Below are 57,548 nucleotides of genomic sequence, written 5' to 3'. Positions count from 1 at the left end.
AGCAATGGACAGGGCCTTTTTTATGCCCTTGTGTTGCTGGCTTATACGCAAGGAGATTCACCTCATGCACGCTCTATTGATACTCGATATGCAAGTGGGTCTGGTTCATGGCCCGGAAAAACCCTGGCGTGGCGAGGCGTTGCTGCAAACCCTGAACAGTCTGATGGACAAGGCCCGCAGCGCAGGAGCGCCGATTTTTCTGGCGCGTCATATCGGGCCGGTGGGTTCGCCCATCGAACCCGGCAGCCCGCTGACGATGATCGTGCAAGAACTGAAGCTTCAGGGTGGCGAGGTGGTATTCGAAAAGCGCCGCCCCAATGCCTTCGCGATGACCGATCTGGCAGACAACTTACGGGCGCACGGGGCGACGGGTGTGGTGATCACCGGCATGAAAACTCAATACTGCGTCGACAGCACGTGCCGCGCGGCGCGTGATCTTGGCTTTGATGCGGTGCTTATTGCCGATGGTCATAGCTGTTCTGATACGCCGGTGATGAAGGCGCAGGACATTGTGGCGCATCACAACGCAACGCTTGACGGGCCGTTCTGCCGGTTGGTTCGGGCTGAGGAATGGCGTTTTTAGGTGAAAACCGCGCAATATTTGTAGTCGCTGACGAGGTACGAAGGCTGCGAAAGATCAAAAGATCGCGAGACAAGCTCGCTCCTACAGGTTTTTGGGCGTACACGCCCCCCTGTAGTCGCTGCCGAGGTACGAAGGCTGCGATGCGGGCCGCAGGACGGCCGTTGAGGGATCGCTCACGCCCGCTCAAACATATAAAAACCCAGAAGCCAGCTTACAAACATATGAATTTTTACAAATGTTTGACTGCTTTATGCTGCGCCCGCTTCTCGTAGGGGGAGGCGGTTCGTCGGGATGTCTGGGCAAGCCGGCCCTCGTCGTACACCAACGCCTGCGCCCACAGCGCAGCCGACTACAGCCAGATTTTTGTGAATGCCGTGCACGGCATTCTGCCGGGAGCCAACCAATGAAAGCAGCACAGTACATCAACGCACAGTGGCTAGCAGGCGAAGGCGCCGAGCCGATCCGCGTGTTCGATCCATCCCTGGGCCAGTCGTTCGCGGAGCTGACAAGCGCCAGCGCAGCACAAGTGGATCAGGCCGTTGCGGCGGCGCGTGAGGCGCTGCCCGCCTGGCGCAATGTCGATGCATCGGTGCGTGCCGGTTACTTGAGGGGCTTTGCTGAGCAGCTCGAACAGCGCCGTGAGGCCTTGATCGCCCTGCAAATGCAGAACAACGGCAAGCCCCGGCACGAGGCCGTGGTTGATGTCGACGATGCTATCGCTACGTTCAACTATTACGCGACCCTGGCCGACGCGCTGGCGAGCAACCCGAACCCTGAAGTGCCGCTGTCGGTGCCCGGCTTTACCTCCCACACGCGGCTGGAGCCGGTGGGCGTTGTCGGTTTGATCGTGCCGTGGAATTTCCCGCTGGTGACCAGCGCCTGGAAGCTCGCCCCGGCCCTCGCGGCGGGTTGCACGGTGGTGCTCAAGCCGTCGGAGATCACCCCGCTGATCGAGCAAACCTACGGCGAGATTGCCGATGCCCTGGGCTTGCCGCCCGGCGTGTTGAACATCGTTTGCGGCAAGGCCGAGACCGGCATTGCGCTGAGCAATCACGCGGGCCTGGACAAGTTGTCGTTCACCGGCAGCAACGCGGTGGGCACGCAGGTGATGCACAGCGCTGCCGCCCATTGCCGCCCGATTACCCTGGAACTGGGAGGCAAGTCGGCGATTGTGGTGTTTGAAGATTGCGACCTTGATCAGGCCGTGGAATGGATCGTGGCCGGCATTGCCTGGAACAGCGGGCAAATGTGCTCGGCCACCTCGCGCCTGCTGGTGCACGAGCGCATTGCCGATGCGCTGATCCAGCGTTTGCAGAGCGCTTTCGAGACCCTGCGCGTAGGCAACCCGCTGACCGGCGAAGTCGACATGGGGCCGCTGACCAGTCAGGCGCAATGGGCCAAGGTGAGCGAGTACTTTGCCATCGCCCGCGCCGAAGGCTTGCAGTGCGTGGCCGGTGGCAAGGCCTGGTGCGACCCCGGCTGGTTCGTCAGCCCGACCCTGTACACCGACGTGCCGTTGAACAGCCGCCTGTGGACCGAAGAAATTTTTGGCCCGGTGCTGTGCAGCCATCGCTTCAGTTCAGAAGACCAAGCCGTGGCGCTGGCCAACGACAGCCGCTTCGGCCTGGTGGCCACGGTGATCAGCGCGGATCTTGAGCGCGCCGAGCGGGTCGCGCAGGCGCTGGAGGTGGGCCACGTGTGGATCAACTCGATCCAGGCGGTGTTCGTCGAAACCTCCTGGGGCGGCACCAAGGGCAGCGGCATCGGCCGCGAATTGGGGCCGTGGGGGTTGTCTGCCTATCAATCGGTCAAGCACGTGACCCGTTGCCTGGGCTAAAGCCCGTGCTCAAGCAGCAGATCGGCGATAAAGGCGCGCACCGCCTCGCTTTGCGGGTGCCCGGCATGGGTGATCATGCTGTGCTGCACGTCGTAGCGTAACGTCGCTGGCTGAAGGGCACGCATTTGCCCGCTCTGCAGCCAGATCTGGGCGTAGTGAGTGGGCAGATACCCCAGGTGCGTGCCGGCCAGCACGCCATGGACCACCGCCTCCATGTGATGCGCGGTGGCCGAAGCGCGATCCGGGATGATGGGCAGCACCTGATCGACCGGCAGGAAACCATGGCGAATCCAGTCACAGGCCTGAAGCTGCGCATGGCTGGGCGAGCGGATTGCGAACAGCGGGTGCGCCTGACCGCAGAAAATCCCGATCTCTTCCGAGTACAGCGGCTGATACGTTAAGGTCGGCAGCGGGCGGCTGAAATACGAAATGGCGATGTCCAGTTGGCCGTCAATTACCGCCCGCTCAAGCTCCGTGGGCGAGTTCACGAAAATGTGCAAATGCATGTCGTGTTCACGCTGATAAAAGCGCGCAATGGCGGCATCGACCCGAGCCGTCGGCAGCGTCGCGATATTGTCCGCCAGCCCCAGATACAGATCCCCCACCAGCCGCCCGGCAAGGTCCTGGGCCTCATTGCGAAACGCATCCACGGCACCGAACAGCACCGCCGAGGCCTTAAGAATGCGCTGGCCTTTTTCGGTCACGCGAAAGCCGCCTTTGCCGCGCTCACAAATGCGGTAGCCCAGACGTTTTTCCAGCCCGGAAATGTGCGTGCTGATGTTCGACTGGCTCATGTTCAACTCAGCCTGAGCCGCCGTAAACCCACCGCACTTGACCACCGTGGCGAAGATGCGCAGCAGGCGCAAATCCATGTCCGTAACGTTTCTGAGCACAGGGGGTCTCGATGGGAGTGGGTTTGTGCAATGTGTGGGAGCGGGCTTGCTCGCGAAGGTCGTTAACGATGACGCGTATTTACCGAGTAAATGAGGCGTTCTGAAGACCATCGCGAGCAAGCCCGCTCCCACTCTTGAGCAGTGTTGCTCTTAAGTGAACAGCAGGGCCTTAGTATCGGGGACTGACCAAGGCCGGGGCAATGGCCGGGGTGGTGGGCAGATTCTGCATTGACAAACAAACTGTGATCACATATCACTGTATTCGCATTTTTCAGCAGAACGCCCACACAACAATAAGACAGGTAAAACGCTATGAGCATTGTGAAACGACTCACGCCTTATTCCGGGTTGAAGGTGCTGATTTCCGGGGGCGCGGCCGGTATTGGTGAGGTGATTGCTGCGGCCTATCTGGAGACCGGGGCCAAGGTGCATGTGTGTGATGTCAGCGAGCAGGCGGTGTTGGCCTTCCGCGAGCGCTACCCGCAAGCGCTCGCCACCCTAGCCGACGTGTCAAACCCGGCCGAGGTCAAGCGGGTGTTTGAACTTCAGCGCGAGTGGGTCAACGGCCTCGATGTGCTGATCAACAACGCCGGCATCGCCGGGCCCACCACCGGCATTGAAAAAATCACCGAGGACGAGTGGGAGCAGTCGATCAATATCAACCTCAATGCCCAGTACCGTTTCGCGCATCATGCGGTGCCGCTGCTGGCGGAATCCGAGCATGCACACATCATTCATATTTCGTCGGTAGCTGGGCGCCTGGGGTATGCCTGGCGCACACCGTATGCGGCGACCAAGTGGGCCATTATCGGGTTGATGAAATCATTGGCGGCAGAGTTGGGCGACCGGGATATCCGGGTCAATGCGCTGCTGCCCGGCATCATTGAAGGCCCGCGCCAGGATCGCGTGATCCGCGACCGCGCCAAGCAATTGGGTATCTCCGAACCCGAGATGCTGAAGCAAACATTGAACAAAATCTCCCTAGGGCGCATGACGCCCCCGGACGATGTGGCCGCCATGGCGCTGTTCCTCTGCTCGCCCGCTGCGCAGAACATCACCGGGCAAGCCATCAGCATCGACGGCAACGTCGAGTACCTCTGAGCCCCCTTTGCAGCAACGGCTTGCCAGCAACCCGCTGGTGAGCCGTGTTTAAGGGCCTTTGAAACCTGTTTTATGCCCCTGCGGCCAATTGTCTGACAATCGCCAAAATAGTCTTGTGATCTGTGATCACAGCGAATACCATCCGTTTCAAACCACACCGGCATCGACGAGATACTCGGTGTGGATGCGCCAGCTAAAAGCGCAACTCCTGACCATAAATACAAAAATGTGGAGAACAGCATGCAACGACCATCCCCCCCTGAGCGTGGCGCCGTCGCCATTGTCGGCGCCGGATTGATTGGCAGAGCCTGGGCCATCGTGTTTGCGCGGGCGGGCCACCCCGTGCGCCTGCACGACATGGACCTGCACACCCTGCAAAGCAGCCATGCGTACATCGAAGCACGGCTCGGTGAACTCGCCGAATTTGAACTGATTGATGAAGCCCCCGGCACCGTGCTGGCGCGCATTACCTGCGTTGCCGATTTGGCAGAAGCGCTGCGTGACGTGGTGCTCGTGCAGGAAAACGTGCGGGAAACCGTCGAGGCCAAAATCGAGATTTTCAGCCAACTGGACGCGCTGGCCCCCAAAGACGCGCTTCTGGCCAGTTCGACCTCATGGCTACCGGCGTCGGAGTTCACTAAAGACCTGCCGGGGCGGGCCCGCTGCCTGGTGGCGCACCCGACCAACCCGCCCTACCTCATCCCGCTGGTTGAACTGTGCCCGGCGCCCTGGACTTCGGCGGATGTGATGCTCCGCGCCCACGCGCTGTACAGCGCAGCCGGGCAAAGCCCCGTGACGTTGTCCCGTGAGATCTACGGCTTTTTGCTCAATCGGGTTCAGGCCGCAGTGCTCAACGAGTGCTTCAACTTGCATGAAGACGGCCTGGCCAGCGCGGCAGACATTGACCGCGTGCTTAAAGAAGGACTGGCCCTGCGCTGGTCGTTTATGGGCCCCTTCGAAACCATCGACCTCAACGCCCCGGCGGGTGTGCAGGATTACGCCCGGCGCTACGGCCAGCAATACCGGCACACCGCTGCGTCGCAACAAACGTTCAGTTGGTCGGACGAAGCGGTTGCCCGCGTGGACGAAGAGCGCCGCCGCACCCTTGAGCTTGAAGACATCAACCAGCGCTCAGCCTGGCGCGACAGACGCCTGATGGCCCTGGCCGCGCACAAGCGTCACGCCCCGGACGCTTGATCGCGGCTTGATCCTGAACAACAAAACCAAGACACCCAGGAGATCCCCATGGCTCGTAAAGTCATCATTACCTGCGCTGTGACCGGCGCCATCCACACCCCGTCTATGTCCCCTTACCTGCCGGTGACACCGGGGCAGATTGCCGAAGCCGCCATTGGTGCGGCCGAGGCTGGCGCGGCAATCGTCCACCTGCACGCCCGCAACCCGGTAGACGGCAGCCCTTCGCAAGACCCGGAACTGTTCAAACAATTTTTGCCGGCCATTAAAGAAGCCAGCGATGTGGTGATCAACCTGACCACCGGCGGCGCACCGACCATGTCGCTTGAGGACCGGCTGCGCCCGGCGCATCAGTTCAAGCCCGAAGTGGCGTCGCTGAACATGGGCACGATGAATATGGGCCTGTACCCCATGCTTAATCGCTTCAAGGAATTCAAACACGCCTGGGAGGAACCCTACCTGGCGGGCAGCCATGACCGTATTTTCAAAAACACCTTCACCGACATTGCCCACATCCTGGAGTCGTGCAGCGAAAACGGTACGCGCTTTGAGATCGAGTGCTATGACATCGGGCATCTGTACACGGCGGCGCATTTCATTGATCGCGGGCTGATCAAGCCACCGTTTTTGATCCAGTCAGTGTTTGGCATTCTGGGTGGCATCGGCGCTCACCCCGAAGACGTGCTGCACATGCGCCGCACCGCCGACCGCCTGTTTGGCGACGACTACCAATGGTCGGTGCTGCCGGCCGGCAAGCAGCAAATGAGCATTGGCGCGCAGTCGGCCACCCTGGGCGGGCACGTGCGCGTGGGCCTGGAAGATTCGCTGTGGGACGGGCCAGGCCAGTTGGCCAAAAGCAACGCGGAGCAAGTGTCGCGCATGCGCACCATTCTGGAAGGTCTCTCACTGGAAGTGGCGACCCCTGACGACGCCAGAGAAATCCTCAAGCTCAAAGGTGGCGACAACGTCAACTTCTAAGCACCGGCACTCACCTGACTAAAAACAATAGAGAGGATATTGCTGGCACTGACGGGCGCTGAACACCCACAGCGCCCTGGAACCCTATCCTCATGAGGAGACCTGAGCCATGTTCGCAACGACCCATACAAAAACAGAAAAGGGACAGTCGCTGAACGCTTTAATGTTTCGCAAGTTAATGCCGATGTTGATTTTTGCTTACGTCATCAGCTTTTTGGACAGGACCAATATTTCGCTGGCCAAAACCCACATGGCCGTCGATTTGGGGATCTCCGCGGCGGCCTATGGTTTTGGCGCCGGGCTGTTCTTCCTCACCTATGCCCTGATGGAAGTGCCCAGCAACTTGATCATGCACCGCGTGGGCGCGCGGCTGTGGATCACCCGGATCATGATTACCTGGGGCATCTTGTCGGCGGGCATGGCCTTTATCACCGACGAGACGACTTTTTATATTGCCCGCGCCCTGCTGGGTGCTGCGGAAGCGGGGCTGTTTCCGGGCGTGATGCTGTACCTCACCTATTGGTTCGGCAAAGAGCAAAGAGCGCGGGCCAGCGGTTACTTTTTGATCGGCGTGTGCCTGGCCAACATCATCAGCGGCCCTATTGGCGGGCTCTTGCTGGAAATGGACGGCATCATGGGCTGGCATGGCTGGCAGTGGCTGTTCTTTCTGGAAGGCATCCCGGCGGTGCTGTTCTCGGTGGTGATCTGGAAAAAACTCCCGGACAAACCCTCCAAGGCCAGTTGGCTGACCAAGGAGCAAGCCGATGAAGTCGAGCAAGCCCTCAAAAAAGAAAACGATGAAGAAATCGCCTCGGGCAATGTGGGCCATTCCTTTAAGGGCGTGTTCAAAATCCCCCAGTTGTGGCTGGCCATTGCGGTGTACTTTCTGCACCAGATCAGTGTGTATTCGGTCATCTTCTTTTTGCCGGGCATCATCGGCACTTACGGCGGGCTGACCTCGGTTGAAATCGGCCTGCTGAACTCAATCCCTTGGGTAGCAGCCGCGCTGGGCGCCGCCTTTTTGCCTAAATACGCCACCACACCCAAGCTGTCGCGCAAGATCATGTTTGGCGGTTTGATCCTGATGTCGGCTGGCCTGACCCTGGCCGCCTATACCCCGCCGATGATTGCTCTGATCGGCTTTACCCTCACCGCCTCGATGTTCTTTGTCGTGCAGCCGGTGGTGTTCCTCTTCGCCAGTTCGAGGCTCGCCGGAGCCGGCATGGCGGCCGGGCTGGCGCTGGTCAATACCTGCGGCATTACCGGCGGCTTCTTTGGGCCCTCCCTGCTGGGGTTTGTCGAGCAAACTACCGGGAGCACCAAAAACGGGCTGATCATTGTTGCCGCGCTGCTAACCCTCGCCGCCTTCCTGAGCACCCGCCTGCGCCAAGCCCAGGAATCTGCCTCTACACCACGGGACAACATCGTATTGCCCCACGTCGCACCGTGCCTGACTGAAAACTCGAGGATCAAATGAACACTCTGTCCCTGGCCCTTCAACTCCACCCCAGCGATAACGTAGCCATCGCCCGTGCGCCGCTGGCGCAAGGCACGGTGGTCACTGAGTTCAACGATATTGTGGTGCGCACCGAGGTGCCCGCCGCGCACAAAGTCGCGCTGGCGCACATCAACACCGGTGAACCGGTGCTGCGCTACGGCCAGATCATTGGCTTTGCCACGCAACCTGTTGCGCCGGGTGATTACGTGCACACCCACAACCTGGAAATGGCCACGTTCGAGCGCGACTATGCGTTTGGCGAGGATGCCAGAGTGGCCACGCCCCCTGCCGACCCGGTCATGTTCAAAGGCTTTGTGCGGGCCGATGGCCGAGTTGCCACGCGCAACTACATTGGCGTGGTGAGCACGGTGAACTGCTCTGCCACGGTGAGCAAAATGGTGGTGGAGCACTTCTCGAAAAACGGTGCGCTGGATGCCTACCCGAACGTGGATGGCGTGGTGCCGATCACCCACAGTTTTGGTTGCTGCATCGAGCACAACGGCGAAGGCGTGAATCAGCTGCGGCGAACCTTGGGCGGGTTTATCAAGCACGCCAACTTCGCGGGGGTGGTGGTCATCGGCCTGGGCTGTGAAGCCAACCAGATGGGCGCGCTGTTTATGGCGCAAGGCATCGAGACCGGCAAGCTGATTGCCCCGGTGGTCATTCAGGACGTGGGCGGCACCCGCAAGGCAACGGATGCGGCCATTGCCGCCGTAGACGCCATGCTGCCGATTGCCAACGCGTGCCAGCGTGAGCCGGTGTCGGCCAAACACCTCACGGTCGCGCTGCAATGTGGCGGCTCGGACGGTTACTCCGGCATCACCGCCAACCCCGCCCTCGGGGTGGCCGTCGACCTGCTGGTGGCCCAAGGCGGCACCGCCATCTTGAGCGAAACCCCTGAAATTTACGGCGCCGAACACCTGCTGACGCGCCGTGCGGCCACCCGTGAAGTGGGCCAGGGCATCGTCGACCTGATCAAGTGGTGGGAGAACTACGCCGACCGCGAAAAAGGCAGCATCGACAACAACCCGACACCGGGCAACAAGGCCGGTGGCCTGACCACCATTCTTGAGAAGTCGTTGGGCGCGGTGGCCAAAAGTGGCTCTTCGGCACTGATGGGCGTGTACCGCTACGCCGAGCCGATTACCGCGCGCGGCCTGGTGTTTATGGATGCGCCGGGGTACGACCCCATGGGCGCCACCGGGCAAATCGCCAGCGGCGCCAACCTGGTGGCCTTCACCACCGGCCGTGGCTCGTGCTTTGGCGCCAAACCCGCGCCCTCCATCAAACTGGCGACCAACACCAAAATGTACACGCGCATGCAAGACGACATGGACATCAACTGCGGGGACGTCATGGACGGCGACGCCACCCTGGAGTCCAAGGGCCGGGAAATCTTCGATATGCTTATTCGCGTTGCGTCGGGGGAAAAATCGAAAAGCGAAGCGCTGGGCGTCGGTAACGAAGAAACCGTGCCCTGGATGATCGGCGCGCAGATGTAAGCAGCCCATAAAAAACGAGGCGGACTGTTCAGTCCGCCTCGTTTTTTTGCATCTGCCGCCGGGTTAATCCGCGTCGACAGGCTTGATCGCATCCGCCACTACCAGCGCACCGGTGTTCACAATAAATTCGGCGGCACTCTTGATGTCGCCTTGCAACGCCTCACACGCCGCCACCGGATCGCGCGCCTTCAGGGCCTCCACCAACGCCGCATGGTGACTGGCCTGCACGCGCTGAATCACCCGCTCGGTGCCCGAACGCAAATCGTAATTGAGGATTGGCCCGATCCGGAGCCACAGCGACTCAACGATCTGCAGCAAAATCGGCATGTCCGCCTGGCCATAAATGGCGAAGTGCAGCGCCTTGTTCAGGGCAATAAGCCGCGACTCATCGGGCGGGTTCTGCGCAAACTCTTGGCAAAACGCATCGTGAATCCCTTGAATCTCCTGCAATGCCTCAGCACTCACCAACTGCGCCGCACGAGCCGCCGCCTGCCCTTCCAGATTCAGGCGAATACTGGTGATCTCGCGAAACTGGCTGACCGTCAGCACCGGTACCCGGATATACCGATTGGCCGCCATCTCCAGCGCCTGCTCAGCGACCAGCCGATGCACCGCCTCACGCACCGGCATCACACTCACGCCCAACGCATCGGCAATGGACCTTAGCGACAGCTTCTCTCCGGGCATGACACGGCCACTGATCAGCAGATCACGAAGCTGGGAATAAACGTCCGCACTGAGAGTCTGGCGGATCATGGGCGACACGAGTTTGGATAGATTCATGGGCGAGGATTATAGGCGGATTGGGGCGTTGGGTGTAGGTGGCTGGAGGGGGTGTGATCACAGTTTTTTTTGGGGATGGCAGGCTGGATGGCTGAGCGTGCTGAACAGGCCGTCGGAGGGTATCTGGGTACGAAAACAGGCCTGATGCCGAATAAACATCTGTAGACGCGGTCACAGCAACACTTATGGAGAGGAAGGGACCCATGTCGACACGCTCAACACTCTGCTTACTGCTGTTGCCGATGTTCGCAGGTTGCCAGTATCTACCCCACACGGATTACTTCGTCGCTCCGGCCAATGAGCCGAATCCGGCATGGATCCGGGTCGTCAACTTCACCCAGCATGCGGCCATTTATCAATCGGCAAACGGTGTGAAGACGGGGGGCGTGGTCCGTACCGGGCCTCTCCCATTTATCCATACCCAAGACATTGGCATGCCCAAAGCGGGGCAAAACCTGACCTGGGACTACTATGAGTCAACGCTTCGACCGGGCCTCGAAACGAGTGTCTACATGTCGTGGGAGGGTACGCGTACCCGGACTTGTTTTGTCACAACGACCTTCACTCCAGAAGCCGGGCGCTACTATCAGTTCCTCCTCACGTCAGGCGACGGTGGGACCTGCACGCTTTACCCCACCCTGATCGAGCGAGATAAAGACAGCACAGGCTGGCATTTAGTCCCCAACAAGGACGTGACCTACAAGTACGACGGCCCCACTGCCAAGAGCTTCTATACCAACAGCCAGTTCGAAGATCCCAACTACCAGCCACCGCCCGAGCGCTATCCCGGCATAGACGTCAGGTAGGACGAGCCATTCGCCGACTGGCGCCGGGTGGCTGGCCGGTGATGCGCTTAAAGGCACGACTGAAGGCCGCTTGAGAGGTGTAGCCCAGACGCTGCGCCACGGCCTCAATGGGCAGGCGCTCAAGACTTAGCCATTGACTGGCGAGACGCATCCGCAGCTCCGTTGCATAGCGCAGCGGGGGGATGCCGATAGTCGCCTGGAAGCGTTCCGCGAAGACTGAGCGAGAGGTATTACAGTGCGCTGCCAGTTGCGCGACGGTCCAGTCGCGCGCGGGCTCCCGGTGCAAGGCCAGTAGCGCACTGGCCAGCCTGGGGTCGCGCAATGCCGCCACCAACCCTGAGGCGTTGCCGCAGGCGCACTCAACCCAGCCACGAACGATCATCGCCGCCACTACGTCAGCGAGGCGAGCGAGTATGCCTGCGAAGCCGATGCGCGCAGAGCGGACTTCGCGCTCCATGGAAGCAAGAATCGGCATCAGCCCAGGGTAACGTTGCCCCCTGGCATCTATCAGCATCAGATCTGGCATCAGTCCGCCAAGGCCTTGCAAGCTTGTGAGTTCGAACTCCATGCAGGCACTGAAGATAATGCTACTGGGGCCGACATCGGCACCGGGGGACGCATCCACGGCACAGATCGCGTCGCCAAGAGGGACCGCGTCGAAGCTGCTGATGTCTTGGGCGGGTACATCCTGGTTTGAGAACAGTTGATGGGCTTCACCCTGGGCGATGAACACCGCGTTGCCGGCCGACAACTCGTACACAGTGCCGTCCTCCGTACGCAGGGCGGCGGTACCCACGGCGAGGAAGTGGAAGTAGGCGTGCCCTGGTTTGGCAGCAAAACCCAGCCCGAATGAGGGACCGGCCTGGATGCGATGGTACTTGACGCCCCGCAGGCGCATGCCGCGCAACAGCTCGTTGATAAGGTCGGACGATAAGACGAACTGATCCTGGGATGTCATGTCGGGGTTTCGGTCAAAAACTAAAGATTTTGCATCATAGAACATCCTTACCTGCATCCATAGACTTCTGGTTGAGATAACTTCCAGAGGTATTGCGTGATGAGTAATGGGGTGTGTGACGTTGTAACTGATGCGCGCGTTGGCAACGAAGCTGATTTAGAGCCCGCGACACCGGCATGGATGGCGGTATTTTCGCTGGCGATGGGCGTGTTTGGATTGTTGACCGCGGAGTACCTTCCGGCCAGCTTGCTGACGCCGATGGCCGCTGAACTGGGGGTGTCGGAAGCCTTGGCCGGGCAGGCGGTGACCGTGACGGCAGTCGCGGCGCTGTTCTCAGGGTTACTGCTGCCCGGCTTGACGCGAGGGATCGACCGGCGAGTGGTATTGCTGGGCTTTTCCGTGCTGATGATTGCCTCCAACTTGCTGGTGGCTTTCTCTTCCAGCTTGATGGTGCTGCTGATCATGCGGATTTTGCTGGGTATCGCACTGGGCGGTTTCTGGAGCATGGCGGCGGCCGTGGCGATGCGCCTGGTGCCGACGACGCTGCTGCCGCGGGCCCTGTCGATTATTTTCAGCGGTATTGCAGTGGGTACGGTGGTCGCGGTGCCGCTCGGCAGTTATTTGGGCGGGCTGTATGGCTGGCGCAGCGCGTTTGTGGCGGCCGCCGCCGTAGGGGTAGTCACGCTGGTTTTCCAGCTTTTCACCCTGCCACCTCTGGCTCCGCGCAGACCTGCGCGCTTAAGAACGGTGCTTGAAGTGCTGCTGCGTCCGGGCATTGCCGTGGGTATGTTGGCTTGCGTGCTGGTGCATACAGGGCACTTCGCGTTGTTCACCTACATCCGGCCGTTTCTGGAAAGCACATCCGGCGTGGGGGCTGAAGGATTGGCGCTGATGCTGCTGGGGTTCGGCGCGGCTAACTTCGTCGGCACGCTGTTGGCAGGCTGGCTGCTTGAAAAAAGCCCGCGCGGGACGATGGTGCTGATGCCTGCGCTGGTCGGCGTTACAGCTTTAGCCTTGGTATGGCTGCCTGCTTCTGTGCCGGGTCAGGTGGTGTTATTGGCACTCTGGGGCATGGCTTTTGGCGGTGTACCCGTAGCATGGTCAAACTGGGTAGCCCGGGCGGTGCCAGATCAGGCTGAAAGCGCGGGAGGCATGGTGGTGGCATCGGTTCAGTCGGCGATCGCTGCGGGTGCCGCTGCCGGGGGCGCCATGTTCAGTTTCAGTGGCATCGACGGTGTTTTTGTCGCCGCCGGTATTCTGATGCTGTTGGCAGCCCTGTTGATCGGGATGCGGGTCAAGGTCCAAGCGCCAGGGCACGGCGCAGGAGAAAGTCCGGGCCTGCATCTTTAACCCGATCGGGCGGCCATGAAGGCACACTCGCCCCCTCCCTTTTCTGAAATTAATGAGAAATGCTCATAAACCCTTGCCGATTTAACCGTCTAGTCCCCACTCGCTAGGTCACCTACTGTTCTCCCAACGCCAAATGGGAGATCCACATGCACAAGCGCTCACTCGGAACAAGTTCACTCGAAGTGTCAGCCCTGGGCTTGGGTTGCATGGGCTTGAGCCATGGCTACGGCCCGGCGACTGACACACAACAAGCCGTTGCGCTGATTCGTTCGGCGGTTGAGCGAGGCGTCACGTTCTTCGATACCGCCGAGGTTTACGGCCCTTACCTGAACGAGCAAGTGGTAGGCGAAGCCTTGGCACCGGTGCGCGATCAAGTGGTCATCGCCACCAAGTTCGGCTTCACCTTCGGCGACGACAATAAGCAGCAGATTCTCAACAGCCGCCCCGAGCACATTCGGGTCGCGGTTGAGGGGTCGCTGCGTCGACTGAAGACCGATTACATCGATCTGCTTTACCAGCACCGCGTCGACCCGGACGTGCCGATCGAGGACGTCGCCGGGGCGGTAAAGGACTTGATTGCTGAAGGCAAGGTCAAGCACTTCGGCCTGTCGGAAGCCGGGGCGCAGACCATTCGCCGGGCGCACGCGGTACAGCCGGTCACCGCACTGCAAAGCGAATACTCGTTGTGGTGGCGCGAGCCTGAAAAAGAGATTCTGCCGACGCTGTGGGAGTTGGGCATCGGCTTCGTACCGTTCAGCCCATTGGGCAGAGGTTTTCTGACCGGCACGGTGTCGGCACAGACCACGTACGGCAGCGACGATTTTCGCAGCATCGTCCCGCGTTTCAGCCCGTCGGCACTGCAAGCCAATCAGGGCCTGGTGGTGCTGATCCGTCAGATTGCTGCGCAAAAACAAGCGACCCCGGCACAAATCGCGCTGGCCTGGCTGCTTGCGCAGGCGCCGTGGATTGTGCCGATTCCGGGCACGACCAAACTGTCGCGTCTGGAAGAAAACCTCGGCGGCGCGGATATCACGCTTGATGCCAGCGAACTCAAGGCCATTGATAGCGCATTGGCGCAGATCCGCATTGAAGGCGAGCGTTATCCAGAGGCCCTTAAGGCGCGTGTCGGTCGATGAGCACCGAACATGATCCGCTGCGGCGTACGGTAATCGCCGCACTGGCCAGCGCCCCGCTGCTGTCGCTTGCCGACACCCAAGATGCCAGTGCAACACCGCGTTCAGGCTCACGGATTCTGGTCGCGTATTTCTCGCGCTCGGGTAATACCCGCGTGGTCGCCGGGCTAATCCAGCGTGGACTGGGCGCCGATCTCTTCGAGATTCGCCCCGCCCACGCCTACCCCGAGGACTATCTGCAAACCGTGGAGCAGGCACGTCAGGAGCGTGACAGCGGCTTCGAACCCGAGCTGCACAACAAGGTTCACGCCCTTAGCGACTACGACACGGTCTATCTCGGCTTTCCGATCTGGGGTGAAACCGCCCCGCCGGTCGTGCGTGCCTTCCTCAGCGCCCACGACCTGACCGGCAAGACCCTTATCCCCTTCAACACCCACGGCGGTTATGGCTTGGGCAACAGCCGCAGCGTGCTCGTAAAACACGCGCCGAAGGCTAAGGTAGTGGAAGGTTTTGTGATGGAGGGCGAGCAGGAACGCAAGACCATGGAGCGCGTGAACGGCTGGCTGAACGATCACCCTCTCGCGCGTTAACTGAGTTCTGTACGGAGTGACACCATGAAAATCCGCACGTTGGGCAATGGCCTGGAAGTGTCCGCACTGGGCCTGGGTTGCATGAGCATGACCTCGGCCTATGGCCCGGCTGCCGACAAAGCCAGCATGATCAAGTTGATTCGTTCGGCTCACGAACAAGGCATCACTTTGTTCGATACCGCCGAAGCGTATGGCCCGTTCGCCAATGAAGAACTGCTGGGCGAGGCCTTGCAGCCGATCCGCGAGCAGGTGGTCATCGCCACCAAGTTCGGCTTCGATATCGACCTGACCACTGGCGTGCGTGGCAGCGGTACCAACAGCCGCCCGGAACATATCCGCGCCGTGGCCGAGGCGTCGTTGAAGCGTTTACGCACCGATCACATCGACCTGTTCTATCAGCATCGCGTTGACCCGCAGGTGCCCATCGAAGACGTCGCCGGCACCATCAAAGATCTGATCGCCGAGGGCAAGGTCAAGCATTTCGGCCTGTCTGAAGCGGGCGTGCACACCATTCGCCGGGCGCACGCTGTGCAACCGGTTACGGCAGTGCAGAGCGAATATTCACTGTTCTGGCGCGGCCCGGAAGTGGAACTGCTGGCAGTGCTCGAAGAGCTGGGTATCGGGTTCGTGCCGTTCAGCCCGCTGGGCGCGGGTTTTCTCACCGGTCAGATTGATGAGCACACGCAGTTCGACGCCAGCGATTTCCGCAATTTTGTGCCGCGCTTTTCACCGCAAGCGCGCAAGGCCAACCTGGCGTTGGTCGGTGTGGTGAAAGCCGTCGCGCAGCGCAAACACGCCACACCGGCGCAAGTGGCGCTGGCCTGGTTGCTCGCTCAAAAACCATGGATTGTGCCGATCCCCGGCACGACCAAACCCCATCGGCTGGAAGAGAACCTGGGCGCAGTCGACCTGCAATTGACCGGTGACGATTTGCGCGAGATCAACGAGCAAATGGCGCAGATTCACGTGCACGGTGATCGCCTGCCGGAATCGGCACTGAAGATGACCGGACTCTGAGCCTGCCCGACGCGGCGCTGCATTGGGCGCCGCTTTCACTGTGTGACCGGAGTTGATCCGATGAATCGATTGATCGCCCCCCTCGTTGCTTTGTCACTGATGACGGCAGAAACCCAAGCCGCCAGCGAAATCCGCATTACGCCGAACGGCTCGCAGCCTTCGGTTAAGGGCGCGGCGCAAAACTTTACGGGCACCGTACGCGTTGATGGCCTGTTCAAAGGCGATGCGCCAGCGCGCATTGGCGGCGCCACGGTGACCTTCGAGCCCGGCGCACGCACGGCGTGGCACACCCATCCGCTGGGGCAAACGCTGATCGTCATCGCAGGCGTCGGCTACGTGCAGCAAGAGGGTGGCCCGCGACAGGAAATCCGACCGGGCGACACTGTCTGGATTCCACCGCACACCCGCCACTGGCATGGCGCTACACCCAGCAACGGCATGACCCACATCGCCATTGCAGAAGCCGAGGACGGCAAGACCGTCACCTGGGCAGAGCAGGTCGCGGAGGCGCAATACGCCGGCCATTGAGCTAACGATTCCACTGATCGCCGCATTTATGGCGACCGGCGACATGCCTGGCCTCAACACGGCACTCAACCAGGGACTCAATGCCGGTTTGAGCATCAGCGAAACCCGCGAAATTCTGGTGCAGCTCTACGCCTATGTCGGCTTAGCGCGGCACAGTTGCGCCAAGTCACCGAGTTGCTGAAAAAGCAGGGCGATACACAGACGGCCGAGCGAACCCACGCAGCGCTGACCCAAACACTTTCGCAACTGCCGCCCTTTTAATTGCTCAGGAGCTTCACATGAAAAACATGCTTAAAGCCACGCTCATGTCGGCACTGGTCGGCCTCTCGGCGGGTGAAGCCTTGGCCGCCGACTACCAAAAGAACCCGTTCACCCTCGCCTATGATGGCGCGATCAGCACCAACGAAGCGGGCAAGGTCAACATCCATCCGGTCAGCTACAAGCTCAATGGTCTGGACATCGCCGCCAACGTCTACACCCCGGCTGGCTATGACGCCAAGAAGACTTACCCGGCCGTGGTCGTTGCACACCCCAATGGCGGCGTGAAAGAACAAGTCGCCGGTCTGTATGCCCAACGCCTGGCCGAACAGGGCTACATCACCATCACTGCCGATGCGGCGTATCAGGGCGCCAGCGGTGGTCAGCCGCGCAGCATCGATAAACCGGCGTACCGTATCGAAGACATTCACGGCATGGCCGACTTTATCAGCCAGTTTGCCGGCGTTGATGACAAGCGTCTGGGGCTGCTCGGGATCTGTGGCGGCGGTGGTTATTCGCTGGCGGCGGCGCAAACCGACAAACGCTTCAAATCGCTGGCAACGGTGAGCATGTTCAACTCGGGCCGGGTGCGCCGCAACGGCTACAACGACTCGCAAATGGACAGCATCCAGCAACGCCTGCAACAAGCGTCAGTTGCCCGTGCGCAAGAAGCGGCCGGCGGCGAAGTGCTGTATTCGGGCGATGCCAACCTCACCGAAGAGCAAATTGCCAAACTGCCCTTCGAGCTGTATCGCCAAGGTTATGAGTACTACTGGAAGACCCACGCGCACCCGAACTCGACCTTCAAATACACCACCAGCAGCTTGATCGATTTGATGCGTTTCGACGCCACTGACCATATAGAGCTGATCAACCAACCGTTGCTGATGATCGCCGGGAGCAAAGCCGACAGCCTGTACATGACGCAGGACGCCTTCTCCAAAGCCACCGGCACCACCGACAAGGAACTGTTTATGCTCGACGGCGCCACGCACATCGAAACCTATTGGGTGCCGCGTTATGTCGATGCCGCGATTGGCAAGCTGAGCGCGTTTTACGCCCGCACCTTGTAATCAACCCTCATGGGGGTCGCGCATCGGTGTGCGACCTGCTTTTATGGATGAATCCCGCGCCCCTCATGAGAGGTTCTCATCAATGTCCCGCGCCAACCTTAACGACCTGCAAGCCTTCGTGGTCATCACCCGCGAAGGCAGTTTCACCCGCGCAGCCGCCCAGCTTGGCGTCTCGCAGTCGGCGCTGAGCCACACCATGCGCACACTGGAAAGCCGACTGGGCGTGCGCTTGCTGACGCGCACCACGCGCAGTGTTTCACCGACCGAAGCGGGTCAGCGGCTGTATCAGTCGATGGCACCTCGGTTCGATGAGATCGAACTCGAACTGGCCGCGGTCAGCGAGTTTCGTGACACCCCGGCGGGCACTGTGCGGATTCAAGCGTCCGAACATGCCGCCAACAATATTCTGTGGCCCAAGCTTTCAAAGGTGCTGCCCAACTATCCGGACATCCATGTCGAAATTACCGTCGACTACGCCCTCTCCGACATCGTCGCGCAACGCTATGACGCCGGTGTTCGCCTGGGAGATCAGGTGGCTAAAGACATGATCGCCGTGCCGGTCGGGCCATCCTTGCGCATCGCCGTCGTGGGCTCACCCGAGTACTTCAAACAGCGGCCAATACCGAAGGTGCCCGGTGATCTGGCGGGACAAAATTGCATCAATCTGCGCCTGCCCACCCATGGCAGCCTGATGCAATGGGATTTTGAAAAGGATGGTCACGAACTGAAGGCCCGTGTCGAAGGGCAATGGACGTTCAACAGCAGCGTGCCGATCCTGCGGGCGGCCGTGGCGGGGTGTGGTTTGGGCTTTCTGCCGGAGGACATGGTGGCGCAGGAGCTGGCTGACGGTAGGCTTGTGCGAGTGCTGGAAGACTGGTGCCAACCCTTCGCCGGTTACCACCTCTACTACCCCAATCGCCGTGAACATTCATCGGCGTTCGGGGTTGTCGTTGAAGCGTTACTTTACAAGCCTTGATGTATTGATAAATCGGCAGCGCTTCAACATGCCGCCCGGCATCGACGGCACACTGTTTGAGGACACGTCAGCGGGCTTGGCCCCTGGCCAGGCAATGTGAATTGACGAACGTTGCAGTGTGCTGCAAAGACTGACGTATCTCTGGCTTGGCTATTCCATGCCTGTTGGCAAATTGCTCGACCGCTGTTGTATCGAAACGCGTGGTCTGAATAAAGTCCAAGGCTTCGGGCTGGGTATTCAACCTCCGCGCGACGGGAGGAATACGCAGCAGTAATTTCAGTAATCGCAGTGAAATAAAGTAGTTAGGCGACTTTATGCCCAAAGGGTGTGCCAACTGCTTTAAGAGTTCCCGCAAATCAGGCGTTTGATCATCAAGCGCCAGTAGTTCCTGACCCGCCATGGCAGGATCAAAAGCACACGTCGCCACCAGCTCAACCAGGTAATCCACGGTGACCAGTGGCAGCCAGTGCCTGGCGGTACCCGGCACTGCCGTCAGTTTTCCCTGCACAAGGTTGCGTATCAGCTCCACTAGCGGCTGACCGTCAACGATATGCCCCGTGCGGCTGTGGCCACAGACCGTCGCGGGGTGGACAACCGTCATCTCCCCTCCCTTGGCGGCCATGACGTCTAAGGTCGCAAAATGCGCTTCCAGCTTGCTCGCCTCGTAACCACCGACTTGCCGGTAGACGGCAGGCCAATTCGTGCGCTGCGGATAACGAGGATCAATACCGATGCGTTGCAGATGTTCATGGTTTTTCAGCATGTAGCCGCCAATCATCACTAACCGGCTTTTTTGCTCAGCCGCCAACAGCGCAACGCGCTTTGCCCCTTCTACATTCACCGCACGAGATTGCTCGATTGAAAGCCCCCACGCGAAGTGGGCGCCCAGATGGAACACGACGCTGGCGTGCCTTAGCACTTCGCGATCAGCAAGACTCAGCCCGAGAGTGTCCCGTTGCAGATCACCCGTTACGGCAAATACCCGGCTTGCACACCCGCCCAACGTATCGATTTGCTCGCGCAGTTGAGCCAGTCGCTCCGGGCGACGCATCAACACCCGAATGGTATGACCTTGTGCACTCAGATACGCCACTAAATGCTGACCGATAAAACCGGTTCCCCCCGTGACAAAGCACTCCACGCCCATTTCCCTGTTCCTTGTTTGAGGTAAGGAGCCGAGCGTAAACTGTCGACCCGACTCTAGGGTCAAGCGGTGTTTTCATGAAAATCGGCGAACTCGAAGCCCGCAGCGGTGCCAGCCGCCATACGCTACGTTACTACGAGCAAATCGGCCTGATCTCACCGCAGCGGCGGACGAACAACTATCGCGATTACACAGCCCAAACGCTGCACGACCTGGACTTTATCAAGCGCGCGCAAAGCATGGGATTTTCCCTGGGGGAAATAGGCGAGATTCTGGATGCGCAGCGCAATAAGCTGATCGATTGTGCTGACGGCGCCAAGCTGATTGAAAAAAAGATGGCAGAAGTCCAACTGAAAATCGCCAACCTCCAAAGTATTTATCGGTATCTGGATGAAGAGCGTGCAAACCTCGAAGTTAGTGCTGCGAAACAGCTTGAGATGGAGCAGTTGAATAACTCAGCCGGTCAACAGGGGATGGGGGGGGTGAGGTGGCGTCCATCTAAGCGGCACCCACTCGATAATCTGTAGCCGTTTGGCGGTGGCCGATAGCAGCCTGTCGAGAAGGGCCGCTTTCGGCCAATAGGAGCCGCTGGACAGCTTGGGCAGGTGTTGTCGTTCTGCGTTTGCCTTCAACGTTCGCGGGTTCGCACTGGGTTGGGGTAAAGAAGGCATGGCGGCGGCCTTTTCTCTCTCCCGAAGTGTCGCGCGTACAGTCTGCCCTGTTATGCTGATTCAGCCGTCCAGCGTGTAGATAAGATGCTATACGGCGTTAAGTGACAGGTATGTTGGCTAATTGATAGTTAGGGAAAACTGAGTATGCGTCGCTTAAAAGCCAACGGGTTTGTGTTTGTCAGCATTGCGATACTCTGTTGCGGCTGCACATCTTATTCGTCCCAGCCGACAATCAACGAACCCGTTGAACCCGAAACACAAGAAATCATCTCCAGCTTCAGTTACGCAATAAACTCCCCATGGAAAGACAGTCGCTTCGGCAAGGACGCATACTCAGCGACACTCAACGTTATTCCCGATGCACAGGATAAGAACTCCAGCCTTGCCGCCCCGAGCCTGCCAGCATTAGAAATAAAGATCTCGGAGTTCTCATCTGGCGGCGCTTGCGGACAAGATTACTTGACGGGTCTGAGTCTGGGTTTGATCCCCAGTTGGTGTACGCGGACAAACCTTTTCAAGTTTGATTTTATATTGAATAAGGACCAGCGCTTTTGCAGGCAGAAAACCTACTCGATAAACTCCACGTCGTTTTCACATCTCACGATGATTCCGTTTGCACTCTTCAATACGGGCAATCAGCCATTGACGCTCTATCAGGCGGCGCTTAAAGATTTTCTTCGCAGAGGTCAATGTGCGACACGTTGAGAGGCTGCTTTTGGCCGAAAGCCGACTTTCGTGACGTTCAAGCGAACTCTCACGACAGCCATTTAAGACGTGCAAACGCCCCATCCATCTACTAATAGGGCACGCAGAAATGTGTTGCTCACTTCAACATCACAAGCCCCCGAAAATATCAGCTCACGCCCGCGCTCACATCCGGTGATGTTCTAGCAAGAAATCCACGAACAATCGCACTCGCGCAGGCATTGCCGCCCCGCCGACGAACACCGCATGAATCGGTTCGCGGTCCCCGGGGTTCCAGGCTTCCAGCAGGGGAATAAGGTCGCCGCGCTGCAGGTCCTCGCTCACGCTGAACTCACCGATACGTGCAATGCCGGCACCTACGCGCGCGAGTTGTGCCAGCGCTTCACCACTGCTGCATTCGATGTTACCGCTGACCTTTAGGGAGAACTCTTCTCCATCACGGATGAACGGCCAGTTGGGTTCGGCACGCCGGAAGTTGAAGCGTAGGCAGTTGTGCTGCAACAGGTCTTCCGGTGCCTGGGGGATGCCGTGGCGCTGTAAATACTCGGGCGATGCCACCACGACCTGGCCGGTGTCGCCGATTCTGCGCGCGGTCAGCGGGCTGTCAGGCAGATGGCCAAAGCGGACCGCGACGTCGGCCTGCCCGCCGAGAATGTCGACCACTTCGTCGCCGAGGGTAAGGTCGACGACGATGTTCGGGTAACGGGCGCTGAATGCTGCAACCAAGGGAACGATGGCCAGCCGCCCATGGCCAAGGGCCGCACTGACCCGCAATCGCCCCTTGGGTACGCCCTGATCGGCGATGGCTTCTTCGACCTCGTCCATGTCGGCCAGGATACGCCGGGCGCCGCGCAGGAACGCTTCGCCCTCGGCAGTAAAGGTGATCGCTCGGGTGGTGCGCAACAGCAGGCGGGTGCCAAGGCGTTGCTCGGTACGCGCGATGATCCGACTGACTGCTGAGGGTGTCAGGCCCAGTGCTCGCGCAGCGGCCGAGAGGCTGCCTTCCTGAGCCACGGTGGTGAACACGCTCATTTCACCTGACCTGCCGTTGAAGTCCACTTGTGCCTCCCGCGCAAAGGTGATTGCCAAAAATGCTATCTACCGCTTGAAAAGACGGGATCGTAGCATTAGCGGCATAGATAAGGAGCCTTTCATGCGTATCAATCCACCCCTTGTAGCGCTCGCCATCGGAGCCTTTGGCATCGGCGTAACAGAATTCGCCCCCATGGGCATGTTGCCGGGTATCGCTGCGGATCTGGGCGTTTCCATTCCCGCCGCCGGTTTGCTGGTCAGCGCATATGCGTTGGGCGTATTGCTCGGCGCACCGCTGATGACCCTGACCACCGGCAAAATTCCCCGGCGCTATCTGCTGATCGGGCTCATGGCGATTTTCACCCTGGGCAATCTGATGTCAGCCTTGGCCACTGATTACTACAGCCTCATGATCGCCAGGGTGGTGACCTCACTCAACCATGGTGCATTTTTTGGCGTTGGCTCCATCGTCGCCGCCAGCGTGGTCGCCCCGGAAAAACGTGCCGGGGCGGTTGCGGCGATGTTCATGGGCCTGACCCTGGCGACCATCGGTGGTGTGCCGCTGGCCACCTGGTTTGGTGAACTGTTCGGTTGGCGCACCGCGTTCTGGGGCATCACGGGTCTCGGCTTGTTGACCATGGCCGCGTTGTGGTTCGCCCTGCCTAACCTGAAGGCGCCGCCAAGCGCCGGTGTCATGGCCGAAATTCGAGTGCTGGGGCGCGGTCCGGTGCTGAGCGCGTTGGCCCTGACCGTGGTCGGATCGAGCGCAATGTTCACCGTCTTCACTTACATCGCGCCCATCCTGAGCAGCGAGACCCAGGGTTCCACCGCCTACTTCACCGCCATGCTGGTACTGTTTGGTGTGGGCTTGACGCTGGGCAATATGTGGGGCGGCAAGGCCGCTGACCGCTCGATAGATCGCACCTTGATCGTCTCGCTAAGCGTGCTGATTCTCGTCTTGCTGGCGTTCACCCTGCTGATGCGCTGGGAGGTGCCTGCCGCACTGGCCATCCTGATATGGGGCATCGCCAGCTTCGCCCTGGTGCCGCCGCTACAGATGCGCGTCATGGAAGCAGCCAAAGACGCGCCCAACCTTGCCTCTGCGGTGAACATTGGCGCCTTCAACTTTGGCAACGCGATTGGCGCAGCACTGGGCGGAGCGGTGATCAACGCGGGTTGGGGTTATCCGGCGATTTCCCTGGCCGGAGCGGCGATGGCGGGTTTGGGGTTGTTGATGGTGCTGGCTTCGGTCTGGCGTTCTAGAGCGGTTGAAGTCGCGGTGGTGTGAGGGGCGGCAAGTGACAGGATTGCTGCCCTTGGTGAGGGGCGGCAATCGATCAGAAGCGGCCGCTCCTTCTCTGCCGTTTATTTCAGATATCGGCCAGACGGTACAGTGCTTGGGCATGGGATGCCGTGAACCCGGCACGCTCCAGATTTCGGCGGCTTTGGGAGCTGGCCAGCGCGGTCGCAGCCACCCATTGACCGCCATGTTTCTTTGCTTGCTCTATTCGGTGAGAAATCAGGGCTGCGTGGTAGCCGTAGCCCCGAGCATCTTTTCGAGTTGCCGCCGTTCCAAGGTAGGCAACACCATTGCTGGCCAAATACATCGCAGCCCCTGCTACCACCACTCCCTGCACTTTCAAGACATAGATTTTCAGACGTCCATCAGGCCTCTGCCCTGCAAAGGAAGCCTGATTCAGCAGCCGATGCTCCGGCTTGGTATGAAAGCCAGCCGCGTGCACTTCTGCAAATAAAGGCAGAGTTTTCGGCGTGACCTCTTCAATTTCGAATGAGTGGTGATTCAAAACCACGTTTTCAATAGCACACGCCAATTGCAGGTGAGTCCAGCCCCTCAAACGCTCAAGCCGTTCCTCGCCCAAAATGGCGTATTGCTCCAGCGCCGAAGATTTTCCGATAAGAGGGGTGACAGCCGATCGCTCCGCTGACTCATTGAGCAATTTCAACACGGTCAAGGGGTCGCTGGCGATGTCACCGTAGATGCGGTTGAACATTGGGCTAGGCGATGCTTTTACTTGAAAGCACGGAAAGTCAGCATTGAAAAAAACACGTGCACCATAAGGATTGCCGCTGACATCTGCCAGATTCTCAACGCGCGAACGTAAATACTCGCATTCTGCGGCCTCAATCTTATGAGCCAATTCAACATCCATGTTCATCGCCCTTTTTCAGGATTTTCTGGAAGGGTAATGCGGATCGCACAATACGCTTGTATCCAGACACGCACAGTGGCGGTTTCAACTTCACTACCCGCTTTGGGTTATTAGTCGTTATTCGCGAGCCACAAGCAACATCCAGCATTTTTTACGAGGCGCGTGGGCAAAATCCGACCTTGGGGATCAGAGAAGTGGGGGCTTGAGAGAAAACCCATTCGAGGGTCTATCAGGAAATATAGCTAACCACCTGATTATGGTGGTGTCCCAGGCGGGGTTCGAACCTGCAACCTTCCCCTTAGGAGGGGGATGCTCTATCCAATTGAGCTACTGAGACAAACGTTTGCGCCACACGCTGATGGCCTGACGCAGAGGACGGCGTGCATGTTAACGGGCATGCCTTTGTTTGTCATGTCGTCCGTGGGCTTTTTGCGTGTGGGTGGGTGCGCTACAGGGTGGAGGGTGGGTGGTTGGGTTGGGTTGGGTTGGGTTGGGTTGGGTTGGGTTGGCGGGATTTTTGCGGGGACCAAAAGATCGCGAGGCAAGCTCGCTCCTACAGTTTGATTGGGGATGGTGGCGGGGGTTGGCGAAATATAAGGCTTTTCGTACGACGCTTCGCTTTCCATCTGGTGAAACTTCCGAGAAAATCCCATTCGCTTGCGCCTGTTCAGTCCGGGGAATAGTCTCGGCCCATCGCTGTCTTTCAGCGGTTGGGTTTAGTAGCCCGACGTATTACTCGGCGCATGGCGCCACCTCCGCGAGGCGCTTTTTTTCGGCCTGCGTTTTATGGTGGCCGTGCGTAGGGCGCCCTCGTGGCGCGCCGGGTTCCGAGTGTACCGGTCTACTAACCTGCGTACGGCTGCCTCCATTCGTTTAGTAGCGAAGGGAACAGCTCCATTAATACCTCGGAGTTGTCCTTATGAAGAAGATTGTTCCCGATCCACCTACCCTCCCCTTGCACGAGGCTGCTCAGTGCAGTGATGTGTCGTTGGACCGTGCCGCCGCTGAGCGTGCACTGGACTTTTATTTGCTCGACCCTAAGCCTCCACGACACGTGGATCAGGCCACGTATGTCATCCCCGACAGTGTCAATTTAGAAGCGGCTTTGGCCCAGGCGTCAGACTTGTTGCGCTGCGCGGGCGCTTCGGCGAGTGAGGCGGGAAATGGTTTGAGCGGCCATGCACGCAGTTTGGTGTTGTCGAGCATGCACTTGGTGGAGCTGGCCAAGGCGTATGTCGATAAGTCGCTGGATGGTTTGACGACGCACTAGAGCAGTACGTGCCTGGGTGCAAGCAGGCACGGTTTTCAAGATTAAGAGCTCGCGAGGCAAGCTCGCTCCTACAGTCAAAATCGTATACAGGTTGTCACATAACGGTGCACTCATTGGGTGCGACGCGGGGGGCGTGCATCAAAAAGTAACAGCCTTTTTGGGGCGCACACTTTTGGGCGTTTGCTGATTTTTCCTGCCTTACGCATTTCATGCTTTTTTATACTTTTTTAATTCATCTTATTTTTCAAACTGTTACAGAAAAATTCAAAGTTTCTGAGGACACGCACGCTGACCCGGCGCTGTTAGCTGGCATGAATATCGCTTTGAGCTAAACGACACTTGTATACAAATACGTACGAAATTAAGTACACGTTGTTTAGTAGCTTGCACCCTAACTGCAGGCATAACGCGGACTTCATCACCAGTGATTCCACCCTGTCATGACGCAGGTACGGGGTCAGGAGCTTGCCCAGAATGCGCACAAGACTCTCCAGCACTATCGCTCTGGATTTACCCTCTTCCGTTTCTACCCCGCAACCGCTGGCGGATAGTTCGTCTGCCACGCTGGCGCTCAGCCCACGCTTGCATAACAACGATCTGGCACCGACCAAAACTGAAGGTCGGCGCTGGGGGCGTTACAGCATTTTTGCGCTGTGGACCAATGATGTGCACAACATTGCCAATTACTCGTTCGCTATCGGTTTGTATGCGCTGGGGCTGAATGGTTGGCAGATTCTGCTCTCGCTGGGCATCGGCGCAGGGCTGGTGTTTATGTTCATGAACCTGTCCGGCTATATGGGCCAGCGCACCGGGGTGCCGTTTCCGGTGATCAGCCGTATCAGTTTCGGTGTGCATGGGGCGCAGATTCCCGCGTTGATTCGTGCAGTTATCGCGATTGCCTGGTTCGGGATTCAGACGTATTTGGCGTCGGTGGTACTGCGCGTACTGCTGGTGGCGGTGCACCCCGGGTTTGCGGCGTATGACCATGACTCGATCCTGGGGCTGTCGAGCCTGGGTTGGGTGTGTTTTGTGGCGATCTGGCTGGTGCAACTGGTCATTCTGGCGTATGGCATGGAGATGGTGCGCCGTTATGAGGCCTTTGCCGGGCCGGTGATTTTGCTGACGGTGATCAGCCTGGCGGCGTGGATGTATTTTCAGGCCAACGGCACCATCGCCTGGTCTAACCGCGTGCCGCTGAGCACCGCCGAGGTGTGGCGCAATGTGTTTGCTGGCGGGGCGTTGTGGCTGGCGATTTATGGCACGTTGATTTTGAATTTCAGCGACTTTTCCCGTTCTTCGCCGTGCTGCAAAACCATCAAGGTCGGTAACTTCTGGGGCTTGCCGGTGAATATTCTGGTGTTCGCCGGGATCACCGTGCTGCTGTGCGGCGCGCAGTTTCAAATCAATGGGCAAATTATCGAAAGCCCGACGCAAATTATCGCGTCCATCCCTAATACGTTTTTCCTGGTGTTGGGCTGCCTGGCGTTTCTGATTGTGACGGTGGCGGTGAATATCATGGCCAACTTTGTCGCCCCGGCGTTTGTGCTGAGCAACCTGGCGCCCCGGCATTTGACGTTCCGCCGCGCCGGGATGATCAGCGCAACCATCGCGGTGCTGATTTTGCCGTGGAACCTCTACAACAGCCCGTTGGTGATTGTGTACTTCCTGTCGGGCCTGGGCGCCCTGCTCGGCCCGCTTTACGGGGTGATCATGGTCGATTACTGGCTGCTGCGAAAAGGCCAGATCGATGTGCCCGCGCTGTACAGCGAAGACCCACGCGGCGCTTATTTTTACTCACGCGGGGTCAATATGCGCGCCGTGGCGGCCTTTATTCCGGCAGCGCTGATCGCCATCGTGCTGGCGCTGGTGCCGGGGTTTCATGAGGTGTCGCCGTTCTCCTGGTTGATTGGTGCGGGCATCGCGGCGCTGTTGTATCTGATTTTTGCCAAGCGCCAGGCGCATTACGCCAGTGTCAGCGGCGAGTCGATTGCGGTTGATAACGTCAGCCACTGAGTGTTGTGCGGCCCGCGGATGGCGGGCCGTGTTTTTACTTTTTTGTTGCAGGAGCTTGCATGCGAATTCTCGTGGTCAACGTCAATACGACTGACAGCATCACCCAGGCCATTGCGCGACAAGCGCAGGCGGCCGCGGCGCCCGGGACTGAGATTATCGGCCTGACCCCGGATTTTGGGGCTGATTCGGTTGAAGGCAATTTTGAGAGTTATCTGGCCGCCATTGCGGTGATGGACAAGGTCATGTCCTACGACCAGCCGTTTGATGCGGTGATTCAGGCGGGTTATGGCGAGCATGGGCGCGAAGGTTTGCAGGAGTTGCTCAACGTGCCGGTGGTGGACATTACCGATGCGGCGGCCAGCACGGCGATGTATGTGGGCCGTGCGTATTCGGTGGTGACCACGCTGGATCGCACAGTGCCGTTGATTGAAGATCGCCTGCGCCTGTCGGGGTTGTGGGATCGCTGTGCGTCAGTGCGGGCCAGCGGCCTGGCGGTGCTGGAATTGGAGGAGTCACCCGAGCGCGCACTGGAGGCCATTGTGCGCCAGGCCGAGCTGGCGGTGAGTGAGGATCGCGCCGAGGTGATTTGCCTGGGCTGTGGCGGTATGGCCGGGCTGGATGAGCAGATTCGTCAGCGCACCGGGGTGCCGGTGATTGATGGCGTGAGCGCGGCGGTGACGGTTGCTGAGTCGCTGGTGCGTCTTGGGTTGTCGACGTCCAAGGTGCGCACGTATGCGCAGCCGCGCCCCAAGGTGATTTCGGGGTGGGCGGCGAAGTTTATGCGGTAGTTTCAGGTTAGATTTTTAGAGCAAAAGCCCCTCACCCTAGCCCTCTCCCGCTGGAGAGGGAACTGATTGGGGGATGCTGAACATAATTGGCCATTAACACCTTGCGTTGAACCCAACGCCGCAAGAGCGTTTGCGTCAGGCTTTTAGTCACTTCCCCGCCTGGTTTTCCAGCATCGTGCATTTTGCATTGCGCCAAAAAGCCATCATTGCAATTTGCAATCGATCGGCCCTCGAAACCACCAGCAAACCGTTGATTTATAAGGGTTTTATAAACAAAAAGAGTTGGCATGATGCCTGCTCTATTCATGGCATCACCTAATTCTAAGAGATGACTGCCATGACCATGAACAGAACCCTTTTCTTGTTGAATGTTCTTGCCCTGGCGGTTTTGACTGGCTTTCACTTTTACGCCGACCCGGTTGCCGCCGAGCCCGGCATAGATGTGGCCGGCACGTACAGCAAACCTCATACGCCGATGCCACAACGGGCCGTGATGATGGGTAGCAGCCACGTTACCCCGCATTTGGCCACCGAGCGCTCAACCACTCCTGCCGCCTTCGAGAACACCCAGGGCGATCGCTGGGTTTTCTGAAAAAAGAGATGCTTAATCCATGTCCAAAATTGCTTTCGGCTTGTTGATGCTCGCCCTGCTGAGCCTAGCTCTGGGTCTGTTCTCTCAGGACGAGTTGGGGAATACGCCGTTGATTGCGGCCATCGTGTTTTTTGCTGGCTGGCTGGTAGCCCGCGCACTGGGGCGCCGCTTCAAGTTTGACCCTCAGTTGCGCTGAGGCGTCGCGATGGCGGCATCTATGAGCGCGAGTAAGCGCTGAACGCCAATCTGCAAGGCGGCCGAGTTGTCCAGCAGGTGCACGCCGTCTGCGACTAACGCTTCTACAGACTCCAAAAAGAGTTCATTGCGCGCCAAGCGGGCGTTTATTTCTGACGGGGTTTCTCGACCACGGGTCAGCAAGCGCTGACGCAAGACGTCGGTATCAACCCGCAACATAATCGCCAGCAAGTCCGGGTAGCGTTCGCGGGCCTGTTTGAGGTGCCCTCTCGATCCGTTGACCAGCACGTGACGCCCGGCCGCTAGCCAATGATCCAGCTGCACGGGTATGCCGTATTTCAGACCATTGGCTTGCCAGTCCAGAGCAAAGGCGCCGCTGGCCTTGAGTGCCTGGAACGCTTCGCGGCTAACGCCAATCGCCTCTTCACCTGCCGACTCTGCCGAACGGGTAATCACCCGCTGGATCACTTCACACCCGCGCGCCGCCAAATCAGGGCGTGCAGCTTCGATCAGGCTGTCTTTGCCTGAGCCTGAAGGCCCCATCAAATAGATCAATTTACCTGGCACTCGGTGGATCTCCGGGACGCGGCTGCGTAAGGCTGGGTTCACCCGCACAGGGTGAGGAGGCAACAAGATGGGGGCTGCTAAGAAGCATTCAAGTCAGTCAATGATGGCCTTTACACATAATGGTTCCTTTTAGAAAAGCCGATAGCCTGTAAACTACGTAGGACAACGCACATTTTTGACAATAGGTGCTGGCTTATAGCCTTTATCCCGTTCAATATTTGTCACAGAATTGACGCCAGGGAAGTGGCAGATATGAGGCATGATGCGCGCCTCTTTGCAATTCAGGTTGAACATTTGGCCACAAGCCTGGTCTGAAACCATATCTTGCGGCCAATTTCCGAGAACCGCTCCCCTGAACTAACCGGTTAACTATAATGCGCCCATTGAAACAGGCAATTTACTCAAGCCGTACGGCTGACAAGTTCGTCGTTCGCCTGCCAGACGGAATGCGTGAACGCATTGCCGAAGTGGCTCGCAATCACCACCGCAGCATGAACTCCGAGATTATTGCTCGCCTTGAGCAAAGCCTCATTCAGGAAGGCGCACTGGGCGATGAACCCAGCCTGCGTCTGGACAGCCCCGAGCTTTCCCTGAATGAACGCGAGTTACTGCAACGCTTCCGCCAACTGTCTCACCGCCAACAAAACGCTTTGGTTTCCTTGATTGCTCACGATGTTGAAGCTACATCCGACGCGTCTTGATTTAACCCAGGCAACAAAAAAGCCAGCGCTCTGCTGGCTTTTTTATGGGCGCCTTTCAGGCACCAATAAAAAAGGCCTGACGGGCTAGTTGCCGGTCAGGCCTTTTTGGTCAGAGCAAGAACAACGTTGCCAGCCCCAGGAAGATAAAGAACCCGCCGCTGTCGGTCATGGCGGTGATCATTACACTCGCGCCCATGGCCGGGTCACGCCCGAAGCGGGCCAGTGTCATGGGGATCAACACGCCCATGAGCGCCGCCAGCAGCAAGTTGAGCGTCATGGCGGCTGTCATCACCACCCCCAGCGACCAACTGCCGTATAGCAGGTAGGCGACCACACCGATCACCCCGCCCCATACCACGCCATTGATCAAGGCCACGGCCAGCTCTTTGCGCATGAGGCGCTTGGTGCTGCCGGTGTTCACCTGGTCCAGCGCCATGGCGCGCACGATCATGGTGATGGTTTGGTTACCGGAGTTACCGCCGATACCGGCCACGATGGGCATCAGGGCCGCCAGGGCCACCAGTTTTTCAATCGAGCCTTCAAACAGGCCGATCACCCGTGAAGCAATAAAGGCGGTGATCAGGTTGATCGCCAGCCAGGCCCAACGGTTACGCAGAGATTTCCACACCGAAGCAAAGATATCTTCTTCTTCGCGCAGACCGGCCATGTTGAGGACTTCGCTTTCGCTTTCCTCACGGATCAGGTCGACCATTTCGTCGATGGTCAAACGGCCAATCAACTTGCCGTTTTTGTCGACCACCGGCGCCGAGATCAAGTCGTAACGCTCAAACGCTTGGGCGGCATCGTAGGCGTCTTCGTCCGGATGAAAACTCACCGGGTCGCTGGCCATCACATCAGCCACTTGTTTTTCAGGGTCGTTGACCAGCAGACGCTTGATCGGCAGCACGCCCTTGAGCACGCCGTCGTAATCGACCACAAACAGTTTGTCGGTGTGGCCAGGCAATTCTTTGAGGCGACGCAGGTAACGCAAGACGACTTCAAGGCTGACGTCTTCACGGATCGTCACCATCTCGAAGTCCATCAGGGCGCCGACCTGGTCCTCGTTATAGGACAACGCGGAGCGAACGCGCTCACGCTGTTGCGCATCGAGGGTTTCCATCAGCTCATGGATGACGTCTCGCGGCAGCTCGGGGGCCAGGTCAGCAAGTTCGTCGGCGTCCATCTCCTTGGCGGCAGCCAGGAGCTCGTGATCGTCCATGTCGGCGATCAGGGTTTCACGCACAGAGTCAGACACTTCAAGCAGGATGTCGCCATCACGGTCAGCCTTGACCAACTGCCAGACGGTCAGACGATCGTCCAGGGGCAAGGCTTCCAGAATGTAGGCAACGTCTGCGGAGTGCAGGTCTTCCAGCTTGCGCTGGAGCTCAACAAGGTTTTGGCGATGAACCAGGGTCTCGACGCGATCCTGGTGCTGGCCTTCCTGACGGTGTGTCAGGCCCTCAACCACGCGCTGGCGGTTGAGCAGCTCAATCACTTGAGCCAGGCGGCTTTGCAGGCTGTCTTGCGCTTTCTTTACTTCAACTTCGGTCATAGGCGAACTCCACTCCCAGCAGCAGGGCACGCCGGAAGGATCAATCAGTCAATTCATGATTGGAAAAACGGGATGCTGAGTTACTACTGGGTAAGTCCATGGAGGTATTCCACAAGCCCCGGCGGGGCTGACGGGCGCAATCATACACGGCTTAAAAATTAATGACGCTATAAATCTGTGGAGATAACAAACGTTTACGGCTGCGTCTGGGCCGCTGAATCTGCGACGCTAAAAGCGCCTGGCAGAGCACACCTTTTTTATGAATCTTCGTGCGGTCTGGCATTTTTTAGAAGATCAACAGATCGCGAGGCGAGCTCGCTCCTACAGACAGACCTCGCCCGGCCCGGTTAATTCCTGGAGGCGGGTTCACGATAAACAGAAGATAAGTCGGGGACGTGACAAAAAAGGCTGCCTGCCGGGGCGATTCGATATTTCATAAATCGCAGACAGCAAAAAGCCCGCATAAAATGCGGGCTTCTTGGTGTATGGTGCACTCGACAGGATTCGAACCTGTGACCGCTCGGTTCGTAGCCGAGTACTCTATCCAGCTGAGCTACGAGTGCAAGTTGTGTTTGTTAAACCAGACCACCCTGGTTGAAGCAAAGTTAACTACCGGAGCAACTAACTTATAAATGGTGCACTCGACAGGATTCGAACCTGTGACCGCTCGGTTCGTAGCCGAGTACTCTATCCAGCTGAGCTACGAGTGCAAGTTGTGTTTGTTAAACCAGCCCACCCTGGTTGAAGCAAAGTTAACTACCGAAGCAACTAACTCTTAAATGGTGCACTCGACAGGATTCGAACCTGTGACCGCTCGGTTCGTAGCCGAGTACTCTATCCAGCTGAGCTACGAGTGCATTTGAAGCTGCGTATTATAGACCGTTGAATCTCTCTGCCAAGTGTTTTTTTCAATAAATTCAACAACTTACTGAAGTGGCTAGATTCTAACGTGCTACATGAATAATGGCGGAGAAGGGGGGATTCGAACCCCCGACACCCTTTTGAGGTGTACTCCCTTAGCAGGGGAGCGCCTTCGGCCACTCGGCCACCTCTCCGCAACACGGGGCGTATAATAACCAGCCTTTTCCCCGTATGCAACTAAAAACTTAAATAAAATTAAAGACTTGGTTCCTCGTCCTTTTCTTTCTTGATCCGCAGGTAGATTTCCTCGCGGTGCACGGCCACTTCCTTGGGCGCATTCACACCAATTCGCACTTGGTTTCCTTTGACGCCGAGCACGGTCACAGTAATTTCACCATCGCCTATGATCAGGCTTTCTGCGCACCGGCGAGTCAGAATCAGCATACGTTTCTCCTCACACTTACATTCAGGGACAACAGTCTGCAAAAAAAAAGGGCTTGGGCTTGCGGCTATATAGCGACAAAACCCTGCGCCCTTAGTATTGACCAACATGGCAAAAGATAAAGCCCTGTGCCATATCCATCAAAAAAACAAAGGGCGCGGGTTCACCGCGCCCTCTGGGCAACGCTTACTCGCCCTGCCGGGCAGGTGCGTCCAAATCAAAAGCCGTGTGCAGGGAACGCACTGCGAGCTCCAGGTACTTCTCTTCGATCACCACCGACACTTTGATCTCGGAGGTCGAGATCATCAGGATGTTGATGTTCTCTTTGGCCAGCGATTCGAACATGCGGCTGGCAACGCCTGCGTGCGAGCGCATGCCCACGCCGACAATCGACACCTTGGCAATGTTGGTATCGCCGACCACTTCACGGGCACCGATCTCGCGAGAGGTGTTTTCCAGGACCTCAAAGGCGGCCTGGTAGTCGTTGCGGTGCACCGTAAAGGTGAAGTCGGTGGTGTTATCGTGCGCAACGTTCTGCACGATCATGTCGACTTCAATGTTGGCCGCGCTGATCGGGCCGAGGATTTTGAATGCAACACCCGGGGTATCTGGCACGCCACGGATGGTCAGCTTGGCTTCGTCGCGGTTGAAAGCGATGCCAGAAATGATCGGCTGTTCCATGGATTCCTCTTCATCGATAGTAATGAGGGTGCCCGGACCCTCTTTAAAGCTGTGCAATACGCGCAGCGGAACGTTGTACTTGCCGGCGAACTCAACGGCACGGATCTGCAACACCTTGGAGCCCAGGCTGGCCATTTCCAGCATTTCTTCGAAGGTGATCTTTTCCAGGCGCTGAGCCTTGGCCACAACCCGTGGGTCGGTGGTGTAGACGCCGTCAACATCGGTGTAGATCTGGCATTCGTCAGCCTTCAGGGCTGCCGCCAGCGCCACGCCGGTCGTGTCCGAGCCACCACGGCCCAAGGTGGTAATGTTGCCGTTTTCATCCACGCCCTGGAAACCAGCAACCACCACTACGCGCCCTTCCTTCAGGTCGGCGCGAATTTTCTGGTCGTCAATTTTCAGAATGCGGGCTTTGGTGTGCGAACTGTCTGTCAGGATGCGCACCTGGCTACCGGTGTAAGACACCGCTGGGACGCCGCGCTTGTTCAGCGCCATGGCCAGCAAGCCAATGGTGACTTGCTCGCCGGTGGAGACAATCACGTCCAGCTCACGAGGCAACGGCTGATCGCTGATCTGTTTGGCCAGATCAATCAAACGGTTGGTCTCGCCGCTCATCGCAGACAGCACAATAACCAGGTCGTTGCCGGCTTCGCGAAACTTCTTAACTTTATCGGCGACCTGCTCGATTCTCTCGACAGTGCCGACCGAGGTGCCTCCAAATTTTTGTACGATCAAAGCCATTTCAAAGCAGCCTCAGCCCATAAAGGGCGCCCATTTATCATTCAAACGACGCGCCGCCACTAGACGACGGCGCGTACTGGACCTCAGATACCCTGCTCGACAAATGGCACAGTCAGGGCCAGCGCGGCGTCCAGGGCTGCGGCATCAACACCGCCGCCTTGCGCCATGTCCGGACGACCACCGCCCTTCCCGCCCACTGCTGCAGCGGCCTGCTTCATCAAATCACCGGCTTTGAGTTGGCCAGTCAGGTCTTTGGTCACGCCTGCAACCAGTACGACCTTATCTTCATGAACACTGCCGAGCAGGATCACTGCGCGGCCGAGCTTGTTCTTCAGCTGATCTACCAGCGCCAACAGCGCCTTGCCATCTTGACCGTCCAGGCGGGCGGCCAACACGTTCACGCCTTTTACATCGACTGCCGAGGATGACAGATCATCGCCCGCAGCGCTTGCGGCCTTGGCCTGCAATTGTTCCAGTTGTTTTTCCAGCTGGCGGTTACGCTCCAGCACGGCCGACAGTTTGTCGACCAGGTTGTCACGCGAGCCTTTGACCAGGCTTGCGGCTTCTTTGAGCTGCTCTTCGGCAGCGTTCAAGTAAGCCAGCGCCGCAGCGCCGGTGACCGCTTCAATACGACGAACGCCCGAGGCCACACCGCCTTCGCTGGTGATTTTCATCAGGCCGATGTCGCCGGTACGCTGAGCGTGGATACCACCGCACAGCTCTACCGAGAAATCGCCACCCATGCTCAGCACGCGCACGCTGTCGCCGTATTTCTCGCCAAACAGCGCCATGGCGCCTTTTTGCTTGGCGGTTTCGATGTCGGTTTCTTCTGTCTCAACCGGGGTGTTCTTGCGAATCTCGGCGTTGACGATGTCTTCCAGTGCCTTGATCTGCTCAGGCTTGATGGCTTCAAAGTGGCTGAAGTCAAAACGCATGCGCTGACTGTCGACCAGCGAGCCCTTCTGCTGAACGTGCTCGCCCAGCACTTGGCGCAAGGCGGCGTGCAGCAAGTGAGTGGCCGAGTGGTTCAGCGACGTGGCGTGACGCACATCGGCATCTACGTGCGCTTCAACGGTTTCACCGACCTTCAGGCCACCTGCTGCCACAACGCCGTGGTGCAGGAACGCGCCGCCGGTTTTGGTGGTGTCACGCACGTCAAAACGCGCAGCACCGGCTTGCAGGTAACCGCAATCGCCAACCTGGCCACCGGATTCAGCGTAGAAAGGCGTGCGGTCGAGTACGACCACGCCCTCGTCGCCTTCATTGAGGCTGGTAACTGACTGGCCTTCTTTATAGAGGGCAATCACTTTGGCCGAGCTGTGGGTCGCGCCGTAGCCGATAAACTCGGTAGGCACGTCAACTTTAACCAGAGTGTTGTAGTCCAGACCGAACGAGCTGGCCGAACGCGCACGCACACGCTGGGCTTCCATTTCGCGTTCGAAGCCTTCTTCGTCCACGGTCAGGTTGCGCTCGCGGGCGATGTCGGCGGTCAGGTCCATCGGGAAGCCGTAGGTGTCATACAGCTTGAACACTACGTCGCCCGGCACCACGGTGCCTTTAAGCTCAGCCAGATCCTGCTCAAGGATTTTCAGGCCCTGCTCCAGGGTCTTGGAGAATTGCTCTTCTTCGGCTTTAAGTACGCGCTCGATGTTGGCCTGCTCGCGCACCAGCTCCGGGAAGCTCTCGCCCATCTCGGCCACCAGGGCCGCGACGATCTTGTAAAAGAAGTTACCGGTTGCGCCCAGCTTGTTGCCGTGGCGGCAAGCGCGACGAATGATGCGACGCAGCACGTAGCCACGGCCCTCATTGGAAGGCAGCACGCCATCAGCAATCAGGAAGCTGCACGAACGGATGTGGTCAGCCACGACTTTGAGCGACGCCTGGCCTTCGTTGGCGCAGCCGATCGCTTGGGCGGCGGCTTTCAACAGGCTCTGGAACAGGTCGATGTCGTAGTTGGAGTTCACGTGCTGCATCACCGCACTGATCCGCTCCAGGCCCATGCCGGTGTCTACCGACGGCGCTGGCAACGGATGCAACACGCCGTCGGCGGTGCGGTTGAACTGCATGAAAACGTTGTTCCAGATCTCGATGTAACGGTCGCCGTCTTCTTCTGGCGAGCCCGGTGGGCCACCCCAGATCTCAGGGCCGTGATCGTAGAAAATCTCGGTGCACGGGCCGCACGGGCCGGTATCGCCCATGGTCCAGAAGTTATCGGACGCGTACGGCGCGCCTTTGTTGTCGCCAATGCGGATCATGCGCTCGGCCGGCACGCCCACGTCTTGGGTCCAGATGTCGTAGGCTTCGTCATCGCTGGCGTAAACCGTAACCCAGAGTTTTTCTTTAGGCAGCTTCAATACGCCGGTCAAAAAGGTCCAGGCGAAGTTGATCGCGTCTTTCTTGAAATAATCGCCAAAGCTGAAGTTGCCGAGCATTTCAAAGAAGGTGTGGTGACGTGCGGTGTAACCGACGTTTTCCAGGTCGCTGTTCTTACCACCGGCACGCACGCACTTCTGGCTGCTGGTTGCACGGGTGTAAGCACGTTTTTCTTGACCCAGGAAGCAGTCCTTGAACTGGTTCATCCCCGCGTTAGTGAACAGCAGGGTTGGGTCGTTATTCGGGACCAAGGAGCTCGAAGGGACACGGGTGTGACCTTGCTCCTCGAAGAAGCGAAGGAAGGCTTCACGGATTTCTGCGCTTTTCATAGGTTCTTCCACGGAGGCTGCGGCCAGAGGCAAATCATTGCTGTCAATTGATGGCTATTGCTCAGAAGCGGGACGGATCGGAACCCTTCCTGCCCAGGCAAACAATTCTCATCAATTGACAAATGACTCGCAAAGGGCCGCATTATATCGGCCCTTCGCCTTGGGTACAGTGTGTTTATACGATAGCTGCAAGCAATTGGACAGATTGCAAGCTTATTGACGGATAAAGTCGCGGAAAACCTCGATGGTTTGCTCGATTTTGCTGCGGCTGACGTCCATGTGGGTCACCATGCGCAAGCGCGGCGCGGCACTGAGCTTGATGCCCCGCTCCCCCGCAAAGGCTTTAAGTGCTGCCGCCTGCCCATCAACTTGCACGTAAACCATGTTGGTCTGTACCGGCTCAACGCGATAACCGGCCTCACGCAGGCCATCGGCCAGCCGTTGCGCATTGGCATGGTCATCTGCCAGGCGCGCCACCTGATGGTCCAGCGCATACAAGCCCGCCGCGGCCAGTTGCCCGGCCTGACGCATGCCGCCACCGACCATTTTGCGCAGGCGCCGGGCCTTGCCGATCAATTCAACGGTGCCGCACAACACAGAGCCCACCGGCGCGCCCAAACCCTTGGACAAACACACCGACACCGAATCGAAATGCCGGGCAATTTCGCTCGCGTCCACCCCCAGCTTCACCGCCGCGTTGTACAGCCGCGCGCCGTCCAGGTGCAGCGCCAGGCCGTGTTCGCGGGTCAAGCGGCTGGCCTGCGCCAGATACTCGACCGGCAGCACCTTGCCCTGCATGGTGTTTTCCACGGCCAGCAAGCGGGTGCGGGCGAAGTGAAAGTCGTCAGGCTTGATTGCCGCCGCCACCTGTTGCAAATCCAGCGAGCCGTCGGCCTGCACCTCCAGCGGTTGGGGCTGAATAGAGCCCAACACGGCCGCACCGCCGCCTTCGTATTTATAGGTGTGCGCCTGCTGCCCCACGATGTATTCGTCACCACGCCCGCAATGCGCCATCAGCGCCAGCAAGTTGCTCATGGTGCCGGTGGGCACAAACAGTGCTTGTGCAAACCCCAAGCGCGAGGCGAGCTCAGACTCCAGCTTGTTTACCGTCGGGTCTTCACCGTATACATCGTCGCCCAGCGGCGCGCTCGCCATGGCGTCACGCATGCCTGTGCTGGGTTGGGTTACGGTGTCGCTGCGCAGATCGATAACACTCATGCAAAAGTCCTCGGCCGTCGGCTCATCAAAGAAATCCTTGTGGCGCAAGAATAGCCTTATACAGGCATCAGAAAATACGATGGCTATTAGCAAAAAGCAGCGATGCATCTTTGAAACATTTGTGATACAAAATGCCCGCTGCCCTGAAACACGGGCGGCAACGTTCTCAGGGCGGGGTGTAACTCCCCACCGGCGGTAATTACGCGCAATGCGTATAGCCCGCGAGCGCTTGGCGCATCAGACAGCTTTTTGGCTGATGATGGGGCAAGGTCAGCAGACCCGGTGTGATCCCGGGGCCGACGGTCATAGTCCGGATGAAGAGAGAACGGGATTGGCGCCAAAGGGCCGTTAACCAGAGGGGGACTCCCCGTCTGCACGTACCCTTAAATCCCATTCGATTCATATGCCCTGTTTTTCACACAAACAGGAGTCAGAACATGCAACCTACCGCTATTCACCACAACGAACGCGTCGCTTTCATCCAGGCCAGCTGGCACAAAGAGATCGTCGATCAGAGCCGTAAAGGCTTCCTGGCCGAGATGCTCGAGCAGGGCTATCAGGAAAGTGACATCGACTTCTTTGAAGTCGGCGGTGCGTTCGAAATCCCGCTGCACGCCAAACTGCTGGCCAAGACTGGCCGCTACGCCGGTATCGTCGGTGCCGCACTGGTGGTCGACGGTGGCATTTATCGTCACGATTTCGTGGCTCAGTCCGTGGTCAGCGGCCTGATGCAAGTGCAGTTGGAAACTGAAGTGCCGGTGTTCTCGGTCAGCCTGACCCCGCACCACTTCCACGCGGGCGAAGAGCACCAGAAGTTTTTCTTCGACCACTTCGTGCACAAAGGTCAGGAAGCGGCGAAAACCTGCGTAGACACCCTGCAGAAAATCCGCGCTATCAAGCGTCTGGACAGCCAGCAAAAGCGCGCGGTGTAACTAATTGCCCCTGTAGGAGCGAGCTTGCCTCGCGATCTTTTGATCTTCAAAAAGATCGCGAGGCAAGCTCGCTCCTACAGCTTCAAGCAAACGCTGTTGCTTTCACCGGCTTGATGATGATCCCCGCCCGCAGGCCGTTCTTGACCTTGGGGTTGGGAAAGATGATCCGTGCGCCCTCTTCCTCGATGACCCAGCGGGTTTTTGGCGTGTCTTGCGCCAACAAATAACCTTTAGGCAACTCAGAAAAATTCTCGATTTCCGGCGGCAAGTGCAGCAGGAACGCGTCGCTGTGCTTGATCACTTCTCGCGCCACGCTGAATATCTGCAAGCCGTCCAGCGACGCGCCTTCCAGCGACGGCTCAGTGCCTTCGATGATCTGCTGCAAGCGTAACTCCAGACGCTCGACGTTAACCCCGTCGTTGTGCCCAAACGGCCGGGCCTTGCCCAGCTCCAGGGTAAACGCCTCGGCACCCAACTGATCGTAGGTGTAAGCGCTGAACACAATGGAAGGTTTGTTCTGCAACAGCACCGCTTCCATGCCAGCGGCCCGCAGGCGCGCCAGTTGATCGCGGGAATGTTTGCGCCCCTCTTTGTAGGGGTACAAGGCGAATTGCTCAATCTTGGAACCGCGAATGGCCGTGTGCAGGTCGAAATGCAAACGGGTACGCTCGGGGGCATTGAAAAACGTCTCGGCCAGGTGTTCAAGCTCGCAGGCACGCAGGGCTTCTGGCCCGCTGCTGCTTTCATGGCGGCCGTTAAACAGACGATTGAGGTCTTCTTCGACAAACCGTGCGCCCGTGCGCATGGCGCCCGGGTTGCCGAACAAAAACAGAATACGTGCGCGCGGCTTGATCTCACCGCGAGCAATGGCATGGATCAGGCGATCGAGCAATTCGATCGGCGCTGTTTCATTACCGTGGATACCGGCCGACAGCAGCAAGTCCATGCCGTTGTCGCGCGCCTCAGGGGGGCGCACCTCAAGCGCGCCCTCGGCCAGCCAGCGCAAACGCACGCCATCGACAGTCAGTTGAGTTTTCTGGGCCGGTTCACGTCCGGTCAAGGTCAGTTCAAGCAGTTTGCCGAGAGCGAGCATAGGGCATCCTTAATCAGTGATTGCAGTCCGGGCCGTGCACGTGACCGTCTTCGCCATCTTCGTCACTCATGTCAGCCGGTTCCATTTCCAGCTGCAGACTAACAAGGTTAGTGGCCAATGGGCGCAGCAACAGGTTGGCGTATTCAGCATCGCCTTCTTCTACGTCTACACCAATCAGCAACTGGCCACGGCCGTCTTGCTGGATCCACAGCTCTTTACCCTGCCACAGGACCGCGACGCGGGTGCAGGAGGTTTGCAGTTGCGTGCCGTCGGTGTCTTCAAGGATCAGTTGCAGGGAATCGCTCATAATTTCGCTCTCATTGGAAAATCAGGTGGCGCGTGCGCAACAGGCAAACACGCGCAGGGTCAATTGATCTGAAACGGATAAACCGAGCCCAGTTTAAGGATTTGCGTCAGTTCATCCAGTGCCGTCCGGCATTCAAGCAGCAATTGCGGGTCTGCCAGGTCGCTTTCGCGCAAGGCATCGCGGTAGTGCTTGTTCACCCAGCCGGTCAGCGTGTCGTACAGCGGGGCCGACATGATAACCCCAGGGTTGACCGCCGCCAGCTCTGTTTCGTTAAGCGCCACACGCAAGCGCAGGCACGCCGGACCGCCGCCGTTCTGCATGCTCTGTTTGAGATCAAACACCTTCACTTCGCGAATCGGCCCGCCAGCGCTGGTCAGGCCTTGCAGGTAGCTCCAGACACGCGGGTTGGCGCGGCACTCTTCGGGCACGATCAGCAGCATCGAGCCGTCGGCACGGCTGAGCAGTTGGCTGTTGAACAGGTAAGAGCGCACTGCGTCATCGACGGTCACTTGATCGCGCGGCACGCTGATGGACTCAAATGCAGCCCCGCGCGCGGCCAGCTTGCGACGCAACTCGTCGAGCATGGCTTCGGTATTGAGGAAGGCATCCTGGTGATGGAACAGCAGCTCGCCATTACCCACCGCGATCACGTCGTTATGGAACACGCCCTGGTCGATCACCGCCGGGTTTTGCTGGGCAAACACCACGCCCTCCTCGCTCAAACCATGCAGACGCGCCACGGCTTGTGAGGCTTCGAGGGTTTGGCGTGCCGGGTACTTTTGCGGCGCGGGATAACGGCTGTCGAACGCACTGCGCCCGTAGACAAAAAACTCGACCCCGGCCTCGCCGTAGTCACGGCAAAAGCGTGTGTGATTGGCGGCGCCTTCATCACCAAACTGCGCCACTGCCGGCAAGGCCGCGTGGTGCGCGAAGTGCTGCTGATCGGCAAACATCGCGCCCAGCACGCGGCTGGTGGTCGGGTGCTCGATGCTGCGGTGGAACTTGCAATTGAGGTTGGCAGCGGTGAAATGCACACGGCCATCGGCGGTGTCTGCGCTTGGGCTGACCGTGGCGGCGTTGGCCACCCACATGCTGGAGGCCGAGCAACTGGCAACCAGCAACGGCATGGCGTCTTTGGCAGCACGCTCAATCACTTGTGCGTCAGTACCGCTAAAGCCCAGGCTGCGCAAGGCGGCGACATCCGGACGCTCTTGCGGGGCCAGCACGCCCTGGACAAAGCCCATGTCCATCAGCGCTTTCATTTTTTCCAGGCCTTGCAGCGCGGCTTCCTTGGGGTTGGACGCCTGCTGGCTGTTGCTCTGGGACGCGACATTGCCAAACGACAAACCGCCGTAGTTATGGGTCGGCCCCACTAGACCGTCAAAGTTGACTTCAAAGGATTTCATCGGTGAGGCTCCGGCAAACGGTGGTAATAGACAAGGTAGAGCACTTGACCTGTGGGAGCGGGCTTGCTCGCGATGGCATCAACGCGGCTTAACCGTAAAACCGCGCAGCCTGCATCGCGAGCAAGCCCGCTCCCACAGTGACGACATGAGGCCTTAAGACAATCGCACGCCCGGGGTCAGGGCGGCGGGCAGCGCCAGGGTCGGGGTTTCCAGCGACGCGACCGGGTAAGCGCAGTAATCAGCGGCGTAATACGCGCTGGCGCGGTGGTTGCCGGACGCGCCGACACCGCCAAACGGTGCGCTGCTGGCGGCGCCCGTGAGTTGCTTGTTCCAGTTCACAATCCCGGCCCGACTCTCAAGCCAGAACTGCTGGTAGCGCGCTTCGGAGTCCGAGAGCAAACCTGCGGCCAAACCGAACGCGGTGTTGTTGGCCTCGGCAATCGCGGCGTCAAAATCGCTGTAACGAAACACTTGCAGCAACGGCCCGAACAGCTCTTCGTCCGAGCGCTCGCTCACGTCCGTCACATCAATAATGCCCGGTGTGAGCAACGCCGCCGTGGTGCTTGGCTGGGTCATGCGCAGCAAGACCTGCGCGCCGCTGTCGATCAGCAGCGTCTGTGCGGCCAGAAGATCTCGCGCCGCTGACAGCGAAATCACCGAGCCCATGAACGGTGCCGGTTGCTGGTCAAACGCGCCCACTTCAATGTCTTTGCTGACCTCGACCAGACGCTCAAGCAGGCGGTCGCCCCACGCGCCTTGCGGCACCAGCAAACGCCGCGCACAGGTGCAACGTTGGCCAGCCGAAATAAAGGCCGACTGAATAATCGTGTACACCGCGGCGTCCAGGTCTGCCACCTGATCGACCACCAGCGCGTTATTGCCGCCCATTTCCAGGGCCAGGATTTTGTCCGGGCGCCCGGCGAACTGTTGATGCAAGCTGTTACCGGTACGGCTGGAGCCGGTGAAGAACAACCCGTCGATGCCTGCATGAGCGGCCAACGCGACACCGGTCTTGCGCGCACCTTGCAACAGGTTCAGCACGCCCGCCGGCAAACCGGCTTCGATCCAGCACTTGACCGTCAGCTCAGCGACTTTAGGGGTCAGCTCGCTCGGCTTGAACACCACGCTGTTACCCGCCAGCAACGCCGGGACGATATGCCCGTTAGGCAAGTGACCCGGAAAGTTGTACGGGCCGAACACCGCAACCACGCCGTGGGGCTTGTGGCGCAGCACCGCCGTGGCATCGCCCAGCGGGCCGCTTTTTTCGCCGGTGCGCTCACGGTAGCTTTGTACCGAGATTGCCACCTTGTTGATCATGCTGGTGACTTCGGTGGCCGACTCCCACAGCGGCTTGCCGGTTTCTTCACCGATGCAGCGGGCCAGTTCATCGGCGTGGGTTTTCAGGCTCGCGGCGAAGGCTTCGAGCACCGTCAGGCGCTCTTCGAAAGACCGTTTGGCCCAGGCCGGAAACGCCTGACGCGCAGCTTTGACTGCTTCGCTCACCTGCTCGGCATTGGCCGCGTGGCCCGTCCACAGCACCTGCTGGGTGACCGGATTCAGCGACTCGATGATTTCGCCCTGACCGTTCTGCCAGGCGCCTGCGATATACAACGTGCTCATTATTTGGACTCCCGCGACGTGGCTGGCTGGGCAGATAACGGGACGGCGCGCACCTGGTCGCCTGCACTCAGTTGCAGACGCTTGGCGGTCAGTTTGTCGACCACTAACGTGCCCGCCGCCAAACGTGCCGGGGCGGCAGTAATGCGGCACTCTTCGCGTTTGCGGTTATGAATCAGGTACGCCGGGGCGTCATCGCCCGGTGTGCCGATGGCCAGCACCAGCGCCTCACTGTCACGCACCGCGCGAATCTTGGTGGTTTCGCATTCCACCGCCGGGCCCGCGTCGAAAATATCGACGTAACCCTGATAACTGAAGCCTTCGCTTTTGAGCATGTTCAACGCAGGTTCGGTGTCGGTATGCACCTTGCCGATCACGGCGCGGGCGCTTTCGGACAAGAAGCAGGTGTACACCGGAAACTTGGGCATCAGCTCGGCAATAAAGGCTTTGTTGCCCACGCCGGTCAGGTAATCGGCCTGGCTGAATTCCATTTTGAAAAAGTGTCGACCCAGGCTTTCCCAGAAAGGCGAGCGGCCGTTCTCATCTGACATGCCGCGCATTTCGGCAATGATCTTGTTGCCAAACAGCTCGGGGAACTCAGCGATAAACAGCATCCGCGCCTTGGCCAGCATGCGGCCGTTAAGGCCATTGCGGTGATCGGCACTGAGGAACAACGAGCACAGCTCAGAGTTGCCCGTCAGGTCGTTGGCCAGGAACAGGGTCGGGATTTCGCGGTATATGTTCAGTTCCTGGGAGGCGCTGACGGTCAGGCCAACCCGGAAGTTGTACCAAGGCTCACGCAGGCCGACGGCACCGGCAATGGCCGAAATCCCCACCACTTTGCCGTCGTCGTTTTCGAGCACGAACAGGTAGTCGGCATCGGCGCGTTCAGCTTCGCCACGAAAGGTTTTTTCAGCCCAACTGACACGGTGCAACAGGCGCTGCTCATTGGCCGGCAAGGTGGTCAGGCCGGTGCCCGTGCTGCGGGCCAGTTCAATCAGGGCCGTTAAATCACTACTGCGTACAGGACGAACGATCATGCTATCTCCTTAAACAGGGCTCGCGGGCGAACCCCGTGACACTCGCTCAAACGCGTTAAACCGCAACCACTCGTACGCTGACGCCTTCGCCAACGCCGAGCGCTTCGGCCGCTTCCAGATCCAGCGTGACCGGCTTGCCCGGCGCCCAGTCGAGCTCCAGCAAGACGGCGCGGTAGTCCTGTAACTGGGTATTGGCCACCAGGTACGGGCGACCGCCCCCGCGAATCGGCTCACCGATCTTGACCGGCACCACGCGGCTTTGAGCAATCGAGCGGATGCCCGAGACCCGCGCATGCAGGGTCGGGCCGCCGTCGAAAATGTCGATGTAATGATCGGTTTCAAAACCTTCACGCATCAAAATGTCGAAGGTGATTTGCGCACGCGGGTGCACCTGGCCCATGGCTTCCTGGGCAGTGTCGGGCAACAGCGGCACGTAAATCGGGTAATGCGGCATCAGCTCGGCGAGGAAGGTGCGGCTTTTCAGCCCGCACAGGCGCTCGGCGGCGGCGTAGTTCAAGTCGAAAAAGTTGCGGCCGATGGCGTCCCAAAACGGCGAGTCGCCGTTTTCATCGCTGTAGCCGACGATCTCGGTGACCACCGAATCGGCGAAGCGCTCCGGGTGGTTGGCCACAAACAGCAGGCGGCCTCGGGAGTTGAGTTCGGACCAGGCCGTGCCCACCAGATCCGGGACCACGTAAAAGCTGGTCAGCAGGCTGTTGCCGGTCAGATCGTGACACTGCGACAGCACGTGGATCTTGTTGTGGATCTTCAGTTCGCGCGAGGCGTGAACGAAGGTCTCGTTACGAAAACTATAAAAAGGCTCGGAGTACCCGGCCGACGCGACGATGGCCGAACAGCCCACCAGCTTGCCTGCGGTGGTGTCTTCAAGGACGAAGAAGTAACTTTCTTCGCCATTGAAGCTGACTTCAGCGGCAAACGAGGCTTCGGAGGCGGCGATCTTGTCGCGCAGACGGTCGAGGTCGTCCGGCAATGAAGTGACACCAATCGGGCTGTCCGCAGCCAGACGCTGTACCTCGCTCAGGTCAGCCATTTGCGCGGGGCGCATCACCAGCATGGTGTCACTCCTTAATCCAGAAAATAAAAAATGGGGCCCTGTGGGGGCGAGCCTGTCTCACAGTCTTTTAAAAGATTAAAAGATCGCGAGGCGAGCTCGCTCCTACAGGGTTATGGCGTGGATCAGGCGGTCAGGTGTTTGATGGCACGCTCAAAACGATCCAGGCCTTCGGTGATGTCTGCTTCTTCAACCACCAGGCTTGGGGCGAAACGCACCACGTCCGGGCCGGCTTGCAGGATCATCAGGTTTTCTTTTTCAGCCGCATTGAATATGTCTTTGGCGCGGCCTTTCCAGGCATCGCTCAAGACGCAGCCCAGCAACAGGCCCAAACCACGCACTTGGGTGAATACGCCGTACTGCTGGCCGATTTGTTCAAGGCGGGTTTTGAACAGTTGATGCTTAGCCTCAACGCCCTGCAATACGTCCGGGGTGTTGATCACGTCGAACACGGCATTGCCCACCGCGCACGCCAGCGGGTTGCCGCCGTAGGTGGTGCCGTGAGTGCCGACGACGAGGTGCTTGGCCAGGTCTTCGGTGGTCAACATGGCCGCGATCGGGAAACCGCCGCCCAGGCTTTTGGCGCTGGTGAGGATGTCCGGGGTCACGCCGTAGTGCTGGTAGGCAAACAGGTGGCCGGTACGGCCCATGCCCGTTTGCACTTCGTCAAACACCAGCAAGGCATTGTGCTGGTCGCACAGTTCGCGCGCGCCTTGCAGGTAAGCCTGCTCGGCTGGCAATACGCCGCCTTCGCCCTGGATGGGCTCCAGTACCACGGCACAGGTTTTGTCGGAGATCGCCGCTTTGAGCGCGTCGAGGTCGTTGAACGGGATGTGCGTGATGCCGGTGATTTTTGGACCGAAACCGTCCGAGTACTTCGACTGCCCGCCCACGTTGACGGTGAACAGCGTACGGCCGTGGAAGCTGTTGAGGGCCGCGATGATTTCGTATTTCTCATCACCGAAACGGTCGAACGCCACGCGACGGGCCAGTTTGAAGGCAGCCTCGTTGGCTTCGGCGCCGGAGTTACAGAAGAACACGCGCTCAGCGAAGGTGGCGTCTACCAGCTTTTTAGCCAGGCGCAAGGCAGGCTCGTTGGTGAACACGTTAGACACGTGCCACAGGTTGTTGGCCTGCTCGGTCAGTGCGCCTACGAGCGCCGGGTGGGCGTGGCCCAACACGTTAACCGCGATGCCGCCTGCGAAGTCGATGAGTTCGCGCCCCGACTGATCCCAGACTCGGGAACCGGCGCCACGCACAGGAATGAAAGCAGCAGGTGCGTAGTTCGGAACCATGACCTGATCGAAATCGGCGCGTTGCACCGGGGCTTGCTCAACGGACATCGGAGTCTCCTGATGAGAAACGCCTGCCTAAAATGGCGAGCGATGGGGGGATTGTAAGGACAGATGGTGATGCGGCCTTGCCGCCAAGCGACAACTTCTTATAGCGCCAAACCCCGGCTTAACCGGGTTTACAGCAATGCGACATATTGCGTCGCAAAGACGCAGTTTAAACGCTGAGCGCGCCAAACGGCAGCACGACAACAGGTTGATTTATGCCGTGCCTGGCAGGGCGAGCCAGCACCTGCGGCTAAACCCTTGAGCGGGGGCTATTTATTTATTGCGACGGCGCATATTTACGATACGTCGGCCCCCTCTTTTAGCAGGTATTTGCGCTTTTTAAAAACGTCATCGCGGCTGATCTTAATCGCTCTAATTCCTTGATTAATCAGGTGCTTTCATGCCCAACAGCGATCTTGAAGGTCTGCCCCCACAGCCACCGCTCACGCAAAACACAGCTCATAAAGAGGCGCATTTTCTGTCCCATCACGCCCAGATCACCCACACGCTACCTCAATGGTTAACACGGGCGCCCTCTCACAAACAGCAAGCACTCAAGGCTCTCAGGCCTAACCCGACGCACTGGCCGAAAGGGCTTTCGATCTCACAGCAAAACGCCCTTGATCACGCGCACATTAATAGCTGGAAAACCCACCAGGATGCAGAGCAGGAACTTGAAAACCTCAAAGATGTTTACGCCTTCGCCGAACCTTTGCTCTTACAAGCGTTGGTCGAGCGCTTTGAGGTGGACTCAGCGCTCAATCTGAAAAACACCTTCATCAACCTCTACCTCCCCCTGACCACGCCGCTGTTGGGCCTTAAAACCGGGGCATTAAAAAACTGGCGCGTGTCCATGCTGGATGCCGCCCTGCATAACTTTGAGGCTTTTGAAGCACAACCAGACGCTCACTCACCTGATTCCGGATTTATTACTCGCCCAAGCGCAGGCGGGCAATACCAGATTTTGGAGACGCTGACCCGACAAGTGCCGATCCCGGCTTTCATTACGCTGTGCCGCCAGCTGGATATCGGCAAACTGTACAAGGCTCATCTGGACAATGAGCTGATCCTTTGTGAGCCTGACAAAGCACTGCGTATCAAAACAGCTGTTCGCCAACACTTGAGAACGGCGCTTGTCGCGGCATCGCATCATGCGCTCGCACACAAACAGATCACACAAAACATCCATGATGCGCTTTGCAATCCAGCCCAGGCGCCGGGCTGGACGAACAAGACCCCACCGACACCTTATCCTCACAGCATGACGCTACTCGGCAGCGCGCTGACCGGGGTGTTGGTTTTTTCTACCCAAACGGCCCCTGCGTCACTGCACGGAGAGGTCATCGCCTACCTCCCTGATGACCCGCAGCAGCCTGTAAAGCGTCACGCTTCAATGACCGCTTTCGTCAGTGACCTGGCAATAAAATTACGCGATGACAGCTACCAGCAATACTTCAGCCGTTTTATTGACCACAAGGAACTAGAGCCGTTTTTAACGACCCTCAGGAGCAAACTTTTCATTACCCAGATCGACCCGGCACACGTGCCTAAAGGGGAAGGACGGCCTGAAGACTTCCCTCTTGTTATTCGATCAAGCCTTGTTGAGCACCCTGTTCTCAATTTCACGCTGCTCAACATCTATCAGGACTACAGCGAATACCTGTTCATCCAAAAACGACGAAAGCTGCTTGAAGATGCCCCCTTGCTGGCTGTCAGTACCGACACGGAAGATCAGAAAACACGCCATGATCGCCAGCAACGCCTGAAAAAAATCGGTGAGTGGGCCGTCAACGCGATTGAGATTGCGGGCTCTTTTTTCATCCCGGGTCTGGGTGAGTTGATGATGCTGCAAATGGCATATCAGATCCTTGATGACACCTATGAGGGCATCAGGGACTGGACCCAGGGTAAAACCATTGAGGCCTGGGACCATTTATTCAACGTTCTGTCCAGCACCGTCCAAATTGCAACCCTGAGCATTGGCAGCAAAATAATCGCTGATGTCCTGAAACCCACGCCCTCTTTCGTCAAGGGTTTAAAACCCGTCACACGCCATACGGGTGAAAAGCGCCTGTGGGATCCGGCCCTGACGCCTTACCAACATCCGACAGACCTGCCCTCCAACACGCCCGCCAACGACCTCGGGTTAATGCTGCATGAAGACGCACAGTTTCTATCTCTCGAAGACCGCACTTACCGCGTTGAACAAGAACCCCAAACACTGCGATACCGCATCAAGCATCCTTCTCGAACACAGGCCTACTCGCCGCGATTGCGGCATAACGGGTCAGGTGCCTGGACAGTCGAAACAGAGCAACCGCTCAATTGGGATGATTTGAGACTCTTCAAACGCTTGAACCGAACCGCAGCCTCTTTCTCTGACATCACCGCCTCACGCCTTTTGGCCATCACTCAGACCGATACGGCTGCGCTGCGCAGCCTGCATGTCGATGCGCTGCCCACACCCGGCTTGCTTGCCGACAGCATCCAACGCTTCAAAATTGACCAGGACCTGCAGTATTTCATCGAGCACATGCAAAGCCGTGACCCTTTGGTTCAGCAACTGGCAGACCCTCAAACCCAGTTGCAACTGTTGATCAGTGATGAGATGTGGAGCGCGTCCAAAAACTTACGGGTCGTCAATGAACACGGTGAAACCGTGGTGCACTATCCTTCCGAGTTCTCTACAGCCGAGCACATTGAAATCACAGATGAGCAGGTACGAGGGGGCCAATTACTGAAAACCGTCCTCCAGAAACTGGATGAAAAAGACATAAAGCACCTGCTCGGCGTTAGTCCAGCGATGGCCGACCCGCTACCTAATCCCACCGAACAAATGACCCTGCTCTGCAACCGACTGGCACGCCTGGCACACAAAAAGCGCAACGACTTGTTCGCATCACGTTATGCCTCGTTGCAAAACAGCGCTAATGCAGAGGTCAAATTGCTGCAGACGAGCTTTGCGCAACTGCCGACACCGGCAGCGCAAGAACTGATCTGGAATGCCCAGGGCGATGAAATCCTGCAACTGCTTAATGAGCGAATCATCCCCGAACGCCTGCAAGAGCTCGCACTCGAACAGGTCTACGAATCAAGGGTCAACCGCGCCTTCGAAGGCCTTTTTCTCGACTCTACGCATAGCGCAGACAGCGAGTGGCTCACGCTGAAAACGATTGAATCGCTACCTGGCTGGTCAGACAACCTGCGCCTTGAAATTCGCGACGCCAGCTTTGACGGTCCACTGCTCAACAGCCTTGGAGGCGAGCATGCCCCGATACGCAAAGTGTTGATCAAGTCACAAAACCTCTATAGCGCACGGGATGCGCAGGGCCTGGAGCTGCATGGGCCAGATGATCTGTATGCGGCTTTATTGCACGCACTGCCGGATGCAGAGCGTGCTCAATTGGGATTTCCCCATACTTACCAGGGTAAAGCCCTGAAAGCCGCTGTACGCGAGCATCCTCTGCTGCAACGTCAACTCGTCAGAGCACGCGTAGAACCCTCGCGCACTGCGCTAGATATAAACCCAGAGGCCCGCCCACGACTCAAAGCCACCGCTTACCCTTTATTAGGTGCCGACGCCCCAGGCCAGCCACCCAGCGCACTCGAGCGCCGCGTGAACGAGCTTTACCCCAGCCTGAATCGGCAAGAGCGGCTAAGAGTCATTCGTCACCTGCCCGCTGACCCGGCCGCGGCAGATCAAACCTTGACCGATCTGGGACAATCACTGGAAAGGCTGCGTGATGATTTGGAAGTGTGGACTGTCGACGCACCCGCAACTAACCAGCGAACCGGCGAGTTAATACCGCCAGTTGCAAGAATGGCGATTGTTCAAGACCGACGTGCATTCAGCAGAGAACTCGAAAGATGCTGGCGCAGACAAACAGCGTTCGACAATCACTACGCAGACCCTACCCGAGATGGTTTTGAGCTGACGTTTACACGAACAATATTAGATAACATGCCGAGTATTGATGCCGACTTCAGCCACGTAACTTACCTGTCCTTGAGAGGATCCGGCCCCGTTACTGGCGTTAACGAGTTCTTGCAAAACTTCCCAAGATTACGCGTATTGAAACTTCAAGGCTTTGCTCTTGATGCAGTGCCAGAGTCGCTGCCCTCAATGCAGAACTTAACTGAGTTGTATCTCGAAGACAGCAACATCACGCTCACCCCCACAGCAGCCCAGGCCTTATCCGGACTGGAAAACCTGGAACACATCGATCTTGATGGCAACCCGCTTAACCTCACGCCTGACTTCAGCAATATGCAACACTTGAATTCAGTGTTCCTGAGCAACACTGAACTCAGCGAGTTCCCCACATCCCTTTTGGGGTTGCCCGAAATTGAAACGATAGATCTGAGTGACAATCTCATCATTGATTTACCGTCAGAACTTTTCGAGGCCCCGGCATTTATCACCGAAGCGCTCGATTTGGCAGGAAACCCCTTGTCCGAAGCGAGCCTGAACCAGGCGCACCTATATTTCAGTCAGACCGGTATTGATATGAATATTTCATTCGACGATCTGGAGCCCATCGCTGTCGATGTCGTCGAACCTGAACAGTAGTTTCAGCCTCGCTCAGCAGGCACCGAGGACAATTCAAACGGGCTGCTGCTGCGGCGCTGGTTGCGGTCTTCGCGTGGCGTGGCACCGAAGAAGTTGCGGTAGGCACTGGAGAAATGCGGCCCCGAGGAGAACCCGCACGACAAGCCGATCTGGATGATCGATTTGCTGGTTTGCATCAACATCTGACGCGCCTTGTTCAAGCGCAGCTCCAGGTAGTACTGGCTAGGGACGCGATTGAGGTACTGCTTGAAGATGCGCTCCAGTTGACGACGGGAGACGCACACATGCTGAGCGATTTCGTCCGTGGTCAGCGGTTCTTCAATGTTGGCTTCCATCAGCAAAACGGCTTGGGTCAGTTTCGGGTGGCTGGAACCTAAACGGTTTTGCAAGGGAATACGCTGGCGTTCACCGCCTTCACGAATGCGCTCAACCACAAGTTCTTCAGACACCGCACCCGCCAATTCAGCACCGTGGTCGCGGGCCAGCAAGGCGAGCAACAGGTCCAGTACCGACATGCCGCCACAGGCGCTCAAGCGATCACGGTCCCAGTCAAACAAGTGGCTGGTGGCAATCACCTTGGGGAAGCGCTCAGCGAAGTCATCCTGCCAGCGCCAGTGCACGGCTGCACGGTAGCCATCGAGCAAGCCCAGTTGTGCCAGCGGGTAAACCCCGGCCGACAACCCGCCAATCACGCACCCGGCACGCACCAATTGCTTGAGCGCACTGCTGAGTGCCGGGGCAATGGCGACGGGTGGCTCATCGGCCACCAGAAAGAGCTTCTGGCACCCTTCAAGCTTCCCGGCCCATGGCTCACCGGGTAATTGCCAACCCCCTGCCACGACGTCGGTCGGTGCTTCTGCTTGCAGAAACACCAGCTCGTAAGCCACTTCGGGATGCACCCGTTGGGCGACCCGCAAGGCCTCCTCGGCCAGCGCAAGCGTCAATGCTTTGGTGCTGGGCCAAATCAGGAAACCTATTCGATGGGCAGTCATGGCATGCAATCCGAAACGAAAACAGTGTTAATGCCGAAGGTGGCAACAACCAAGCTAGATCCGCCACCGCGTTTTCCGGGAAGCATGCACTAAGTTGGTGCAAAAAGCAGTCTCACAATCCATTAAATTACTTGAGGCTGCCCGACAAGAACTGCTGCAAACGCTCGCACTGCGGGTTCACCAGCACTTCACGCGGGTTACCGCTTTCTTCAACCACGCCTTTGTGCAGGAACACCAACTGGTTGGACACTTCGCGGGCAAATCCCATTTCGTGAGTCACCACCACCATGGTCCGGCCTTCCAGGGCGAGGTCTTGCATGACCTTCAATACGTCGCCGACCAGCTCCGGGTCCAGCGCCGAGGTCGGCTCGTCAAACAGCATGACCTCTGGCTCCACCGCCAACGCACGGGCAATCGCCACACGCTGCTGCTCACCCCCGGACATATGCCCGGGGTAGGCGTCTTTACGATGGGACACGCCGACCTGGTTGAGGTAATGCTCGGCTTTTTCCCGCGCTTCGACCTTGGACATGCCCAGTACGTGCACGGGCGCTTCCATGATGTTTTCCAGCGCGGTCATGTGCGACCACAGGTTGAAATGCTGGAACACCATCGACAGGCGCGAACGCATGCGCTGCAACTGTTTAGGGTCTGCCGCTACCAGGGCGCCGTCCTTTTTCGCGACCAGTTTGAGCTCTTCGTTGTTGAGCAAAATCTTGCCGGCATGCGGCTGCTCAAGCAGGTTGATGCAACGCAAAAAGGTACTTTTGCCTGAACCGCTGGAACCGATGATGCTGATCACATCACCTGCCTTTGCAGCCAGAGATACGCCTTTCAGCACCTCGTGACTGCCGTAGCGCTTATGCAGGTCTTGGACTTCAAGTTTGTACATGCTGTCGGTTCTCACAAAAACAGTGGGTCAGACGTTGAGCGCGGCTCAACACTCAGGCCTTGCGCGGGGCCATGTAGCCCAGCCAGCGGCGTTCTGCCAATTTGAACAGGCGTACCAGAATGAAGGTCAGGCACAGGTAGAACGCACCTGCGGTGATGTAGGCTTCAAACGGCAAGTAATACTGCGCGTTAACGGTACGCGCAGCGCCGGTGATGTCGATCAGGGTCACGATGGACGCCAGACTGGTGGTCTGCAGCATCATGATCACTTCGTTGCTGTATTGCGGCAGCGCCCGGCGCATGGCCGACGGCAGCAAAATACGGCGATACATTTTGCTCGGGGACATGCCCATCGCCTTGGCGGCTTCGATCTCGCCATGGGGCGTGGCCTTGAGGCTGCCCGCAATGATTTCGGCGGTATAGGCGCTGGTGTTGATCGCAAACGCCAGGCACGCACAAAAGGTTGCACTGGACAGCAAAGGCCACATAAAGCTTTCGCGCACGACTTCAAACTGGGCCAGGCCGTAGTAGATCAAAAACAGCTGCACCAGCATCGGCGTGCCGCGAATCACGTAGGTGTAGAGCCACGCCGGGAAATTGACCCACGGGCGCTTGGACACCCGCATCAGGCCCAGCGGCAGCGCCACCAGCAAACCAAAGAACAGTGAAATGCCCAGCAGCTTGAGGGTTTCAACCATGCCGCTGAGGTACAGCGGCATGCTGTCCCAAATGACGTTGTAGTCGAAGATCATAGCTCAGCCACCTTTACGCCGACCGAGTAGCGCTTTTCAAGTTGTCGCAACGCCAGCAGCGACACACTGGTCATTACCAGGTACAGCGCGGCCACCGCGAGGAAGAACGTAAAAGGCTCGCGGGTGGCATCTGCCGCCTGCTTGGCCTTGAACATCATGTCTTGCAAGCCGACCACCGAAATCAGGGCCGTGGCTTTGGTCAACACCAGCCAGTTGTTGGTAAAGCCCGGAATCGCCAGACGGATCATCTGCGGCACCAACACCCGGAAAAACACCTGGAAACGGCTCATGCCGTAGGCCACACCCGCTTCTGCCTGACCTTTGGGGATCGCCATAAAGGCACCGCGAAAGGTTTCGGACAGGTACGCACCAAAGATGAAGCCCAAGGTGAACACGCCAGCCGAGAAGGGGTTGAGGTCGATGTAGTCGTCGTAGCCCACCAGCGGGGCGACGTTGTTGAGCAGGTTCTGACCGCCGTAGAAAATCAGCAAGATCAGCACCAGATCGGGAATCCCACGAATGACCGTAGAGTACAGATCGCCCAGCCAAGCCAGCCAGCGCACTGGCGACAGGCGCATTGAAACACCAATCAGACCTAGAACAATGGCCAGGGCCATGGACGACAAGGCGAGCTGTAGCGTCAGCCAAGCGCCATCGAGGATGACAGCCCCGTAGCCTTTCAACATGATTCAGGCCCTCGAAAAAAAGCGTGAAAATTAGGATGAAAAAATGGCGCAAACTTCAGGGACTCTGTCGCTTGCGCCATTTCAGACTTACAGCCGCGATGATTTACTTGGCTTCTGGGCCGTAAATATCGAAGTTGAAGTATTTTTTCTGGATTTCGTCGTACTTGCCGTTTGCACGGATATCGGTGATTGCACGGTCGATTTTGTCTTTCAGCTCTTTGTCGCCTTTACGCACGGCGATACCGATGCCGTCACCGAAGTACTTGGCGTCAGTGAACGAAGGACCTACAAACGCGTAGCCTTTGCCAGCCGGGGTATCGAGGAAGCCTTCCTGCAACAGGGTGGCGTCAGCCACGGTGCCGTCCAGACGACCGGCTTCGATGTCCAGGTAGATTTCGTTCTGCGAGCTGTAAGGCACAACAGTGGCGCCTTTAGGAGCAAAGACTTCTTTGGCGAAACGGTCGTGAATCGAACCGCGCTGCACGCCGATCTTCTTGCCTTTGAGCTCTTCCAGCGAATCAGAAACGGTTGTGCCGTCCTTCAGCACCAGGCGAGCCGGGGTCAGGTAGTAACGGTTGGTGAAGTCCACCGACTTCTTGCGGTCGTCGGTGATCGACATTGAGGACAGGATGGCGTCGATCTTGCGCACTTTAAGTGCCGGGATCAGACCGTCGAACTCTTGCTCGACCCACACACACTTGACCTGCATCTGCTCACACAGAGCGTTACCGATGTCATAGTCAAAGCCCACAATGCTGCCGTCCGGTGCCTTGGAGGCAAACGGAGGGTAAGCGGCTTCAATGCCAATTTTGAGCGGCTTTGCATCAGCAAACGCCTGCAAGGACAGCACGGACAGTGCCAGGGCGCCAAGAAGCACGAGTTTCTTCATCTTAGGACTCCATCGGTAAAGGGCAATAAATGCAGAGTGAGCCTGAGCCCAATATGCGGAGGTTAAACCGGGAATGCGGCGCCACGTCCTGTTGGTGTTGAAACGAGTTCAGCACTACGACAACGAGCGAGTGATCGGCATTCTAACGACAGGCTTCAAGCCGTTATTTCTTCAATGCGACAACATATTACAAATGCACCGAGAAAGGCGGCTACAAGCATTGACAGCTCTTCGAATTCGTGCAAGAGCAAAAGATATAGAACCTATATGAGTTGCAAATAGCGGGCCTATTATTCGCAAACCCTTCTATTCCGGCAAGTGTAGCCTTTAATCTAATTTTTTAAGGGCCGCCCGAGCGCTCTAAAACGGTGCCTTTGGTGTCACATAGCCCCGTTTTTGGGCGCACGGTTACACATGGGGTAACACCTGAATAAACCCCGGACCCCGCAGGAGTGGCCGCCCCGTCTTCGACACCGCGCTTTCGCGCAGCAAACAGGACAGCGAGTATCTTCAGCATCCCCCAATCGGTTCCCTCTCATACGGGAGAGGAGTGGTGAGAGAGCTTTGGCTTTTATGTACATATCCATTACTGCGGCAACGGCCACTTAGGATTCCGGCCTTACGGCGCGATCGGCCATCCTTGGCCGTGTCGCGGCTAACCCGGCGTCCTGCCGGGTTACCCTCTGCGCAACACCTGCGTTCGGCCAGCGTGGTTTAACGGGGCCTCTTAGATCAAGATCAAAAGCCAGATCAAGATCAACAGATCGCGAGGCAAGCTCGCTCTTATCAAACATAAAATAACCCATTGTTTTTATTCAAAAAAACTACCCAACTTTTTCCAGCCTCCATCCCAGCTT

General features: G+C 58.3%; 49 protein-coding genes, 5 tRNA genes, 2 pseudogenes and 1 riboswitch. Of the genes and pseudogenes, 26 read left to right on the top strand and 30 right to left on the bottom strand.

Translation table 11 applies throughout. From position 1 onward, the window contains the following. The first annotated feature begins 64 nt into the window (after window positions 1–64). Together GHO25_RS13735 and GHO25_RS13730 are read left to right on the top strand one after the other, a co-directional pair. Entirely contained in the window at window positions 65–583 is a 519-nt protein-coding gene (locus tag GHO25_RS13735) for a cysteine hydrolase family protein (protein WP_048370754.1), read from the top strand. Between the two features lie 403 nt (window positions 584–986). Further along, window positions 987–2,420 (top strand): aldehyde dehydrogenase family protein, encoded by a 1,434-nt coding sequence (locus tag GHO25_RS13730; RefSeq protein ID WP_153391000.1) that lies wholly within the window; start codon window positions 987–989, stop codon window positions 2,418–2,420. Here GHO25_RS13730 and GHO25_RS13725 read toward each other — a convergent pair. Next, the gene (locus tag GHO25_RS13725) at window positions 2,417–3,313 is read right to left on the bottom strand and encodes a LysR family transcriptional regulator (RefSeq protein ID WP_178110085.1); all 897 of its coding nucleotides are present in this window, start codon (window positions 3,311–3,313) and stop codon (window positions 2,417–2,419) included. The two genes, GHO25_RS13730 and GHO25_RS13725, sit on opposite strands and share 4 nt — an antisense overlap. Before the next feature lie 312 nt (window positions 3,314–3,625). Here GHO25_RS13725 and GHO25_RS13720 point away from each other — a divergent pair, with 312 nt between their 5' ends. The 5 genes from GHO25_RS13720 to GHO25_RS13700 all read left to right on the top strand — a co-directional run bounded on the left by GHO25_RS13720 (window position 3,626) and on the right by GHO25_RS13700 (window position 9,586). Further along, on the top strand, window positions 3,626–4,414 hold the full coding sequence (locus GHO25_RS13720) for an SDR family oxidoreductase (protein ID WP_153390999.1): 789 nt from the start codon (window positions 3,626–3,628) through the stop codon (window positions 4,412–4,414). Window positions 4,415–4,654: 240 nt separating this feature from the next. Beyond that, the gene (locus GHO25_RS13715; protein ID WP_153390998.1) at window positions 4,655–5,611 is read left to right on the top strand and encodes a 3-hydroxyacyl-CoA dehydrogenase; all 957 of its coding nucleotides are present in this window, start codon (window positions 4,655–4,657) and stop codon (window positions 5,609–5,611) included. A 48-nt stretch (window positions 5,612–5,659) separates the two neighbouring features. Then, window positions 5,660–6,586 (top strand): 3-keto-5-aminohexanoate cleavage protein, encoded by a 927-nt coding sequence (locus tag GHO25_RS13710; RefSeq protein WP_048370765.1) that lies wholly within the window; start codon window positions 5,660–5,662, stop codon window positions 6,584–6,586. Window positions 6,587–6,695: 109 nt separating this feature from the next. Beyond that, window positions 6,696–8,063: an MFS transporter gene (locus GHO25_RS13705; RefSeq protein ID WP_153390997.1), complete on the top strand. Its 1,368-nt coding sequence runs from the start codon at window positions 6,696–6,698 to the stop codon at window positions 8,061–8,063. Beyond that, the gene (locus tag GHO25_RS13700; RefSeq protein ID WP_153390996.1) at window positions 8,060–9,586 is read left to right on the top strand and encodes a UxaA family hydrolase; all 1,527 of its coding nucleotides are present in this window, start codon (window positions 8,060–8,062) and stop codon (window positions 9,584–9,586) included. Before GHO25_RS13705 ends, GHO25_RS13700 begins: the two co-directional genes overlap by 4 nt. A gap of 63 nt (window positions 9,587–9,649) precedes the next feature. Here GHO25_RS13700 and GHO25_RS13695 read toward each other — a convergent pair whose 3' ends face one another. After that, window positions 9,650–10,342 carry a GntR family transcriptional regulator gene (locus GHO25_RS13695; protein ID WP_228392700.1) on the bottom strand — a complete coding sequence of 231 codons (693 nt, stop codon included), beginning with the start codon at window positions 10,340–10,342 and terminating at the stop codon, window positions 9,650–9,652. Between the two features lie 230 nt (window positions 10,343–10,572). Between GHO25_RS13695 and GHO25_RS13690 the strand changes: the two genes are divergently transcribed. Further along, on the top strand, window positions 10,573–11,175 hold the full coding sequence (locus GHO25_RS13690) for a hypothetical protein (RefSeq protein WP_048391174.1): 603 nt from the start codon (window positions 10,573–10,575) through the stop codon (window positions 11,173–11,175). On the opposite strand, the gene GHO25_RS13685 is transcribed toward GHO25_RS13690, so the two are convergent. Further along, entirely contained in the window at window positions 11,168–12,133 is a 966-nt protein-coding gene (locus tag GHO25_RS13685; RefSeq protein ID WP_153390995.1) for an AraC family transcriptional regulator, read from the bottom strand. The genes GHO25_RS13690 and GHO25_RS13685 overlap by 8 nt on opposite strands. 99 nt (window positions 12,134–12,232) lie before the next feature. Between GHO25_RS13685 and GHO25_RS13680 the strand changes: the two genes are divergently transcribed. From GHO25_RS13680 to GHO25_RS13645, 8 genes and pseudogenes are all read left to right on the top strand, one after another. Further along, a complete protein-coding gene (locus GHO25_RS13680) occupies window positions 12,233–13,483 on the top strand; it encodes an MFS transporter (RefSeq protein WP_048370774.1) in 1,251 nt (416 codons plus the stop codon). A 146-nt stretch (window positions 13,484–13,629) separates the two neighbouring features. Continuing rightward, on the top strand, window positions 13,630–14,619 hold the full coding sequence (locus GHO25_RS13675) for an aldo/keto reductase (RefSeq protein ID WP_123749841.1): 990 nt from the start codon (window positions 13,630–13,632) through the stop codon (window positions 14,617–14,619). After that, entirely contained in the window at window positions 14,616–15,206 is a 591-nt protein-coding gene (locus GHO25_RS13670; protein WP_153390994.1) for a flavodoxin, read from the top strand. Before GHO25_RS13675 ends, GHO25_RS13670 begins: the two co-directional genes overlap by 4 nt. A 24-nt stretch (window positions 15,207–15,230) precedes the next feature. Further along, window positions 15,231–16,223 (top strand): aldo/keto reductase, encoded by a 993-nt coding sequence (locus tag GHO25_RS13665; protein WP_153390993.1) that lies wholly within the window; start codon window positions 15,231–15,233, stop codon window positions 16,221–16,223. Between the two features lie 60 nt (window positions 16,224–16,283). Beyond that, entirely contained in the window at window positions 16,284–16,751 is a 468-nt protein-coding gene (locus tag GHO25_RS13660) for a cupin domain-containing protein (protein WP_153329156.1), read from the top strand. A 4-nt stretch (window positions 16,752–16,755) separates the two neighbouring features. Beyond that, window positions 16,756–16,902 (top strand): annotated as a pseudogene (locus GHO25_RS13655) (carboxymuconolactone decarboxylase); the annotation flags it as partial. A gap of 127 nt (window positions 16,903–17,029) precedes the next feature. Next, on the top strand, window positions 17,030–18,082 hold the full coding sequence (locus tag GHO25_RS13650; protein WP_153390992.1) for an alpha/beta hydrolase: 1,053 nt from the start codon (window positions 17,030–17,032) through the stop codon (window positions 18,080–18,082). A gap of 82 nt (window positions 18,083–18,164) precedes the next feature. After that, window positions 18,165–19,058, top strand: a complete 894-nt coding sequence (locus GHO25_RS13645; RefSeq protein ID WP_153390991.1) for a LysR family transcriptional regulator — start codon at window positions 18,165–18,167, stop codon at window positions 19,056–19,058. 67 nt (window positions 19,059–19,125) lie between these two features. On the opposite strand, the gene GHO25_RS13640 is transcribed toward GHO25_RS13645, so the two are convergent. Then, complete coding sequence (locus tag GHO25_RS13640; RefSeq protein ID WP_153391005.1) at window positions 19,126–20,205, bottom strand: SDR family oxidoreductase; 1,080 nt, start codon at window positions 20,203–20,205, stop codon at window positions 19,126–19,128. 74 nt (window positions 20,206–20,279) lie between these two features. Here GHO25_RS13640 and GHO25_RS13635 point away from each other — a divergent pair. After that, window positions 20,280–20,663: pseudogene (locus GHO25_RS13635) on the top strand (MerR family transcriptional regulator); the annotation flags it as partial. Window positions 20,664–21,017: 354 nt separating this feature from the next. Further along, on the top strand, window positions 21,018–21,578 hold the full coding sequence (locus tag GHO25_RS13630; RefSeq protein ID WP_048370791.1) for a hypothetical protein: 561 nt from the start codon (window positions 21,018–21,020) through the stop codon (window positions 21,576–21,578). A gap of 165 nt (window positions 21,579–21,743) precedes the next feature. Here GHO25_RS13630 and GHO25_RS13625 read toward each other — a convergent pair whose 3' ends face one another. Next, the gene (locus GHO25_RS13625) at window positions 21,744–22,637 is read right to left on the bottom strand and encodes a LysR family transcriptional regulator (RefSeq protein ID WP_048370794.1); all 894 of its coding nucleotides are present in this window, start codon (window positions 22,635–22,637) and stop codon (window positions 21,744–21,746) included. A 94-nt stretch (window positions 22,638–22,731) separates the two neighbouring features. Here GHO25_RS13625 and GHO25_RS13620 point away from each other — a divergent pair, with 94 nt between their 5' ends. Continuing rightward, window positions 22,732–23,898, top strand: coding sequence for an MFS transporter (locus GHO25_RS13620; protein WP_153390988.1), 1,167 nt, complete (start codon window positions 22,732–22,734; stop codon window positions 23,896–23,898). Window positions 23,899–23,980: 82 nt separating this feature from the next. Here the strand turns inward: GHO25_RS13620 and GHO25_RS13615 are convergent, their stop codons facing one another. Both GHO25_RS13615 and GHO25_RS13610 read right to left on the bottom strand, forming a co-directional pair. Next, window positions 23,981–24,781 (bottom strand): GNAT family N-acetyltransferase, encoded by an 801-nt coding sequence (locus GHO25_RS13615; RefSeq protein WP_153329167.1) that lies wholly within the window; start codon window positions 24,779–24,781, stop codon window positions 23,981–23,983. Window positions 24,782–25,041: 260 nt separating this feature from the next. Next, window positions 25,042–25,118, bottom strand: a tRNA-Arg gene (locus GHO25_RS13610). A 582-nt stretch (window positions 25,119–25,700) separates the two neighbouring features. Here GHO25_RS13610 and GHO25_RS13605 point away from each other — a divergent pair. The 3 genes from GHO25_RS13605 to GHO25_RS13595 all read left to right on the top strand — a co-directional run bounded on the left by GHO25_RS13605 (window position 25,701) and on the right by GHO25_RS13595 (window position 28,852). Then, window positions 25,701–26,051, top strand: coding sequence for a DUF6124 family protein (locus tag GHO25_RS13605; protein WP_153376044.1), 351 nt, complete (start codon window positions 25,701–25,703; stop codon window positions 26,049–26,051). Between the two features lie 474 nt (window positions 26,052–26,525). Further along, the gene (locus GHO25_RS13600; RefSeq protein WP_153390987.1) at window positions 26,526–28,064 is read left to right on the top strand and encodes an NCS1 family nucleobase:cation symporter-1; all 1,539 of its coding nucleotides are present in this window, start codon (window positions 26,526–26,528) and stop codon (window positions 28,062–28,064) included. 59 nt (window positions 28,065–28,123) lie between these two features. Further along, entirely contained in the window at window positions 28,124–28,852 is a 729-nt protein-coding gene (locus tag GHO25_RS13595; RefSeq protein ID WP_048367851.1) for an aspartate/glutamate racemase family protein, read from the top strand. A 31-nt stretch (window positions 28,853–28,883) separates the two neighbouring features. On the opposite strand, the gene GHO25_RS13590 is transcribed toward GHO25_RS13595, so the two are convergent. Next, window positions 28,884–29,363, bottom strand: a complete 480-nt coding sequence (locus GHO25_RS13590; RefSeq protein ID WP_153390986.1) for a hypothetical protein — start codon at window positions 29,361–29,363, stop codon at window positions 28,884–28,886. Between the two features lie 100 nt (window positions 29,364–29,463). Here GHO25_RS13590 and GHO25_RS26120 point away from each other — a divergent pair, with 100 nt between their 5' ends. Further along, window positions 29,464–29,640, top strand: coding sequence for a PA3371 family protein (locus GHO25_RS26120; protein ID WP_178110084.1), 177 nt, complete (start codon window positions 29,464–29,466; stop codon window positions 29,638–29,640). Here the strand turns inward: GHO25_RS26120 and phnN are convergent. Then, window positions 29,628–30,206, bottom strand: a complete 579-nt coding sequence (gene phnN, locus GHO25_RS13585; RefSeq protein ID WP_048367854.1) for a phosphonate metabolism protein/1,5-bisphosphokinase (PRPP-forming) PhnN — start codon at window positions 30,204–30,206, stop codon at window positions 29,628–29,630. The genes GHO25_RS26120 and phnN overlap by 13 nt on opposite strands. Before the next feature lie 374 nt (window positions 30,207–30,580). Here phnN and GHO25_RS13580 point away from each other — a divergent pair, with 374 nt between their 5' ends. After that, window positions 30,581–30,907: an Arc family DNA-binding protein gene (locus GHO25_RS13580; RefSeq protein ID WP_048367856.1), complete on the top strand. Its 327-nt coding sequence runs from the start codon at window positions 30,581–30,583 to the stop codon at window positions 30,905–30,907. Between the two features lie 109 nt (window positions 30,908–31,016). On the opposite strand, the gene mgtE is transcribed toward GHO25_RS13580, so the two are convergent. The 9 genes from mgtE to ltaE form a co-directional block, all read right to left on the bottom strand. Further along, window positions 31,017–32,459 carry a magnesium transporter gene (mgtE, locus tag GHO25_RS13575; RefSeq protein WP_048367858.1) on the bottom strand — a complete coding sequence of 481 codons (1,443 nt, stop codon included), beginning with the start codon at window positions 32,457–32,459 and terminating at the stop codon, window positions 31,017–31,019. Between the two features lie 486 nt (window positions 32,460–32,945). Then, a tRNA-Arg gene (locus GHO25_RS13570) sits at window positions 32,946–33,022 on the bottom strand. Window positions 33,023–33,092: 70 nt separating this feature from the next. Continuing rightward, a tRNA-Arg gene (locus tag GHO25_RS13565) sits at window positions 33,093–33,169 on the bottom strand. Window positions 33,170–33,239: 70 nt separating this feature from the next. Then, window positions 33,240–33,316, bottom strand: a tRNA-Arg gene (locus GHO25_RS13560). Between the two features lie 107 nt (window positions 33,317–33,423). After that, window positions 33,424–33,514 (bottom strand) — tRNA-Ser (locus GHO25_RS13555). A gap of 61 nt (window positions 33,515–33,575) precedes the next feature. Next, window positions 33,576–33,764 (bottom strand): carbon storage regulator CsrA, encoded by a 189-nt coding sequence (csrA, locus tag GHO25_RS13550; RefSeq protein ID WP_003175645.1) that lies wholly within the window; start codon window positions 33,762–33,764, stop codon window positions 33,576–33,578. 184 nt (window positions 33,765–33,948) lie between these two features. Further along, window positions 33,949–35,184 (bottom strand): aspartate kinase, encoded by a 1,236-nt coding sequence (locus tag GHO25_RS13545; RefSeq protein WP_048367860.1) that lies wholly within the window; start codon window positions 35,182–35,184, stop codon window positions 33,949–33,951. A gap of 83 nt (window positions 35,185–35,267) precedes the next feature. Then, window positions 35,268–37,886, bottom strand: a complete 2,619-nt coding sequence (alaS, locus tag GHO25_RS13540) for an alanine--tRNA ligase (RefSeq protein ID WP_048367862.1) — start codon at window positions 37,884–37,886, stop codon at window positions 35,268–35,270. A gap of 213 nt (window positions 37,887–38,099) precedes the next feature. After that, window positions 38,100–39,104: a low-specificity L-threonine aldolase gene (ltaE, locus tag GHO25_RS13535; RefSeq protein ID WP_153390985.1), complete on the bottom strand. Its 1,005-nt coding sequence runs from the start codon at window positions 39,102–39,104 to the stop codon at window positions 38,100–38,102. Window positions 39,105–39,262: 158 nt separating this feature from the next. Continuing rightward, window positions 39,263–39,435, top strand: a riboswitch (FMN riboswitch). Window positions 39,436–39,541: 106 nt separating this feature from the next. Between ltaE and GHO25_RS13530 the strand changes: the two genes are divergently transcribed. After that, on the top strand, window positions 39,542–40,036 hold the full coding sequence (locus GHO25_RS13530; RefSeq protein WP_048367866.1) for a 6,7-dimethyl-8-ribityllumazine synthase: 495 nt from the start codon (window positions 39,542–39,544) through the stop codon (window positions 40,034–40,036). A gap of 82 nt (window positions 40,037–40,118) precedes the next feature. Here the strand turns inward: GHO25_RS13530 and astE are convergent, their stop codons facing one another. The 7 genes from astE to GHO25_RS13495 form a co-directional block, all read right to left on the bottom strand. Beyond that, a complete protein-coding gene (gene astE, locus GHO25_RS13525; RefSeq protein ID WP_048367868.1) occupies window positions 40,119–41,129 on the bottom strand; it encodes a succinylglutamate desuccinylase in 1,011 nt (336 codons plus the stop codon). 13 nt (window positions 41,130–41,142) lie between these two features. Next, window positions 41,143–41,436: a hypothetical protein gene (locus GHO25_RS13520; protein ID WP_048367870.1), complete on the bottom strand. Its 294-nt coding sequence runs from the start codon at window positions 41,434–41,436 to the stop codon at window positions 41,143–41,145. A gap of 59 nt (window positions 41,437–41,495) precedes the next feature. After that, window positions 41,496–42,842 carry an N-succinylarginine dihydrolase gene (astB, locus tag GHO25_RS13515; protein WP_048367871.1) on the bottom strand — a complete coding sequence of 449 codons (1,347 nt, stop codon included), beginning with the start codon at window positions 42,840–42,842 and terminating at the stop codon, window positions 41,496–41,498. A 153-nt stretch (window positions 42,843–42,995) separates the two neighbouring features. Next, entirely contained in the window at window positions 42,996–44,465 is a 1,470-nt protein-coding gene (astD, locus tag GHO25_RS13510; protein ID WP_178110087.1) for a succinylglutamate-semialdehyde dehydrogenase, read from the bottom strand. After that, window positions 44,462–45,499 carry an arginine N-succinyltransferase gene (gene astA, locus GHO25_RS13505; RefSeq protein ID WP_153330478.1) on the bottom strand — a complete coding sequence of 346 codons (1,038 nt, stop codon included), beginning with the start codon at window positions 45,497–45,499 and terminating at the stop codon, window positions 44,462–44,464. Before astA ends, astD begins: the two co-directional genes overlap by 4 nt. A 55-nt stretch (window positions 45,500–45,554) precedes the next feature. After that, a complete protein-coding gene (gene aruF, locus GHO25_RS13500) occupies window positions 45,555–46,574 on the bottom strand; it encodes an arginine/ornithine succinyltransferase subunit alpha (RefSeq protein ID WP_153330479.1) in 1,020 nt (339 codons plus the stop codon). Between the two features lie 122 nt (window positions 46,575–46,696). Beyond that, entirely contained in the window at window positions 46,697–47,914 is a 1,218-nt protein-coding gene (locus GHO25_RS13495) for an aspartate aminotransferase family protein (protein WP_048367876.1), read from the bottom strand. A 397-nt stretch (window positions 47,915–48,311) separates the two neighbouring features. Here GHO25_RS13495 and GHO25_RS13490 point away from each other — a divergent pair, with 397 nt between their 5' ends. Continuing rightward, window positions 48,312–52,481, top strand: a complete 4,170-nt coding sequence (locus GHO25_RS13490) for a leucine-rich repeat domain-containing protein (protein WP_153390983.1) — start codon at window positions 48,312–48,314, stop codon at window positions 52,479–52,481. Between the two features lie 2 nt (window positions 52,482–52,483). Here the strand turns inward: GHO25_RS13490 and argR are convergent, their stop codons facing one another. The 5 genes from argR to GHO25_RS13465 all read right to left on the bottom strand — a co-directional run bounded on the left by argR (window position 52,484) and on the right by GHO25_RS13465 (window position 56,691). Next, window positions 52,484–53,473 (bottom strand): transcriptional regulator ArgR, encoded by a 990-nt coding sequence (gene argR, locus GHO25_RS13485; protein ID WP_153390982.1) that lies wholly within the window; start codon window positions 53,471–53,473, stop codon window positions 52,484–52,486. A 127-nt stretch (window positions 53,474–53,600) separates the two neighbouring features. Continuing rightward, window positions 53,601–54,365 carry an ABC transporter ATP-binding protein gene (locus GHO25_RS13480; RefSeq protein WP_048367881.1) on the bottom strand — a complete coding sequence of 255 codons (765 nt, stop codon included), beginning with the start codon at window positions 54,363–54,365 and terminating at the stop codon, window positions 53,601–53,603. 52 nt (window positions 54,366–54,417) lie between these two features. Beyond that, complete coding sequence (locus GHO25_RS13475) at window positions 54,418–55,116, bottom strand: ABC transporter permease (RefSeq protein ID WP_048367882.1); 699 nt, start codon at window positions 55,114–55,116, stop codon at window positions 54,418–54,420. After that, complete coding sequence (locus GHO25_RS13470; protein ID WP_048367884.1) at window positions 55,113–55,802, bottom strand: ABC transporter permease; 690 nt, start codon at window positions 55,800–55,802, stop codon at window positions 55,113–55,115. Before GHO25_RS13470 ends, GHO25_RS13475 begins: the two co-directional genes overlap by 4 nt. Window positions 55,803–55,905: 103 nt before the next feature. Next, window positions 55,906–56,691 (bottom strand): ABC transporter substrate-binding protein, encoded by a 786-nt coding sequence (locus tag GHO25_RS13465; protein WP_048367886.1) that lies wholly within the window; start codon window positions 56,689–56,691, stop codon window positions 55,906–55,908. Window positions 56,692–57,548 lie beyond the last annotated feature (857 nt).

The organism is Pseudomonas sp. FSL R10-1350 (assembly GCF_009600525.1).
In the GTDB taxonomy this organism is placed as follows: domain Bacteria; phylum Pseudomonadota; class Gammaproteobacteria; order Pseudomonadales; family Pseudomonadaceae; genus Aquipseudomonas; species Aquipseudomonas helleri.
This window is presented reverse-complemented; position numbering and strand designations above follow the sequence as displayed.

Coding starts and splice junctions, on each gene's coding strand:
- GHO25_RS13735 (WP_048370754.1), top strand. CDS start 65: ATGCACGCTCTATTGATACTCGATATGCAAGTGGGTCTGGTTCATGGC.
- GHO25_RS13730 (WP_153391000.1), top strand. CDS start 987: ATGAAAGCAGCACAGTACATCAACGCACAGTGGCTAGCAGGCGAAGGC.
- GHO25_RS13720 (WP_153390999.1), top strand. CDS start 3,626: ATGAGCATTGTGAAACGACTCACGCCTTATTCCGGGTTGAAGGTGCTG.
- GHO25_RS13715 (WP_153390998.1), top strand. CDS start 4,655: ATGCAACGACCATCCCCCCCTGAGCGTGGCGCCGTCGCCATTGTCGGC.
- GHO25_RS13710 (WP_048370765.1), top strand. CDS start 5,660: ATGGCTCGTAAAGTCATCATTACCTGCGCTGTGACCGGCGCCATCCAC.
- GHO25_RS13705 (WP_153390997.1), top strand. CDS start 6,696: ATGTTCGCAACGACCCATACAAAAACAGAAAAGGGACAGTCGCTGAAC.
- GHO25_RS13700 (WP_153390996.1), top strand. CDS start 8,060: ATGAACACTCTGTCCCTGGCCCTTCAACTCCACCCCAGCGATAACGTA.
- GHO25_RS13695 (WP_228392700.1), bottom strand. CDS start 10,342: ATGATCCGCCAGACTCTCAGTGCGGACGTTTATTCCCAGCTTCGTGAT.
- GHO25_RS13690 (WP_048391174.1), top strand. CDS start 10,573: ATGTCGACACGCTCAACACTCTGCTTACTGCTGTTGCCGATGTTCGCA.
- GHO25_RS13685 (WP_153390995.1), bottom strand. CDS start 12,133: ATGACATCCCAGGATCAGTTCGTCTTATCGTCCGACCTTATCAACGAG.
- GHO25_RS13680 (WP_048370774.1), top strand. CDS start 12,233: ATGAGTAATGGGGTGTGTGACGTTGTAACTGATGCGCGCGTTGGCAAC.
- GHO25_RS13675 (WP_123749841.1), top strand. CDS start 13,630: ATGCACAAGCGCTCACTCGGAACAAGTTCACTCGAAGTGTCAGCCCTG.
- GHO25_RS13670 (WP_153390994.1), top strand. CDS start 14,616: ATGAGCACCGAACATGATCCGCTGCGGCGTACGGTAATCGCCGCACTG.
- GHO25_RS13665 (WP_153390993.1), top strand. CDS start 15,231: ATGAAAATCCGCACGTTGGGCAATGGCCTGGAAGTGTCCGCACTGGGC.
- GHO25_RS13660 (WP_153329156.1), top strand. CDS start 16,284: ATGAATCGATTGATCGCCCCCCTCGTTGCTTTGTCACTGATGACGGCA.
- GHO25_RS13650 (WP_153390992.1), top strand. CDS start 17,030: ATGAAAAACATGCTTAAAGCCACGCTCATGTCGGCACTGGTCGGCCTC.
- GHO25_RS13645 (WP_153390991.1), top strand. CDS start 18,165: ATGTCCCGCGCCAACCTTAACGACCTGCAAGCCTTCGTGGTCATCACC.
- GHO25_RS13640 (WP_153391005.1), bottom strand. CDS start 20,205: ATGGGCGTGGAGTGCTTTGTCACGGGGGGAACCGGTTTTATCGGTCAG.
- GHO25_RS13630 (WP_048370791.1), top strand. CDS start 21,018: ATGCGTCGCTTAAAAGCCAACGGGTTTGTGTTTGTCAGCATTGCGATA.
- GHO25_RS13620 (WP_153390988.1), top strand. CDS start 22,732: ATGCGTATCAATCCACCCCTTGTAGCGCTCGCCATCGGAGCCTTTGGC.
- GHO25_RS13615 (WP_153329167.1), bottom strand. CDS start 24,781: ATGGATGTTGAATTGGCTCATAAGATTGAGGCCGCAGAATGCGAGTAT.
- GHO25_RS13605 (WP_153376044.1), top strand. CDS start 25,701: ATGAAGAAGATTGTTCCCGATCCACCTACCCTCCCCTTGCACGAGGCT.
- GHO25_RS13600 (WP_153390987.1), top strand. CDS start 26,526: ATGCGCACAAGACTCTCCAGCACTATCGCTCTGGATTTACCCTCTTCC.
- GHO25_RS13595 (WP_048367851.1), top strand. CDS start 28,124: ATGCGAATTCTCGTGGTCAACGTCAATACGACTGACAGCATCACCCAG.
- GHO25_RS26120 (WP_178110084.1), top strand. CDS start 29,464: ATGTCCAAAATTGCTTTCGGCTTGTTGATGCTCGCCCTGCTGAGCCTA.
- GHO25_RS13580 (WP_048367856.1), top strand. CDS start 30,581: ATGCGCCCATTGAAACAGGCAATTTACTCAAGCCGTACGGCTGACAAG.
- mgtE (WP_048367858.1), bottom strand. CDS start 32,459: ATGACCGAAGTTGAAGTAAAGAAAGCGCAAGACAGCCTGCAAAGCCGC.
- csrA (WP_003175645.1), bottom strand. CDS start 33,764: ATGCTGATTCTGACTCGCCGGTGCGCAGAAAGCCTGATCATAGGCGAT.
- GHO25_RS13545 (WP_048367860.1), bottom strand. CDS start 35,184: ATGGCTTTGATCGTACAAAAATTTGGAGGCACCTCGGTCGGCACTGTC.
- alaS (WP_048367862.1), bottom strand. CDS start 37,886: ATGAAAAGCGCAGAAATCCGTGAAGCCTTCCTTCGCTTCTTCGAGGAG.
- ltaE (WP_153390985.1), bottom strand. CDS start 39,104: ATGAGTGTTATCGATCTGCGCAGCGACACCGTAACCCAACCCAGCACA.
- GHO25_RS13530 (WP_048367866.1), top strand. CDS start 39,542: ATGCAACCTACCGCTATTCACCACAACGAACGCGTCGCTTTCATCCAG.
- astE (WP_048367868.1), bottom strand. CDS start 41,129: ATGCTCGCTCTCGGCAAACTGCTTGAACTGACCTTGACCGGACGTGAA.
- GHO25_RS13520 (WP_048367870.1), bottom strand. CDS start 41,436: ATGAGCGATTCCCTGCAACTGATCCTTGAAGACACCGACGGCACGCAA.
- astB (WP_048367871.1), bottom strand. CDS start 42,842: ATGAAATCCTTTGAAGTCAACTTTGACGGTCTAGTGGGGCCGACCCAT.
- astA (WP_153330478.1), bottom strand. CDS start 45,499: ATGATCGTTCGTCCTGTACGCAGTAGTGATTTAACGGCCCTGATTGAA.
- aruF (WP_153330479.1), bottom strand. CDS start 46,574: ATGCTGGTGATGCGCCCCGCGCAAATGGCTGACCTGAGCGAGGTACAG.
- GHO25_RS13495 (WP_048367876.1), bottom strand. CDS start 47,914: ATGTCCGTTGAGCAAGCCCCGGTGCAACGCGCCGATTTCGATCAGGTC.
- GHO25_RS13490 (WP_153390983.1), top strand. CDS start 48,312: ATGCCCAACAGCGATCTTGAAGGTCTGCCCCCACAGCCACCGCTCACG.
- argR (WP_153390982.1), bottom strand. CDS start 53,473: ATGACTGCCCATCGAATAGGTTTCCTGATTTGGCCCAGCACCAAAGCA.
- GHO25_RS13480 (WP_048367881.1), bottom strand. CDS start 54,365: ATGTACAAACTTGAAGTCCAAGACCTGCATAAGCGCTACGGCAGTCAC.
- GHO25_RS13475 (WP_048367882.1), bottom strand. CDS start 55,116: ATGATCTTCGACTACAACGTCATTTGGGACAGCATGCCGCTGTACCTC.
- GHO25_RS13470 (WP_048367884.1), bottom strand. CDS start 55,802: ATGTTGAAAGGCTACGGGGCTGTCATCCTCGATGGCGCTTGGCTGACG.
- GHO25_RS13465 (WP_048367886.1), bottom strand. CDS start 56,691: ATGAAGAAACTCGTGCTTCTTGGCGCCCTGGCACTGTCCGTGCTGTCC.